We start from the raw sequence: 57,671 nt of genomic DNA on the forward strand, positions 1-57,671 counted from the left end.
AGTCATAGTCCCCATATATTACTATCTTCTTCCCCTTTTCAATGGCATCTTTTATAATAGCAACTCCTTTATCTAAGTCCTTTAGTAAGAAGCTATCATACATATCCTCTACTGTACCATTTAGAAAAAGAGAAGCAGACTTTTTTCGAGAGATTCCTCTATTTGCTAATAACCTTAATATAAGACTATTCTCACTCATATCCTTAGATAAGCTTTGGAATTCTTCTCTCTTATTTCTTACAAGCCACTTCTCTTTCATTTATTTCACCCTTCTAATTACTTTTTTAGCATTTCATATAACATCCCACGTCTAATCTCTTCTTCTTTAGGTGAGTTTAGTTCTTTAAGTAGTGTATATGAAAATTCTAAAGCAGTTGCTGGACCTCTACTTGTTATTATATTATTGCTTACTACAACTAACTCTTCTTTATAATTAGCCCCTATTATATCCTCTTCAAAACCTGGATAAGATGTTACATCTTCTCCATTTATTATTTCTGCTTTAGATAATACAATTGGTGCTGCACATATAGCTGCAACCTTTTTATTATTTTTAATACAGTTTTGTATTAAATTTATAACTTTCTTATTATCTCTTAAGTTTGTAGCTCCTGGCATTCCTCCTGGAAGTACTACCATATCAACTTCCTCTATATCATCTATTAGAATATCTGCACAAACTTTTATATTATGAGCTCCCATAACTTCTATATTATTAATTGAAACCATATCACAATGTATATCTGCTCTTCTTAAAACATCAACAACAGTTAATGCTTCAATTTCTTCAAATCCATCTGCTAATAATACCGCTACTTTTTTCATAAAGTCTCACTCCTTTTTAATTATATTGAACTGACTCTACTTCATCATCTAAGGTAATCATCATTATATCAGTTCCTCTTCCAGCTCTATTTTGAAGCTTTATATCAGTAACTTTAACTTCTTGAATATTTTTCTTTGATGATGTTAATGTAAATAATCTATCATGTTCTGAAGTTATTGCTATTTCATCATTATCATTTCTTGATATATACTTTCCATATATAACCTCATCATTTTCTTTTAAGCTTATTCCTGTAACACCTGATGCTACTTTTCCCATTGGATTTAAGTTCGTACTTAAGAAACGTATACCCATTCCTTTTTTAGTTACTATAACTATTTCTCCATTACTTGCATTATTTATCTCTATTGAAACAACTCTATCATCTTCAAATTTTAACTTATAATATTGAGTTAAAATAAATTCGTTGCTAAATTCGCTTAAAATTGTTTTCTTAATTAATCCACTTTTAGTCATTGAATATACTGCTAAACTTTCAGTATATGTTTTTAAGGATAATATTTTTATGATTTTTTCATCTTTCATTAATCCATCAACAATATCACTTATTTTAATTTCACCATTTACTGCACCTTCTAATAAGAATGACTTAACCTTAATTACATTACCTTTGTTAGTAAATAATAGCATATCACTTGTATTATCAGTATAAGTTTTTAAACTATCATTTTTACTAACTCTTGAAAATGCTTTTAATGTATTTTTATTTGTTACCCCTATAGCAAACTCCTTATATTCTAATGAATCTATATATTCGCAATAGATTACCATATCTCTTGAAGTTATATTAAATAAAGATGTTCCCATTATATTTCTTGGGGTATCTTGGATTTCTGGTAACTCCAGATTAAATTCTAATCCTAATTTTGTCTTAATCTTTAAGAAATCTTTCTTTTCATCTTCATTTAATAGTATTATATTTATTACTTCTTCATTTTCCTTTAGCTTTATTGCTTGAAGTTTACTATATGATGTCTTAAATTTATCTAAAGAACTCCTCTTTACAATTCCCTTATTTGTAATAAATTGAAGATATTTATTAGGATGTAATGTTGTCTGTGATATAACTTCAACTATCTTCTCTTCATCTAGGTTTAATGTTTTTATTAAGGTATCTATTCTTTCACCCTTATCTTTCCATTTACCTTCTGGAATATTTATTCCTTTTAATTGATACATATTCCCCTTATTAGTGAATATTAAGACATTATCTCTAGTATTAGACTCAAATAAGAATTTAAGTTCATCACCTTCTCTATATTCTATGGCTTCAACATCTTGATTTGATCTAACATAGTTTTTAGTTGGTATTCTTTTTATAAATCCATCCTTAGATAATGTAACCATAACATCTTCTATTACAATAAGCTCTTCTACATCAATCTTGGCTTCACTATCATCTTCTATTATATTAGTTCTTCTAGGATTCTTAAATTTCTCCGTTACTTCCTCTAATTCTTTCTTTATTACTTTTAGAAGTTCTTTCTCTTCTGATAAAATTTTCTTAAGTTTCTTTATCTCTTTTTTAAGTTCATTATATTCTTTTTGGAATACTTTAATTTCAAGTCCTGTCAATCTATAAAGCATAAGCTCTAAAATTGCACCTGCTTGAATTTCTGTAAATCCAAAGTTATTAATCAAGTTTTCTGATGCATCTTTTTTTGACTTTGAGCCTCTAATAGTCTTAATCACTTCATCCATAATATCTATTGCTTTTATAAATCCCTCTACAATATGGAATCTTTTTTCTGCAATTTCAAGCTCTCTTTTTGTTCTTCTTGTAATTATATCCTTTTGATGATTAACATAATGACCTATTATAGTTTTAAGTCCCATAGTTTGAGGCTTTCCATCTGCAAGAGCCACCATATTAAAACTTATGTTGCACTGAAGATCTGTTTTTTTAAATAAGTACTTCAATACTTTATCTGCATCACTCTCACTTAAAGACTTCTTAAATTCAATAACAGCTCTTACACCATTTCTATCTGATTCATCTCTTATATCTGTTATTCCTTCTAAAACTTTAGCATGTTTCTTATCTGCTGTCATTTCTGAAATAGTTTGAAGAAGCTTTGATTTATTTCTTCTGTAAGGGAATTCTGTAATTACAATGCCTAATCTTCCATTTTCTAATGTTTCTATGGAAGTCTTAGATCTACATGTAACCTTTCCTTCTCCTGTCTCATAGGCAGATTTTAATGAATTCTTTCCAATTAAGACTCCACCAGTTGGAAGGTCTGGTCCTTTTATATATTCCATTAACCCAGTTGTTGTAATTTCCGGATTATCAATATATGCTAAAACCCCTTCTGTTACTTCTCCTAAATTATGTGGTGGTATATTAGTTGCAAGTCCAACAGCTATACCAAATGTTCCATTTACTAAAAGATTTGGATATCTGCTTGGAAGTACTGTAGGCTCCATTTCACTATCTGAATAGTTTGGTACCATATCAACCGTATCTTTATCAATATCTCTTATCATCTCCATAGCAATTGGTGCAAGTCTAGCTTCTGTATATCTCATTGCCGCTGCACCATCACCATCCATTGAACCCCAGTTTCCATGTCCATCTATAAGTGGTTCTCTAGTTGAGAAGTTTTGAGCTAGAATAACCATAGCATCATATACTGATGAATCTCCATGTGGATGGAATTTACCAAGTATATCCCCAACTATTCTCGCTGACTTATAATAAGGTCTATCTGGGAAAGCCTTTAAAAGGTATGCCCCATAAAGTATTCTTCTATGAACTGGTTTTAGTCCATCTCTAACATCCGGAAGTGCTCTATCCTTTGCTACCTCTATTGCATAAGGAAGGTAGTTATCTGGCATTGCTTCCTCAAGTGGAATTCTTATTATATTTTTATCCACTGGTATATTACTAACTTTCTTAGCCATGTCATTACTCCATTTCTATCTATTTAAAATTCTCCGTATTTATACATATACTTTCTTCTTGGTTCTACTATATCTCCCATAAGAAGTGATACCATCTTTTCAGCTTTTGCAGCATCATCTATCGTAACTTGAAGTAGAGTTCTACTTTCTGGATTAAGGGTAGTATCCCAAAGTTGATCTGGATTCATTTCTCCAAGACCTTTGTATCTTTGAATTAATGCACCCTTTCCTATCTTCTTCTTAACTTCTTCAAGTTCATCATCAGTATAGGCATATTCACTTACTTCTTTTCCTTTAACCTTTTTATATACTTTATAAAGAGGAGGTTGTGCAAGATATAAATGTCCATTTGCGATAAGTGGTCTCATATATCTATAAATATAAGTCATCCATAATGTTCTAATATGATATCCATCAACATCAGCATCACTCATTATTATTATCTTATTATACTTTAAATTATCTTCACTATAGTTATCTAAAGTTCCTGTACCTATTGCTGTGTTAAATATCTTAAGTTCTTCTGAAGCTAGTACATTTTCAAGCTTTTGTTTTTCAGTGTTCATTATTTTACCCTTAGATGGCATTATACTTTGGAACCTTCTATCTCTAGCCTGCTTAACTGAACCTCCAGCTGAATCTCCTTCGACAACAATAAATTCATTATATTGCTTATCTCTTCCAGTACAAACTGCCACCTTACCAGCAAGAGGTGCTGCACCTCTTCCTATTTTCTTCTTTTCAGCTTCATTTATTTTCTTAATTTTTTCTCTTCTTTGCGCTGCTGAAAGAGCATTGTTTATAAGTCTACTTGCTAATTCTTTATTATCTTCTATCCATTCACCAAGCTTAATATATGCTAATTCATTCATCATAGTATATGCTTCATTATTACCAAGCTTAGTCTTTGTTTGTCCTTCAAAGACTGGATTTGAAATTTTAATTCTTACGATTGCAGTCATACCTTCCCTTAAATCGTCTCCCTCAAATTCCTTATCCTTTTCTTTTACAAGACCAAGCTTTCTAGCCCATTCCTTAAAAGCTCTTGTCATACCTGTTTTAAATCCAGTTTCATGAGTTCCCGCTTCAGTTGTTGGAATGTTATTTACATAACTTGCTATATTATCAGTAGTTGAGTCTGTAAATTGAATACACACCTCTCCTGACATAGCTATTCCTCCTATTTCTTTATCTCCTTCAAATAAAATAGGATCTTTGTGAAGTGGTGTTTTACTTTCATTTAAATATTCTATAAAATCTAAAAGTCCTCTTTCTGAATAATACTCTTTTTTAACTTCTTCATCTTTTCTATTATCAATAAATTCAAGTCTCATCCCTTTGTTTTGGAATGCCAGCTCTTGAAGTCTTTCATCTATAATATCAAATTTAAAATCAGTAGTTGAAAATATCTCTTTATCAGGTAAAAAGGTTACCTTAGTTCCTGTATCCTTTGCTTTTCCAACTATTTCTAATGGTATTACAGGTGTTCCTGGCATATCTTTTTTAAGTTCTTTATCATAAGCATATTCAAATCTTTGTCTATACTTCTTTCCATTTTGATGAACTTCAACTTCTACCCATTTTGAAAGAGCATTTACTACTGCTGCTCCAACACCATGTAATCCACCTGATGTTTTATAATTTTTATTATCGAACTTACCACCAGTATGAAGTTCTGTATATACCATCTCAACCCCACTCTTTTTCTTAATAGGATGAATACCTGTTGGTATACCTCTTCCATCATCAATTATAGTTACACTTTTATCTTTATTTAAAATAACAGTAGCCTTACTACCATATCCATTTGAAATTTCATCAATTGAATTATCAAGTATTTCCCAAACACAATGGTGTAGTCCCTTGCTTCCAGTAGAACCAATGTACATACCTGGTCTAATCCTCACTGGTTCTAATTTTTCTAAGGATGTTAAATCCGTAACATCATATGATACATTACTTTCTTTTACCATTTTCTCCTCCACCTTAAGTATTTTTATTATAAATATCTATTAATCTATTTATTGTTTCATTTCTATCTTTATTTACTATTGTCTCATAAAAATCTTTTATCTTAAAACTATTAGAATATAAAGGATCATAATACTTTAACATAAGTTCTTCACATACAGTTTTATAATCACATTCTTTAAGAAGCTTTTTATACTCTTCTACTCTTTTATCATTTAAATATCTTTTTAAGTTGTCTAAGCAATCTATAAGTTCTTTAACACTATCATTGCCCTTTATGTATTCTTTTATTAATATTTCACTCCTATTTTCAATAGAATCTTCAATATAAATCTTAATTCCATCCTCCATTGAACTCCATATAGGTTCAGGAATTATTATGTTACCTATTCTTTTGCTTTCCCCTTCAACAAAAACTAAATTGCCTTTTCTATTTTTAAGTGCTTCAAAAATTTCAGTCTCAAACATTTTTTGAGTATTAGATTTTCCAAGAGATATACTACCTAAAAAAGAACCTCTATGATTTGCAGCCCCTTCTAAATCTAGTATATCAAAACCTTTTTCTTTTAAAGCCTTTAAATATTCAGTCTTTCCCACACCAGTCTTTCCATGTAAGACTATATATTTAACTCCTTTATTTACTCCCTCAAAATTATCATTTATATACTTTCTATACCCTTTATATCCACCTCTTAATTTATACACTTTTATTCCTAATGAATATAAAAGAGAATATATACTACCACTTCGCATACCGCCTCTTGAACAGAAAAGTACTATTTTTTTCTCACCATTATTATACATGTTTTGTATATCATTAAAAATCTGTGGAAGTCTCTTTGATATAAATTCAATCCCCTTAGTCCTAGCAGCCTCTACACTTTCTCTAACATAAAGTGTTCCTACTATATCTCTTTCATCATCTAAGAGTACAGGTATATTAATTGCACCTTTTATTGTAGCTTCTTTATATTCTTTTGGACTTCTAACATCAATTAAAATACACTCTTTATCATCTACTATATCTTTATAATCTATTATATTAAACATACTAAGGACCCCTATACAATTTATTAACCATTCTATTCTATCATACTTTTACAAAATAAAAAAAGAAAAAAATCGTACATACGTTTGTACGATTTTTTTCTATGTTTCTATCTTTTTAGATAATACTATTTAGCTAGGACCTCTAATACTTTATCATAGTTTGGATGATCACTTACATCTTTACAATATTCTACATATATAACTTTATTATTTTCATCTACAACGAACACCGCTCTAGCTAAGAAGCCAACTTCTTCTATATATACTCCGTAATTTTCTCCAAATACTCTATCTTTATAATCTGAAAGAGTTATTACATTTTCTACATCTGCTGCTCCACACCATCTTGCTTGTGCAAATGGTAAATCAACTGATACTACATATATAGTAGTGTCTTTAAACTTTGTAGCTTCTTCATTAAATCTTTTAACTTCCATATCACATACTGGTGTATCTAATGATGGAACTGTTAGAAATACTCTCTTTCCCTTTGTATCCTTTAATGTAACTGGTTTTAAATCATTATCTGATAAAACAAAATCAGGTGCTTCTTGACCAACTCTTACTTCTGCTCCTCTAATTGTTACTTTTTCTCCATTTACTGTTATATTCATTTTCTTCACTCCTTTAATTAGCATTAAAAACCTATATCGATAATTGTTTTCCATTACTAACTTTTCTCTTTTGATAATTATATTTTATACTTTTAAATAAAATATTCAATAGATTATCTTTGAATATTTTATTAACATAATATTATAGTTCCCTATATAATTATTTTTAATATTAAAATTAGGACTTAAAAATTTATATAAATTCTTAAGTCCTAATTTATTAATTATAATGATGCTTTAAATATGCTTATTACATCATCCTTATTTAAAGCTCTATATCCATATTTTAAGCCTCCAACCTTTACTGCTTTTTCGGCCATAATTTCAAACTTTTCATCTCCAATACCTATTTCCCTAAGTTTTCCTGGGATTCCAAGTTTCTTAAAGTAATTTCTTGTTTTTTCTATAGCTAAATTTGCAACTTCTTTTTTATCTAGTGATTTATCTATATCCCAAACATTAACTCCAAATTCATAGAATTTTTCTAATGTATCTTCATTCAAAACAAATTTCATCCAATTAGGTGTTAATATAGCAAGTCCAACTCCATGAGTTATATCATAAAATGCACTCAATTCATGCTCTATTGGATGAACTGACCAAGCTGTTCCTTCTTTTCCACAAGAAAGTAATCCATTTATAGCTAAGCTAGATGCCCACATTAAATTAGCTCTTGCCTCATAATTTTCTGGTTCATTATACGCTATCTCTCCATACTTAATACATGTTTTTAATACACCTTCTGCCATTCTGTCTTGTAAGTATGCATCTTTAGTTTTGCTAAAATATACCTCAAATACATGGCTCATTATATCAGCTGTTCCTGCTGCTGTTTGATTTTTAGGTACTGAATAAGTATATTCAGGATCTAATATTGAAGCTACTGGTCTTAATATCTCATTACCAAGTCCTAACTTCTCATTTGTATCCATATTTGAAATAACAGCAAATGGATCCATTTCTGATCCTGTAGCTGAAAGAGTTAATATACTAATTATAGGTAAAGCCTTTTCTATTTTTGAAGGATTCTTTACTATCTCCCATGGATCACCATCATAAAAGCTAGCTCCTGATATAGCTTTTGCACAATCTATAGTACTACCTCCACCTACAGGTAAAATCATATCAATAGAATTTTCATGTACAAGCTTAACCCCTTCCCTTACTGATTCTATTCTTGGGTTAGGATCTACTCCTCCTAGCTCTATACATTCAATATTATTTTCTTCTAATATTGATTTAACTTTTTCATATAATCCAACTTTCTTAATACTTCCTCCACCATATACTAATAAAACCTTTTCACCATATCTTTGTAATATCCTTCCAAGACTTTTTATCTTGCCTTTTCCAAAATAGACTTCTGTTTTAATTGAATAATCAAAATTTTTCATAAACCTCTCCTCCTAATCTTTATTAATTTAAGTATACACCCTTAAATAATATATTATCAATTTATAGGTAAACTTTTCTTGTACTATATATTAAGTTATTGCAAAATAATTTATATTACTTATTATCCTCATTTATGACTTTTTAAATTCAAAAAAGGTTTAAGACTAATCAAAGTCTTAAACCTTTATTTTACAAATCACATATTTCAACATTTCTTACATGCTTAGTGTGACTCCACTCTTTATTATTCTTATTTATAATACCTTGAACTGTAATTGGAATCCAAGTTAAAGTATATAATCCATATAATAAGAATCTGATAAATAATAGTAAACCACTTTTTCCTAAGCATATAAATGTAATTACTAACATTACTAAATTATACGCAGCTGATACTATCGTAAATGCATATATGCTATCTATTTTAGTTGCTAATATTGGTAATATAAATACATTCATTGAATATATAAATATTATAGCAAAGAATCCAGTCGAAACTTTTTTCTCAAGCTTTAGTACTAATGGTGTAATTAAGAATTGACATATTATAAATATCTTCCAACCTATATCACTAAATACACTGCTTATAACAAAAACATCCGGTGCTCCAAGATTTCCTTGCACTAAAGTAAGAACTGCTGACAAACCAAGTAGCAATGTAACAAATGGTTGCATTACGTATAATGCACAATCAAACATATACCACTTTCTTTGCTTTATTGAAGCTTTTATAAGTTTAAAGAAATATCTTGATGCAACATCTGTAAATCCTTGCATCCATCTCTTTCTTTGTGACCAAGATTGTTTTAATGTTAATGGTTTTTCATCGAATATTCTTGCATCATGTGCCCAACCAACTTTTTCTCCGTTGGATACAAGTTTACAAGTAAATTCTAAATCTTCTGTAAGACATGTTGCTCCCCATCCTAATTCTTGTAACATTCCTGTGTCAATTGCAAATCCAGTTCCACCTAATTGGTTTGAGAATCCAACATTATTTCTTGCTAATTGGAACATTCTATTTTGTGACCAAAAGGCTATTGAATACGCTGTTGCAATCCAAGAGTCATTTGGATTTTTACTATCAATATATCCTTGTACAACTTTATATCCTTCTAGCATCTTTGAGTTTATTTCTTTTAAGAAATCTTCATGCACTAGATTATCTGCATCAAATATACAAATAGCATCATATTTTTCATTCATTTTAAAAAGTTTATCGAACATCCACTCAAGAGCATAACCTTTACCTCTCTTATCTTTGTTAAAACGTTCGAATACATTAACTCCGTAATTTCTTGATATTTCCGCAGTCTTATCCGTACAGTTATCTGCTATTACGAAAACATCATATAATTCCTTTGGATAATTAAGTTTCTGCATGCTCTCAATAAGCTTACCTATAACTACTTCCTCATTATGAGCCGCTACTATCATTGCAAACTTTTTAGTTGGTGTGTAATTTTTCTTCTCTTTTCTTCTAAATAATCCGAAGAAAGCTAGTATTAAATAATACATAGTTATAAAGAATACGAAAAATTGAAACGCTGCTGTTACAGCATAAATTAAGTTTCCCATTAAATTCACTCCTAATGACAAATGGAAATTCTTCCCCATTCATTTTCTATTTTCTCTAAAAGTACGTCCTTTTAAATATAATTCAACATAGTGTAAAAATCAAGTATATAAAAATTAAAAATATTTAAGAATTGCTAAAACCCTTAGTTTTACACATATTTGAAACTCAATTTTTTTAAATAAATATAAAAAAAAGCAGACCCTTCTAAAGTCTACTTTCTCCATTTTTTAACTAAACTATACCTTGAGCCATCATTGCATCTGCAACTTTTAAGAAACCTGCAATATTTGCACCCATTAATATATTCCCTTCTTCTCCGTATTCCTTAGCAGCTTCACTTGAATTTTTATATATTGCTACCATTATATCTTTAAGTTTATCTAGAACTTCTTCTTCACTCCATGATAGTCTAATACTATTTTGTGACATTTCAAGTGCTGAACAAGCAACTCCACCAGCATTGGCAGCTTTTGCAGGTCCAAACATAACTTTATTACTTTGTAGCACCTCTATAGCCTCAAGTGTTGATGGCATATTTGCGCCTTCAGATACTGCAATTACTCCATTTTCAACAAGTATTTCTGCTGACTCTTTATTTATCTCACCTTGAGTTGCACAAGGTAATGCTATATCACATTTAATCTTCCATATATTTCTGAATCCATCTTCATATTTAGCAGTTTTAACAAAATCTAAATATTCTTTAATTCTTCCTCTTTTAACTTCTTTTATTTCTTTAATCACATCTAAGTTAATTCCATTTTCATCATATATATAACCATTTGAATCACTAAGTGCTATAACTTTAGCTCCAAGTTCAGTTGCTTTTTCTGCTGCATATATAGCAACATTTCCTGAACCTGATATAACAACACTTTTTCCATTAAAACTGGTTCCGTTATCCTTAAGCATTTCTTCAGTAAAGAAAACTAATCCATAACCAGTAGCTTCTTTTCTTCCAAGGCTACCACCATAAGTTAGACCTTTACCTGTTAACACTCCTTGTTCACTTGTATTTCTTATTTTTTTGTAATATCCATACATATAACCTATTTCTCTACCACCAACTCCTATATCTCCAGCCGGTACATCTATATCACTTCCAATATGTTTGCAAAGCTCTGCCATAAAACTTTGACAAAATCTCATAACTTCATTATCTGATTTTCCTTTAGGATCAAAATCTGATCCTCCCTTACCTCCGCCTATTGGTAATCCTGTAAGCGAGTTTTTAAATATTTGTTCAAATCCTAAGAACTTAATAATACTTTGGTTTACTGATGGATGAAATCTAAGACCTCCTTTATATGGCCCTATCGCGCTATTAAATTGAACTCTAAACCCTCTATTTACTTGAACCTTTCCACTATCATCCACCCAAGGTACTCTAAAGAATATTTGTCTTTCCGGTTCTACTATTCTCTCTAATATACCATTCTCTATGAATTTCGGATTCTTATCAAAAACAGGAACTAATGAGTTCATAACTTCTGTTACTGCATCTAAAAATTCATTTTCACCACTATTTCTTAACTTTACTTGCTCTAGTACATTTTCAACATATTGTTTTCCATTCATAAATTTAACGCCCCTTCTCATTTAGTAATTTATTTATATAATACAACTTTTTAATGTATTTTACTATAAAATACATTAATTTTTTAGAATTTTCTTATTTTTTTAAAATTTGAAATAATATTTTGTTAATATGTAAATTCAAGTGAAAATGAAACAGTTTTCTTTATTCATATTTATTATGTATTCTTTAAACCTATTTTATTAAAACTATTATTAAAATTATTAAATACTTAGGAGATATAAAAATGAAAATTGGTTATGCCTGCACCCCACTTAGAATTCCAAATAAAACAACAAAATCATTTATTCTAAAAAACTATTCAGAAGATATTTTAATAAATTGCATATCTAATAATTTAAATAATCTAATAGATATTTTAAATTATAATATTTCTAATGAAATATACTTATTCAGAATCAGTTCTGATATAATTCCTTTTGCAAGTCATGAAATAAATACTTTTGATTGGGAAAGTTATTTTAAAAAAGATCTAAAGAAAATAGGGGATTTAATTAAGAATAATTCTGTTAGAGTATCAATGCATCCTGGACAATATACTGTTTTAAATAGTCATAATAAAGCTACAGTTTCTAAAGCAATTAAAGATTTAGAATATCACTGTAAATTTTTAGATAGCTTAAACTTGAACTCTGATTGTAAGATTATACTTCATGTTGGTGGAGTATATAACAATAAAAAATTAGCAATAGATAATTTTATTAATAATTATAATTTACTTTCTAGAAATATAAAGAAAAGACTAGTAATTGAGAATGATGAAAAAAACTATAGAATAAAAGATTTATTATATATAAGTGAAAAATGCTCTATTCCAATAATATATGATAATTTACACTACACTTGCTATGAAGGTCATGAAGGTGATAATTGTTCAATCTTAAATAGTATTAATCAGACTTGGCATAAAGAAGATGGCACAATTAAAGTTCATTACAGTGAACAAAATAAAATTAAAAAGAAAGGCTCTCACTCTAGTACTATATCTTGTAATGGCTTCTTAAATTATATAGATTCTTTAAATGGATTAGACATTGATATAATGACAGAAGTTAAAGATAAAGATTTTTCTGCAATTAAAACTATAAATTTATTGAGCGAATTAAAAGGGACTTTATCCGAAAAATCTAAGATTGAAGAATTAGAATCTTATAAATATTATCTTAAAGAAAAAGGAAAGGATGTCTTTGAAAAATCTAAATATATATTAAATACTGAAGGAATAATAGAGTTTTATAAATTTATAGATAGATTTATTTATTCAGAACCTTCTTTTGAATGTTCTATAATCACTCTTAAAGAAGTCTATTTAGAACTTGAAAATAATTTAACTAAAAGTGAAATAAATCACTTTAATAAACTATTTAATGATAAAAAATTTAAAAAAGCTAAAGAATATTTATATAAATTAGCCTTCAAAAAAAACTTATACAATGCACTCTCTATGTATTATTTCTATAACTAAAAAGAGAATAGATGTTTATCTATTCTCTTTTTATTAACTAATCAGTTATTTCTTTTATCATTTTGTCTAATAACTTATTCTTTCCACCTTTTGAATATAAATATATTGGTATAGTTACGATTATACCTCCAATTGTTCCACATATAATATCGTACATTGTATCCTCTAATCCATTTTGAGCTGTTAATCCAAACAAGCTATCTGTTGTAAACTCCCATATTTCCCATATACCAGCACAAGCTACTGCAAACATTATAGTAAATAATACCATAGCAAAAGGTTTTATATCTTTATTCTTTTTAGGATTAAATAAATATGTGTATATTGCAAAACCAATAACGCCTATTAATAAACCTGATGCAAGATGAAGCATTTTATCATATCCTTCTATTGCATAAAAATTTAATACATTTGCTAAATACATTGAAAAGAATATAAATATAAGGATAGCTACATATGTCATTTTAGATTTTCTAAAAAATGTATATCTACAAAATACTTTAAGTAGGCCTACAGTAACTAGAATTAATACTATCCTAGGTAACTTTTCTCCCTCTCTATAAATTACATCCCATACTGTTGTGATAGCTAATAATATTAAAAATAAATATGTTATAACGCTATCATAAGTTAATTTTTTCATAAATACCCCCTAATTAATATTATGTTTTTTACTACGATAAAATGGTATAGAAAGGAGGAACCCTCCTATAAAACCTCCTATATGTCCTAAATTATCTATACTCGATGAAGTAAATCCTATATATAGATTTAATATAATAACTGCTATTATATTACCTAAAACACCTCTTTGAAGATGTTTCTTTTCCCTTAATGCAAACCATAAAAAGGCTCCTAATATACCGAATATAGCTCCTGAAGCTCCAACTGATATCATATTTGGACCTAATATATATCCTAATAAACTTGAAGTTATACTTGAAAATAAATATATAGATAAATATTTCTTCCATCCATATATTTTCTCTACAACTGTACCTACAATAAATAATGAATACATATTAAATGCTATATGCATAATTCCACCATGTAGGAAGGCACTTGTTATTAATCTCCAAACTTCTCCCTGATTTATTAAATAATTTACTTTTGCTCCAAACTCAATTAAAACCCTTGTATTTATATCTACCATACTTTTAGATACCATAGCTGTTATTATAAAAATAATAACATTTATTAGAATAAGTATACTAGTTACAGGGCTTTCTCTAAAAATACCTAATATTCTTTTTTTGTTATTTACAGATACTTTTTCTTTATTTATAATTTCTAAACATTCTTTTAAAGGTCTACACTCTTCATCATAGTGCATAACCTCCATACTATTTATATTATATATTAGCTTACTCCTGCCCTGGTTATCCCCTCTTATATAATCACCCTGTACAAATACAATACTATTTAATAAAAATCTCTTTCCTAAACTACTTAAATACCTAAAGGCTTCATCATAATCAATATCTTCATTTGAATCCTTTGATATTATTACAGCATATATGCCTTCCTCTAAATCTTTAATAGCAATCCATCTATCTTCTTTATAAAAATTACTATAATATTGTTGCATATAAAAGCCTTGAGTACTTGAAAGAAACTCATAAACTCTTTGACTAAAGTCTCGCATACTTCCTCCACTATTTTTAATCTTTAAATACATTATAAAAGATACATTTAAACTTTTCAAAGAAAATACGATTCTATTTATAGAATTAATAAGAAATATTAAAAAATCAATCTAATATTCCTAAATTTTATACAACTTAGGAAATTAGATTGATTTATATTTAATCTATAGATTTTCTTCTAACATATCTAAAAGTTCATTAAATCTTTTAATTGTGGCTTCTAAAGGTTTTGATGTAGTCATATCAACACCTGCATTTTTCAATATATTTATAGGATAGTCACTTCCACCACTCTTTAAGAATGATTTGTATTTATCTACAGCATTTTCTTCTTTATTTAATATAGAGTTTGCAAAGGCTGATGCAGCAGCATATCCTGTTGCATATTGGTATACATAAAAATCTGAATAGAAATGAGGTATTCTTGCCCACTCTATATCAATCTCTTCATCTACAACCATATCGTCTCCAAAGTATTTAACATTTAATTCATGCCATTTACTTGAATACTCTGAAGCTGTAAGTGGATTTCCACTTTCTATACTTTCATGAGTATAAAGTTCGAATTCAGCAAACATTAATTGTCTAAATACAGTGGTTCTAATTTGTTCAAGCTCTTGATTTATTAAGTATAATTTTCTCTTTTTATCTGTTTCTTTATCAATTAAATAATGTATAAGTAATGCTTCATTAGTTGTTGATGCAACCTCTGCACAGAATAATGTGTACCCTGCATAGAAGTATGGTTGATTCTTTCTTGAATAATATGAATGAATTGAATGACCCATTTCATGAACTAGTGTAGATACATCATTAAGCTCATAATTATAATTTAATAAAACATAAGGCATAGTATCATAAGATCCCCAAGAGTATGCTCCCCCTCTTTTACCTTTATTTTGATATTTATCTATCCATCCTGAATTTATTCCTTCTTTGAATATATTAAGATATTCTTCACCTAAAGGATTAAGTCCATCTATTGCAATCTTTACACCTTCATCAAATTCTATGTGATCCTTTTCTATTTCTATAACTGGAACATATAGATCATACATATGCATTTCTTCAAGGCCTAGCATCTTCTTTTTAAGTGAGATATATCTATGAAGAGAACTTAAATTTCTATCTATAGTACTTAAAGCTTCCTTATAAACTTCTACAGGAATATTATTAGGTTTAAGTGATGCTTCTAAACAAGAGTTATACTTTCTTACTCTTGCATCAAAAGAAAAATTCTTAATTGATGAGCTTAATGTTGTTGCAAATGTATTTTTAAGCTTATTATATTCAGAAAATAAAGTCTTAAAAGCTTCCTCTCTTACAACTCTATCCTTTGATTTTATAAATGAGGAATAATTTCCTTCTGTTAATTCAACTAATTCTCCGTTTTCATCTTTTATTTTAGGGAAAGTCATATCTGCATTGCTAAGCATACTTTGTATTGAAGATGGAGCATCTAAACAATCTGAAACTTGTGCCATTAATTCTTCCATCTCTTTGCTTAATACATGATCTTTTTCTTTTAGTATATTTTCGAATATAAATTCGTATTCTTTAAGATCTGCTACTTCTTCAATTGCTTTCTTTATATAATTTTCTCCTAATGATAATATTTCTGGTACAAAATATGCAGAATAGCTTGATAATTCAGCCATATAGCTATCAACTTTACTCATTCTAGCTTGATTTTCATTATTAGCTGTATCCTCATCGCTTTTTAGGTGTGCATATACATAAAGTCTCTCAGCTAAACGAGAAGTTTTTTCTGATAACTTTAAATATTCTAAAATCATTTCTGGCTTGTTAAGCTTACCTTGAAATTCTCTTAATTTTGGTGCTTCATTTTTAAGCTTTGTAAAATCCTTTTCCCACTCATCATTTGATGAATAGATCTTTTCAATTTTCCACTTATCATCTTCTTTTATTTCATCTCTATTTTTTAAAACATTTTGAGCCATATAAATTCCTCCTTTTTATAGTTGAAAATATTTCTTTTCAGTAAATTATATTAATAGGTGAAGCCTTTGCCTCACCTATTATAAGTTTTCTTTTATTATATGCTTTTATATTAAGTTCTAAACTTCTTCCTTATATTCTTCTTCTTTTCCTTCTATATTCTTAAATACATTTTCCATTTCAGTTTTTATTAATCCAATAATCTCATTTAACTTTTCTTGTATTTTACTATATTCTTCATCATATTCAAATTTTATAATAAATGTAGGATTATACTCTTCTAAATCTTCCTCTAATTCATATCCTTTTTCTTTAAATCCTTCTTCATTGAATAAATCATATATTGCTGAATATTCCCATTCTTCAACATCTTTATTTGTATCAAAGTATAAATTAACAACTCCATCTTCTACAAAAAACTTTCTTACAAATAAAGCACCTTCATCAACGCTAAAACTTCCTAATTCTTTTGAAATAAATCCTGTATCTTTATCTTTCTCCATTAAAACTAAGCTTGAAAAATCCATATTAATCTTCCTTTCTAACTCTTAAAATTCTTCAGTTGTTCTTATTATAAACCATACCTACTATTTTATGAAATATTAAATATAATATTCTTTACTTTATGGAAAAATATGGTAATATTTTATTATAAAGTATTTTAAGGAGTGATATTATGGGCAATAATAGAAGAAGGCCTCGAAATAAAAGATTTAGTCGAAGAGAACGTTTTTTAATAAACCAAAAAAAGAGAAGAAGATTAGCTCTCTTAATCATCGCACTCATAATAGCATTAACTGCATTTACAGCAAAGAAAGTGTTTGCTTATGTTAAATGTCAAGATATATCTACTGCTGTTGAATATCTTATGACTACTAATGTAGATAATGCCCTTCTTAGAGTTCAGACTATGGAACTTAAATTTTCAGATGGGGATACAGCAGTTGTTGATGCATCAGGATTATCTAAAGAAAAACCTCATCAATCTAGAAAGGTTGAGTGCCATTTAAGGAAAAAAAATAATTCTTGGAAGCTAGAAAATTCTTATATATTAAAATAAGACAATTAATCTTGCAAATCATTTGCATAAAAGTGTATAATAAGGGGTAATTATTTTTAGGAGATGATAATTTGATTAATATAAATAATCTTACATTTTCATATACAAACAAACCTCCTTATCTTATAGAAAATGTTAATTTAAACATACCAAAAGGTATTTACCTTTCTATAATAGGAGAAAATGGGTGTGCAAAGACTACTCTATTAAAATTAATACTTGGTCTACTAAAACCTACATCAGGTAGTATAACTGTAAATGCCAAGGGAGTTGCTTATGTTCCACAAAAAATTGAAAGTTTTAACTCTCAATTTCCCATTTCTGTCTATGAAGTTCTTAAAACACATGGTAACTCAATAGGAGTTAAAAACAAAAATGAAATCAAAGAAGCTTTAGAGAGAGTAAATATGTTAGACTTTACTAACAAGTTAATTGGAAGTCTCTCAGGAGGACAACAACAAAGAGTATTTATTGCGAGAGCTCTTATGGGTAACCCAGAGCTTATAATATTAGATGAGCCTTCAACTGGTGTTGACTTTAAAAATCAGTTATCAATTTATGCATTACTTAATAAATTAAATAAAGAAAATGGTAAAACCATAATTTCTGTAGAGCATAATATTGAACTTGCTTTAAAATATTCTACCCATATACTACACGTTGTAGCTGGTGTTCCTACGTTATATACTAAAGCTCAGTATATAAATTATAGAGCTTCTCTTGATAAAAAAATATTGAATTTATAGATATAGAAAGGTGTAAAACTTTATGTTCGAATTAGACTTTATGCGTAATGCTTTTATTGCAGGAGGTATTATATCAATTCTATGCCCTTTCATTGGACTTTTCTTAGTACTTAGAAGATACTCAATGATTGGCGATACTCTATCTCACTCTTCCTTTGCTGGAGTTGCAATAGGACTTGTTGTGGGAGTTAATCCTATGATAACTGCTTTTTTATTTACTACACTTTGTGCTCTTATAATTGAATTTTTAAGAGATTACTATAAACGTTACGCAGAACTTGTAATGTCAATTGTACTTACTTTAAGTTTAGGTATTGCTATAATACTAATAAGTAGCGGAAAAGCTTCTGCAAATGTTAACTCATTTTTATTTGGAAGCATCCTTACAGTAACAAAACAGGATATAGCTTTAATCTTTATAACTGGAGTTATTTGTTTAATAACATTATTATTTATTTACAATAAACTTGTTTATGTTACCTTCGATGAAGAAGGAGCTAAAACGGCTGGAATACGAGTTAAATTAATAAATTATATTTTTACAATTTTAATTGGTGCAACTATTTCAATGTCTATCCGTATAATGGGTATACTTGTTATCTCATCAATAATAGTAGTTCCTGTTGCAACTGCTATTCAGCTAAATAAAAATTTTAATAAGACTCTTATTTTTTCAATAATTTTTGGTTTTGTAGATATAATGTTTGGTCTAGCACTATCTTATTATGTTAACAGTGCTCCAGGTGGAACAATCGCAATTGTTTCAGTATTCTCATTAATACTTACTATAATTTTAAAAAATTTCTTTTCTAAATAAAAAACATCTCAAATTTATTTTTGAGATGTTTTTTTACATGCTTCACATATACCCTTTATTTCTATATTGTGCTCCGTTAGAGTGAATCCTGTTTGCCTTTTAATTAATTCCTCTATTTGTCCTATAGGACATGGCATTTCCACTTCTTTGTGACATATATCACATTCTAATAAATGCTTATGACTCTCACTATGAAGCTTATATGATGATACACCATCTTCAAGCAAATATTTATCTATTATATTATTATCGCAGAAAGAGTCTAATGTTCTATATACAGTACTTAAATTTATATTTATATTTTCATCTCTACAAATATCAAATAGTTCTTCTGCTGTCATACCTTCTTTTTCATTTATTAATATCATTAGAATTTTCATTCTAGCTTTTGTTATTTTCATATTTTTATCTTTTAATATCTTTTCAATATCCATTACATACTCCCTCTTCTATACGCTAAAAGAATCTTTATATAAATAATTCTAACACTTATTATTATAATTTTAAATCCTTTTAAAAGAAAATCATCTTTAACGCCATAATAGTTAATATGATTCCACCAAAGAAATTAGCATACTTTTCTACAAAATCTATTCTTTTAATGTAATCGCATACCCCAAAGCCTATATAGCATATCACAATAGTTATAAGCCCAACCATTATTGAGTATAAAAACAATACAAGTATTAATATATCATTCATCATAGTGAATCCTATAACTAATGCATCAATACTCACTGATATTCCAAGAAATATACTCATTCCTTTTTTAAGTAATATAGACTCTTCCTTTTGCTTTAATGCATCTAATATCATTATAAATCCAATAACACCGACTATTATACCACCAACTGCATTAGGTATTGTAATAAATCTATTAAATACCTTGCCTATAAATCCCCCCAAAAAAATAAAAAGAAACTGAAAAAAACCAAATGAGAATATATATGTATATTTGATTTTTCTCTTTATATTAGGTAAAACGCCTATACTAAGTGTAATTCCCAAAGCATCCATAGCTAATGCTATACCTATTAATACTACTGTTACTATGCTCATAAATTTAAACCTTTCACTTAAAATTACTTTACTATTATTATTATTAGTAGTAACTCTTATAAATTATTCTTTTTTTATTTATTCAAATTTTTTTCATAAAAAGTCTTTATTTTATCACCTTTTTAATGTATAGTATTAAACAGAGTAGATTAATTTTTAAATAGCATATCACATATACTAAATATATGTTGTTCTAAAGGAGAGTATTTATGTCAAATTGTATTATTGCACAATCAGGAGGGCCAACTTCAGTAATTAATTCAAGCGTCGTTGGTTTAGTTAAAGCAAACGAGGAATTAAAGTTATATGATAAGGTCTATGGTGGATTAAATGGAATAGAAGGTATATTAAATAAAAAAATAATTGAGTTATCCGCTAAAGCTGAGGAAGAATTAAATACATTCACATATACTCCTTCATCAGGATTAGGTTCTTGTAGATATAAATTAAAATCAATTAATGAGTCAACTGATGAATATGATAAATTATTTAATATTTTATCAGAATTAAATATTGAAGCATTTTTCTATGTAGGTGGAAATGATTCAATGGATACAACAGCAAAACTATCAAAATATGCAAAAGATAACGGATTAAACATAAAATTTATAGGTATTCCAAAAACTATAGATAATGATTTAATGTATACTGATCATACCCCTGGCTTTGGAAGTGCTGCTAAGTTTATTTCAACAGCTGTACTTGAAACTTATCTAGACTCATCAGTTTACAGTAACAATGGAATATTTATAATTGAAACAATGGGTAGAGATACAGGATGGCTTGCAGCTTCTGCATGCTGTGCTAAAATAAATGGTAAACAAGTAGCAGATTTCATATATTTACCTGAAAGAGCTTTTGATAAAGAAAAGTTCCTAATGGATGTTAGAAAAAAATTTAAAGAACAAAATCAAGTTTACATAGTAGCTTCTGAGGGTTTAAGAACTGAAGATGGTAAGTTCTTAACTGAATTTGATTGTGTCTCACAGGATACATTTGGACATGCCCAATTAGGTGGTGTAAGTGAATGTTTAAGAAAGCTTATACTAACAGCTGGTATAACAACTAGAGTTAAGGCTCTAGAACTTGGTGTGCTTCAAAGATGTGCTATGCACTGTGCATCAAAATTAGATATAGAAGAAGCTTACCTTGCAGGTTATGAAGCCTTAAAATATGCTAAAGAAAACAAGAATGGATCTATGGTGGCTATAAAAAGAGATCAAAATTCACCTTATAAAACATCATTCTTTGAAGTTGATGCTTCAAAGGTTGCAAATAATGTTAAATATTTCCCTACAGAATGGATTAATGAAGAAGGAAATAATTTAACTGAAGAAGCTTATGAATACTTCTCACCTCTTTTTGAAGGAACTCCTTCTTTATGCTTTGAAGATAACCTTCCAAAGTATAAAGTTTTCAATAAATAATATGACCAAAATAAAAGCACAGACTTTATAGCTGTGCTTTTATTCATATACATAAATAAGTGGCCTCAATAAATAATTACATATAAATGTCCAACCTACTACAGATATTATTTTAATGTTATATCTACATGGCAATATTATTATGATAGCAATTACTAAAATTAATAATGATGCTCCTAGTAATTTTGATATTTTATTTACCTTTAATTCCTTTGTACAATATGGACATTTTATAATATCTTCTCCCCTTTGTTTTAACAAATAATTAAGTGATATCTCTCTATTACAATAAACACACCTCTTCATATTTGCTCCATCACCCTAATAATTACTTAGCTTTTCTATACTTCTTTGATATATACTCAATCTCATTTAATAATTCATTAATCTCTTCTATAGTATTGTAAGGTGATAAACTTACTCTTATCATACCATACATCTTTTTACTTGAATCTTTTAAATATTTTTCTGCTTCTATCTCATCTATTCCCATAAGTCTTCTACAATAAGGATGTGCACAGAACCATCCGTGTCTTACGGCTATTCCTTTCTCCATTGCCAAAATACTTGCAACATCTTTGTGATACATTCCTTCAATATTAAAAACACTAATACCTAGTCTATCATCAATATTTTCCGTATCTCCGTAAGTTATTACATGAGGTATATTTTTTATTTCATTATTTAAAATATTAAAAAGACATCTTTCTCTAGCTATTAAATAGTCAAATCCTATATCTTCAAGCTTTTTTAATGATTTTATCATAGACAATACGCCAAAAAAGTTTGGAGTTCCTGCTTCATTTCTTTCTGGAGTATCTAAAAATTTAACGTCCCAGTCTTTAACTAGTTCTACTGTTCCCCCACCTTGTTTATCAGGGGATTTTGAATTAAAATCATTCTTCCTTCCAATTATTGCTCCACTACCAAATGGAGCATATAACTTATGAGCTGAAAAAACAAGAAAATCTATGCTTTCACTACTATCCTTTCCGCTCATATCAACTTTAATATGAGGAACTAATTGAGCTCCATCTACAACTATCTTCCCTCCATGTTTATGAACTAACTTGCTTATTCTATGAATATCATTAATATATCCTGTAACATTAGATGCGCCAGTTACACTTAAAAATTTCACTCTACCACTGTATTCATTTAATTTCCTATTAAGAGAATCGTAATCCAATCTACCTTTATCATCAACCTCAACATAATCAACTCTTCCATTGACTCTCCAAGGTAAATCATTTGAATGATGCTCCATTCTTGTTGTTAATACTATGTCATTTTTACAAAGCAATGTTTCTGCTATTTTATTTATTCCATCCGTTGCATTATTAACAAATATAGTTGTATATTCCTCTTTATTTTTAACATTAAAAAAGTCTAATAAATACTCTCTAGCACTATTGTATAAATCAGTTGTAAATGTAGCCTTTTGCCCTGTTCCTCTTCCAATTGATGCATAATACTTACTCAATAGCTCGATGTACTCTATTACACTTTTTAATGGAGGTGTTGTTGCAGCATTATCAAAATTAATTTGGCAAACTTCTCTACCATTTCCTAACTTAATTTTACTTTCTATCCCGAGAAGTTCCTCTCTTAGTATATTTTTTCTTATATCCATTTGTTATCCCTCCACTATATAATATATTCCTATCATTTACTATTGTTCTATTTATTACTCTATACATATTATGGTTCTATACATCGTCTATTATGAATATTTATTAAAGTAACAAGACTGTTTAGATTTCATATATTTAATATATAGTATTCTTTGGAGGTATAAAATGAAACCAGATAAAAAATATATGTCTATAACTGATGAAGAAAATGAATTTGAAGCTTTTGAGGCATCTGCACCATATAATAACCTTAATTCTGGATGGGCACCTATAATTAATGTGGATAGCTTAGATATAGAAAATTCTCACGGTTATAGATCTAATAAAATTCCATATTCATTAGGAAGCCAAATAGACTTAAGAGACCAAGCTATTAACACTGCATTAGGAGTTCCATCCGAGCTTTACTCATACAATAATACTTCTAGTACACCAATAGATACCACTACTGGTGTTCCAACACCGACTGATATTTTAAGAGAATTTGATATGGATTTAGATGAAAATGAACTTTTAGGATCCTATACAAGATACAGTAAAAAATGTAATCCTGAGCAAATTTTCCAGAGAATAAGAGCAAATAATCCTTTAATTTTAAAAACTATGGAATCTTATAGAATTCCTTTCCCAATTGCTAAAACATTAATTAAACGTATTATAGCTTTAAGTAATATTTATTGTAATAGAGAGTAGGTGAATTTTAATGTTTATGTTAAGAGAGACCCTTCCTGATTTAAAAGGAAAGGTAAGATTTATACATTCATCTCCGAGCATTCCTTCAATAGATATATATGCAGATGGGACTCTACTTGCTTCTAATGTGAAATTTGGGGATTTAAGTGATTATGTAGAACTTTCTCCAGGTGGTTATAGTATAGAAGTTTATAAATCAGGAACATATGATACTCCATTACTTACTCAATCAACTGATGTTATTCCTGGAATCTCAAATACTATATGTATAGTAACAAATAATAATTTATTAACATTATTCTCCTTAAAAGATGCTGGTTCAAAAGCTGGTAAAGATATTTGCTTTTTAAGATTTATTAATCTTTCTCCAAATGCACCATTAATTACCCTTGGTCTTAAAAATGGAGAGAATCTTTTTAATGATGTAGAATATTTAGAAACAACAGGCTACTATCCGCTTTCTCCTGGAATATATGATTTTAAGCTTTCATTTTCAGGTGCAAGTGCAATAAGCAAAACTCTTTCTGGCATTTCGTTGACCCCTGGGGAATTTCAAACTATTTATGTAATAGGACTATTAAATGGTGAACCACAGCTTGGATTTATATTAGCAAGAGATGGTAGACAAGATTAGCATAGACTAATAAAGCCAAGTAATTAAAATTTACTTGGCTTTTAACTATTTAAGCATCATCTTTATTTTTTTAAATAATATTGGCTTTATAACTTCAATGTCATCAGGTTCATTTAAAATTATAGAACTATAACATACACTACCAACTAACTCTATTATCATAAAAAGAGTTATCTTACCCTCATCCTCTGATAGCCCCCTTTTAATTAATTCTTTTAAGAATATATCTATAATCTCAATAACCTTCTTATCCTCATCCATTATCTTAGCATTCCTATGTATAACATGTGAAAAATTCTTATTTATAACTTTTAATAGTAGTTTATTTTCTTTAAAATAATCTATTATGTATTCTGTAAAATACAGTACCATATCTTCAAATTCTACAAATTGTCTATCCTTAGTAGCCTCAAATGCCTCTTCTATAAGTGTAGACCCCTTTAATAATATAAGCTTATTAACTACATCATATTTATCTTTAAAATATAAATAAAATGTTCCTTTTGCAACTCCCGCACTCTTTACTATCTCATCAATAGATGTACTATTTATTCCCTTTTCCTTAAAAAGTTCATATGCAGAATTATATAAATTTAATTCCTTTTTCTTTTTCTTTAAAGATATATTCCCCTTTATTGCATTATTATTATCATTCATTTTACCCTCCAACTTAAAATGCCTATGTATTTTATAATCTAATCTTATCATTTATTTATAAATAATAAAACCTTTTCTAATTCATCAAATTGATATAAACCCTTATAAATAGTATAATTAAGAAATATGATAAGTATTAAAATTTATAAGTGAGGATATATTATGATTGTTTTAAGTTGTAGAAATATAAAAAAAAGTTACGGTATACAAGAGGTATTAAAAGATGTAACAATATCTATTAATGAAGGAGACAAGGTAGGTTTAATTGGCCCCAATGGAGAAGGTAAATCAACCCTATTTAAAATATTATCAAAAAATCTAACTCCAGATTCCGGAGATATTTTTGTAGATAAAAATAAAACAATAGGATATCTTTCACAACATCTTAACCTTGATTCAGAAAATACAATTTACGATGAGGCATGTAGTGTATTTAAAAATTTAATAGATTTAGAAAATAAAATTAAATCTTTAGAAATTAAAATGAATGAACCTTATGATGAAGATAATGCATCATACCATGAAAAGTTAATTAAAGATTATACTACTGCACAAGAACTTTATTCCCATAGGGGTGGTTATACATATAAAGGTGATATAGCAAAGGTCTTAAAAGGTCTTGGTTTTTTAGAAGAAGACTTTAATAATTTAATTGAAAATTTAAGTGGAGGTCAAAAAACTCGTGTAGCATTATGTAAGCTTTTACTTCAATCTCCAGATATATTACTTCTAGATGAACCTACTAATCACCTTGATTTAGAAGCAATTGAATGGCTTGAAGAATTCTTAAGTACATATAAAGGAACACTGTTAGTAATATCCCATGATAGATTCTTCTTAGATGCTGTTACAAATAAAACATTTCAAGTTATAAATGGTCATGTTAATTGTTATAATGCTCCTTATACTAAGTATTTAGAACTTAGAGAAAAGGATTATGAAACTCAGCTTAAAGCGTATAACCTTCAACAAGCTGAAATAAAGAGACAAGAAGAAATAATACAAAAATTCAGATCATTTAATAGAGAAAAAAGTATTAGAAAAGCTGAAAGTAGAGAAAAAGCTTTAGAGAAGCTTGATAGATTAGATGCACCAGATAAAGAAAAAGGAGCTTCTAAAATTGCTTTTGAAACCATTGTTAAGAGCGGACATGATGTTCTTCATATTGAGAATCTTGCAAAATCTTTTGGAGATACAAAGTTATTTAGTAATGTATCTTTTGACTTAAAAAGAGGCGAAAAGGTTGCTTTAATAGGCGAAAATGGTAGAGGTAAAACAACTTTACTTAATATTATAATGGGTAAAGTAAAAAGTGATTCTGGTAAAGCACTTTTAGGTGCTAATGTTAATATTGGATATTATGATCAAGAGCAATCCGATTTAGATTATAATAAAACTATTTTAGATGAAGTTTGGGATGCCTTCCCTGATTTAACAACAACTAAAATCCGTACTGCCCTTGGCTCATTCTTATTTACCGGAGATGATGTTTTCAAAAAGATAGAAACATTAAGTGGTGGAGAAAAATGTAGAATAAATATTTTAAAGCTTATGCTATCACAATCTAATTTTCTCCTTTTAGATGAGCCTACCAATCACTTAGATATACCATCTAGAGAGGCTCTAGAAGATGCTATATTAAATTATGATGGTAGTATGCTTATAGTATCTCATGATAGATACTTCTTGAATAAGGTAATAAATAAAATAGTTGAATTAAAAGAAAATGAGATGACTGAATATCTTGGTAATTATAATTATTATATAGAAAAGAAAGAAAATCCAACTCGTTTTGAATCTTATGAAGAAATAGCTAACGGTAAAACAAAAACTCAAGTTAAAGATGAGAAAAAAAAGGTTAAACTTGCTCAAAAAGAAATAAGAGTTAAAAGAACTAGACTTAGAGAAGTCGAAAGTGAAATATCAGAGTCTGAAGAATTACTTGAAAAGTTAAATAATGATTTATGTTTAGAAGAAATTTATTCAGATCCTAAAGAGGCTGAAAGAGTAAATCATGAAATTTCAGAAACAGAATTAAAAATCGAATCTTTATATGAAGAATGGGAAAACTTAAGCGAAGAATTAAATAATTAATTATAAGGAGGATGACTTTATATACCATCCTCCTTATTTTATAAAATACTAAGCCTTAATTTATATATGTTTTCTTCTTTTTATTTATTATATATACAGTTTCTTCTTTTGAATAATTTGAAATATTTATTTCATTCCATCTTATATACGATGGTTTTTCATATAATTTTTTATCTATAATTTCTATTATTCTATAATTTCCATCCTCTATGTTTGAAAATTCCACCCTTCCATTTTCATCACTATATTTACTTACTACAAGATAAGGTGATACCCCATTTATTCTATATAAATTTATCTTTATCCCTTCTAACTTTTCCCCATTTATGCTATCCATTAATGTGTGTACAATTATATTTCCCTTAATATTTCTACTTTCATCACATTTATGTGATTCAATTCTCTTATCATTTTTTTTATATGCTTCTCTTCTCAAATAAAAACCCCCCTAAATTAATCTATAATATACACACTATGATTAATGTTAGGATGTTGTGATTAGAAAAATAATTGATTATATTTATTTTTTAATAAAATTTATAAAGACAAATGTCAGGATGTGATATTCATCACTCCTGACATTTGCCTTTATGCGGTTACATATTTATATATAAGTTATTTAATATTTTCAGTTTCCTTTTTCCCTACACCATTTAATACTAAATTTAGTATTACTCCAACTATTGCTGCAAAGCTTAAACCAGATATTGTAACAGTTTCTGTTATTTTAAGTCCTATAATAAATCCAAAATTTTCATTTAACATAGGGTTTATATATGGTGCTATTAAACCTACAAATAATATCGCTCCCATTATTATGATATTTCTCCAGTTAAATTTAACATTTTCATTTTTTATTGTTTTAGTACCTACTATAGCTATCATAGTAAATAACATCAAACTTATGCCTCCCATTACTGGCTCTGGAATAGTTCTTATTGCTACACCAAATTTTGATATAAGACTAAGTGCTATAGCAAATACTGCTGCTAATCTTAATAATGATGGATCATAATTCTTAGTAACTGCAAGTACACCTGTATTTTCTCCATATGTTGTATTTGCAGGTCCTCCTAATAATGAAGCAGTTAATGTAGCTAGTCCATCTCCAAGGAATGTTCTATTTAAACCAGGATCTTCTATAAAATTCTTACCAACTACCATTCCATTTGTTGTTATATCACCTATATGTTCCATAAATACTGCAAGTACAACTGGTGCTATTATAGCTATTGCACCTATATTAAATTTTGGCAATGTAAAGTTTGGAATTGAAAATAGAGTTGCTTGACTTATAACAGTTGTATCTACGAAACCTATAAAAAGTGCAACTGTATATCCTACAGCCACTCCTATAAGTATTGCTATTTGTTTAATAAAGCCTCTTCCGAAAAATCTTATCATTAATGTTGTTCCAAGGGTTATAGCTGCTAAAATTAAATTTTTACTTGCCATATTTAATGCTGTTGGTAGTAAATTTAAACCTATCACCATAATCATAGGTCCAACCACTTGTGCTGGTAGTACTCTTTTAACTTTATCTACACCTATTTTCTTTATAAGGAATGATGTTAGTACATATAAAAGCCCAGCTACGAACATTCCACCTTGTGCATATCTTAAATCACCATAATCTACTTTTACTACATTTATCACTGCTATAAATGCAAAAGATGATCCTAAGAACACTGGGACTTTTCCTTTAGTACATGCATGGAATATTAAAGTTCCAACGCCTGCTGTAAATAATGCAACTGACGGATCTAAACCAGTTAAGATTGGCACTAATATTGTTGATCCAAACATCGCTATTAGATGCTGCATAGCTAATACACATCTTATAACCTTTTCTTTTATTGTTCTTTCTGTTTTTAATTCATATGTTTCAAATAATTGCATAAAATTATCACTCCTTGTTATATATAAGGAGAAATCTATTAAACTTCTCCCTTTTTCAGCCTCTCTGGACTGATTTTAAAAGGTATAAAAAAAACTTCTTACTTTAGTAAGAAGTTATAATTACTCGCAAATGATTATATATAAGTATGCCTATATATAATAATATTTCCTTCTTACTAGCCTCTCTGGACCAATTTAAAGAATATTTTATTATTTGAATTATATCATATATATACGACTTAATTCAACATTTTTTTATTATGAATATATATATTTTTTTTACTTAAAATATATATATTCATATATTATTTAAAAGAAGGTGTAATCATGACAAAAAAAATATTAACTTTTTTAATAATAATCTTTTCATTAGTCTTAATACCTCAACTATCTTCTTTTGCTTCTTCTAATGATTCTAAGGAAGATAACTCTAAAGAAAAAACAATATACTTAACCTTTGATGATGGACCATCTAAGAAGGTTTTACCTGATATATTAGATACCTTAAAAAAAGAAGAAGTTAAAGCAACCTTCTTTGTTATTGGAGAAGAAATAAAAGGTCAAGAAGAAGTTTTAAAAAGAGTTCATGAAGAAGGTCACTCTATAGGACTTCACACTGTCACTCATGAAAAATGTAATATTTATTCTTCAAATAATTGCTTTTTAAATGAAATGCTTAATAATCAAAAAATTATAAATGAAACAATTGGAATATCTCCTACAATTTTAAGATTTCCTTTTGGGTGTAATAATAGTTATTATAAACTTACTCATTCTATGGTAGATTTACTTCATAAAAATAACCTTAAAATTTATGATTGGAATGTAGATAGTGGTGATGGTGCTAATCACAACTTAAATCCTTCTACATATATAAAGAATTCAAAGAGTAATAAAGATATGATAATACTTTTAATGCACTGTGGTAATATTAATAAAAATTCTGCAAAAGCATTACCAGAAATTATATCTTATTATAAATCTAAGGGATATACTTTCAAAAAAATAGATGAATCAACACCAGAACATTTCCACTACATAAAAAAGAACGAGCAATAAATACTCGTTCTTTTTATTTACTAATAAACTGTTTACAAAATAATTTTTTAACATTTTCAAAATTATCTGGTTTACTAAAATAATATCCCTGAATCTTATCGCAACAAATACTTTTTAAATAAATAACTTGTTCCACATCTTCCACCCCTTCAGCTATGACTTTTATTCCAAGCTGATGTGAAAGATGTATAATATTTTCTACAATACACCTACTCTTTACATTACTCATTAAATCTATTACAAAACTTCTATCTATTTTTAGAATGTCTATAGGTAATTTTGTTAAATAGTTTAAAGATGAATATCCTGTCCCAAAATCATCTAATGCTACACTTCCTCCAAGTTCTCTAATTTGATTTAATATTTTAACATTTTTATCAAATGATTTCATTAAAATACTTTCTGTAATTTCAACTTCTATATACTTTAATGGAATATTATACTTTTCCATAAGATCTTCAAGATCTTTAATTATCGTATTATATCTTAATTGTAGCTCTGATAAATTAACGGCAATTTTAAAATCATCATATCCTTCTAATAATAATTGTTTTACTTTTTTAAATACCTCTTCCAGTACAAATCTTCCAATTGGAAGAATTAATCTAGTAGCCTCTGCTGTTGGTATTATTTCATTTGCACTTACAAGGCCAAGTTCCCTACTATTCCATCTAAGAAGTGCTTCCATTCCATGCATCTTAGAGTCATTTAAAGATACATTAGGTTGAAAGACTACAAATAGCTCATTATCTTTCATTGCATTCTTAAGACATCTTTGAAGGGTATATACTCTATTAAGCTCTGTATATATACCATTATTAAAAAATATGTATCCATTCTTTCCATTCTTTTTAGCATAATACATAGCAGTATCAGCTGATTTTAGAAGCATATTGAAATCATTACCATTATGAGGGGAAAGTGCAATTCCAATACTTGCAGTTATATAAAGTTGCTTTCCTTTTACATTTAAAGGAGATTCAAAAACTTTCATTATCTTCTTTGCAAATTTTTCTGCATCTTCAATATTTTTAATATTTGGTTCAAATATAATAAATTCATCACCACTATATCTGCCTATAACACTACATTCGGTTAAAATTGATGTTAATTCATCAGCTATTAAATATAATAATTTGTCTCCAACTTCATGATTAAAGATATCATTTATAAACTTAAAATTATCTAGGTCAATTAAGAAGAATGCTCCAATGTCTCTACACTTTTCACATCTTGAAAGATAACTATTTATAACACTTTTCATAAAATATTTATTTGGCACACCTGTTGTTGTATCATACTCTACTATCTTATTGTACTTTTTTTGCAAAACCTTTTCACATGTTATATCTGTTAATATTCCAATGTATGAAAATCCATCTTTAGCATTGTTGTCCTTTTTAAAAACACATTTAAACCAATATGTATTATTATCCTTATTTATACCTTTTAAGATAAACTCATTTATCGCATTACTATTCTGCAAAGAATTAATAAGTCCTTGAAAGACGACCTTACTATTACCATCTAGTAATAGTAAGAACTCATCTTTAGTTAATTCAACGTTACATTCTTCTATATTAAATATAGCAGTAACTAGTCCACCTACCAGCTGTACCTTTTCTTCTTCTGGATTCCATCTTATAAATGTATCCCTTGTATATTTATAAGTATTTTTTGTAAAAATCAAATTATCTATATTGATTTTCCCTGCAAAGTCAGATAGTTTCAGAGCAGAAACTTTTTCATTATTTTTGATATCTCTATCATGATATTTCATTGTCATTACCCTTAAGCTAAATTATTCATTTTTATCTTTATTTAAGCTTTCCTCTTTTCTTTTTTTGTCATTAATTAATGTCACAACCAAAGCTGTAGTAGCAGCGGCTAAAGCTGCAAATTTACCTGTTTTTTTTATATTCATAATTAACCACCTCTCTCTTTTTTATACATCTTTCCTTTATTATAACCCATTTTATAGCATCTATTCTATAGTAAAATATAAAATTTCAAATTGAAAAAATAGTAGCATTCTTAATATTTAAATGCTACTATTATAAATCATAATTATTTAAATTGATTTAATGAATCTTTGTATTCATATTCACCTTTATCTAGAGTTTCTATTAATACTTTTTTATCAATATCCATATCTTCACATAAAAGATCTAGATTAGAGTAATAATCTCTAAGCTTAAGATTAATTACACTTACAAGAATATTTACATCCATTTCTTTTATTTCTTCTGTAGTCACTTTATATCATTCCTTCCTAGCTTCTATAAATCTGAAAAACTAATTATTTTTATGTTATTTTTTAAAACATACTCTTTTATTTCCTTTGATGTTAGTATTTCAAGTTCTTTCTCTCTTATCATATTATAAGAAGAAATATCTTTAATCTCTTCTCCATTTACTGATGGATGCGCCATAAACTCCACAACATCATATTCTTTTTTTAATTTGCCTAATCTATCAATTAAATATTCAAGTGATATATTTTTCAAATAAAATGAATTATCAAAATAATCAGGGCACTTTATATTATTTTCATCCAATATATACTTCATATCATTAAGAGGACATCTCATAGGTACATTTAACTCTTTTGCAAGTTTTATTACTAAATTAAATACGTATTTATTATATGCATAAAAATGATGATGTCCATCAATATGATTAAGTTTCATACCTGTATCTTGGAACTTTTTAATCTGAGCTCGCAGCTCCCTTTCTACTTCTTTAATATCTATGTTAGAAGGTATTAGATCTGGTTTCCTATAGAAATTTCCATTTTCATCACATATACTCTTTACTTCATCTTTTTGAAGTACTGGTTTTCCACAAGTAAGAGTTAAATGTATACCCATCTTATCTATCCCTTCATTTTTTGCCATATCTATTGCTTCTTCAAAAAATGGCATATTTGCCATAGCTGTTGTATCACCCATCACTCCAGTTTTAATGCATTTTATGATTCCTTCTGATACCCCTTTTGTTATTCCAAAATCATCACCATTAATTATTAACCTCATTGTTCCCATCCCTCTTTCTTATTTAATCTCTAGTTTATAAAATTAGTTTAATTAGTTTATATTCATACTTTAATCTAATAGTAAATTTAATTTACCTCAGGCTATTTCCTAGGACATATTAAAATTAACCTTATAAATTTCCTTTTAATTATAGCATCATTTGTTAACTATCCCAATTCTTCCTTCAATTTTTTTAACTATTATTCCAGATAAAATTATAGTTATAGATTCTACTATAGGTATAGTCATCCAAACTCCATTCACCCCAAAAATTATAGAGAATATATTAAGAACTATTATGATTAGTACAAATCCCCTAATTAATGATAACCAAGTAGATAATTTAGATTTTTCTATGGATTGTAAGAAACCTATATTAACTATATTTATTCCCATTGGAATGAAGGCTAAGAAATATATTCTAATTCCCTTTGTTGCTATTTCAAGTAACCCTTCTGTATTACTTGAAAAAATACTTATTAAAACCTTTGGCATAAATAATCCTATACTTAAAAATACTATTCCTGATATAAGTGCTATTCTTATTCCCAATTTATAAGTTTTAAAGACTCTTTTCAATTTATCAGCTCCATAATTCACTCCAAGTATTGGCTGAATACCTTGTGATATACCATTGAAAATTGCAACAAATATTAATGCTACATTAGCAATAATACTATATGCTGAAACAGCTAAATCACCACTTATCTTAGCAAGCTTTACATTAAACATAAATATAACTATTCCTGCTGATATCTCTAATATAAAACTTGGGAATCCATTTGATAAAATTCTTTTTACATACTTTGTTGATAAACTTTTCATATTAAACTTTATTCCATTTCTCCCAGTGAAAAAATGACTAAGTAATATTGCTATACCAACAATCTGCCCTATAGTTGTTGCTATAGCAGCCCCCTTCATTCCCATGTTAAGTGGAAATATAAATATATAATCTAATACTATATTAGTTATGTTAACTCCTATAATTGCCCACATTGACTTTTTAGGATCTCCATCATTCCTAACAAACACATTCAAAATACTTGCCATTATAAAAGCTATACTTCCTCCAAGAATTACTTTTAAATAATCCATAACAAGTGGTAATAATGTATCTGAAGCTCCAAGAATAATAGAAATTTGCTTTAAAAATATACTTCCAATCACTGTTATTAAAACACCTATTATAAATGCAATAGAAATTGATACTGTAAAAATTTCATCTAATTCATCATATCTCTTTTTTCCTATACTTATAGCAAGAACAGTTGCGCCGCCAACACCACATATAAGACCAATTGAGTTAAATAAATTATATATAGGTATTCCGATATTTAATGCTGCAAGACCATCATTTCCTATTCCTTGTCCTATAAACATAGTATCTAAAAAGATACATAAAGAAAGCCCAAGCATACCCGTAACACTGGGAATCATATATCTAATTATTAATTTTAATATATCTTCTTTTAGTAGATCTACTTTTTTCATTTCTTGTTTTCTCCTAATTCTATTTAAAACTATTTATTAATAATTACATCCTATATTATTAGTCTTCACTCTCATAATCAATCTTCTTAAATTCAATATTAAATTCATTTTTATTTATATTGATTATTGCAAAGCTTATTTTATTGTCATAAGATAAACCTAATGAACCTGGATTTATTAAAACTTTACCTTCATAAAAGGATAAAAGACACTGATAGTGAGTATGACCAAACAATACATACTCAAAATCGCCTTCATAGTCCATTAAAAATTTCTCTATACTTTCCCCAGTATATAAAATTGGTATATCTCTATTATTATTTTTTCTACTATGAACCATAAGAAATTTTTTATTATATAAATTAATAACTCTGCTTTTTGGAATATTTCTAAGCCATATTTTTTCATCATTACTTAGTTCATCATCTAAAAATACTAAATCTTCATCATGATTTCCGCATACATTTATAAATCTCTCATCATTCTTTATTATTCTTATAACTTCAATTGGTCTTAATCCCCCAAGTATATCACCGAGATTTAACACTATATTTATTTTATTTTTTTCTATGTAATTAATAAAATAATCTAACGCTTTTAAATTCCCATGCAAATCAGATATAATAGCTACCCTCAAAAATCTCTCCTCCTAAAATCATATAACCTAATAAATTTATATTAACATAAATAACTTTAATCTAATACTTATAAATATAATCTTTCTAATATATTAATTAAAACTTGCTTTTAAATTAATTAATACTAATATACTTTTGAAATAGTAAGTGATCTCTCTTCAAAATGAAATGTTGTTGAATATGTTGCTAACTCACTTGATATATCTTTAGACGATGTTATGGCGATTGGAGACAACTTTAACGATCTTTCAATGTTCAAAAAAGTAAAATATAGTGTAGCAATGGGTAATGCTAAAGATGATATTAAAAAAGAGTGTAAATTTGTTACTCTAAAAAATGATGAGCATGGAGTTACTCATGCTATTTATGAGCATATAAAACTAGCATAATTATATAAAAAAAGTGGCTAATACTAGCCACTTTTTATTCTTCTTCATTATAAAAATCTAAATAAGAATGTTTTACTCCATCCTTTTCCCATCCTAAGATAGAATCCATAGATACATTTTCTGCTGCTTTAAATATTGATTTATCTACTCCATCAAAGTTTTCTTTAAGATTTTTTATTAGATCTTTTATTTCAAATCTCTTATTTCCGACCTTTTTAGCTGCAACCATACACGCACAGTTAAGAGGCCATATTCCACTATAATTTATGAATCTCTTAATATAATCTTCTTCTATAAAGTACATTGGTCTTATAAGTTCAAGACCTTCAAAATTCTTTGACTTAAGCTTTGGTAGCATTGTCTTAAAGTTTCCTGCATAAAGAATATTTAAAAGAGTTGTCTCTATAACATCATTATAGTGATGTCCAAGGGCAAGCTTATTACATCCAAGTTCTTGAGCTTTTGCATATAAAGAACCTCTTCTCATTCTTGCACAAAGATAACAAGGATACTCACTAGCCTTTTCATCAATAACCTTAAATATTCCTGATTCATAAATATGTATTGGTATATTTAGATAATTACAATTATCTATTAAAAGTTCTCTTATTTGTTCGTGATATCCTGGATCCATAGCAATAAACTCTAAATCAAATTTAATTTGACCATGCTTTTGAATTTCCTGAAATAATTTTGCCATAAGAAGTGAATCTTTTCCACCTGAAATAGCTACAGCAATTTTATCTCCTTCTTCAATTAGATTATATTGCTTAACTGCCTTAACAAATTTAGTCCATATCTTTTTTCTATATCTTTTAACTATACTTCTTTCAATTTCCTCTAAGGTTTTCTTTTCCTCTTCTGGAATTAATCTTTCACAACCTTGTCCTGCTATACTCATCTTATCACCTCGTTCATCAAAATATTATATCATTTTTCTTATAAAAGTAAAATGAAAAGCCAGTATTAATACTGGCTTTTATCTAATAATCGTATATACTACTATTTTGGCACATAGTAATCTTTAATGTATTACCCTCTACCATCTTCTTGTATGAGCATAAAAACTCATTTAATTCAGTATCATTTAAATCTATTGATTTTTCACTTACTATAGTTACATATTCTTTATCTAAAATAATTCTTACATTATTATTTTCATTTTGTATTGAATATTCTTCTATTTGTTTTGCTAAAACCTTCTTATTATATTTTTCTTGGAATGACATTTTCTTTCTTAGCTTTTCATAATCGGGCTGAATATCTTCTAAATTTATATCAATTCCCATATTCTTCAAACTTTCTTCCATACCTGAAGGATCAAAACCATACCTTTCCATAACCTTCTTTTGTATTTCAAAAAGCTTTTGCTGAGAAATATTATTTTCCTCCATGTATTTTGAAATATTTAAAGAGAAGTCACTTAAACTCATCTCTCCTGTTTGTGTTTTATAAAACAAATCATACATATAACCTTCAAATTTATCTATATCTTTTTCATTTACTCTATTTTTTAATTCATTAAAATCAATTATTCTCTCATCGCTCATAAATTTCAGCTCCTTAATTTAGATTTATGTCCCCTTACTCATTATTATATATCAAAATAAGGCACTACAAAAGTAGTACCTTATTAAATATAAATTAATTATCTATTCTTAACTTTTGTAAATGCTTCATCATAAAGTTTCAATTTATCACCTAAATACTCATAAGTCTCACATTTATCTACAACGTCCTTTGGCATATAAGCATTTGGATTATTTTTAACATGATCTTCCTGTGCTTCTTTAGCTTCCTTTTGAGGTGTTGTATATCCAATCTCCTCTGCTATCTTTAAAGCTGGATCTTTGCTACATAAATAATTTATAAACATTTCTGCTTCTTTTTTATGCTTCGCTCCCTTTGGAATTACTAATGAATCAACCCAGAAATCTGCTCCTTCCTTTGGAACTACAAATTCTAAATTTTCATGCTCATCAGCTAAATTAAGCCCCTCACCTGACCATAATACACAAAGTGCTGCTTCACCTGCAACCATCTTATCTAAAAGATCATCATCCCCATAAGCTAAAAGATTTCCACTAGTATCTAGTTTTATTAATTCATCTTTAGCTTTATTTATTTCTTCTGGATTAGTTGAATTTATTGAATATCCAAGTCTTTTTAATGATACTCCCAGTGCATCCCTCATATCATCTAACATAAATACACTCTTTTTATATTGTGGATCCCAGAGACTATTCCAACTATCAATTTTTCCTTTAACTAAATCCTTATTATATAAAATGCCTATTGTTCCTGACATATATGGAACTGAATATTCATTTTTAGGATCAATTGACTTACCTTTAAAAGAATCATCTATCTTATCAAAGTTTGGAATATTACTATAATCTATCTTCTCTAATCTATCTTCTTTTCTTAATTGATCAACCTTATAATCTGATGGAACTGCTAAATCATATTGTACAGCACCAGAAGATAGTTTAGCATACATCTCTCCCATATTTGCATATGTATCTTGTACAACTTTAATTCCAGTTTCTTTTTCAAAATCACTTATAACTTCATCTGGTATATTTTCTGCCCAGTTAAAGAAGTTTATAGTAACCTGCTCTTGTTTATTCTCAGTACTACATCCTACAAATAATGTAGCCATAAATACTGCTGAGATTATTGAAGCAATAATCTTTTTGCTTTTTCTCATTTCATTATGTCCTCCTGTTTTTATTTTATATATATTATATATTTTTTATTAACTTTTGGGAATAAAAAATATAAGAGTACTAAGTTACTTTATAAACTTGAAATACTCTTATAACCTATACTTATTTTTTCTTTTTATTAGTAATCTTTGATGTTATTTTTCTTTTATTTAGTGGCCCATTTGCAGCCCCCTTGTAAAGCTTCCATTGTCCATAAAGACCTATTAAATAAATAGGTATTGTAAGACCCACAAGTCCTGGGAATAATCCTATAACTAGTGTGGATGATCCAATAGCTATTGGTATAAAGCTAACTTCATATCTATCGCATATTTTGTAGTACATATAAACTGAATAAACTACATACACAGCCATACTTACTTCTCTAACTATCCCTGAAGTAAACATAGAAATAATTAGAGGTACAATAAATAACATGTTTCCCTTTCCAAGCTTAATTAATATATATGAATTACCTATTGGTATCCATGCTAACCATGGGTTGTCTACATTTTCTTTTTTAGCTATTCTATATGTTGCTAGAGCAACAAATATATAATTTATTAAAGTAAATATAGTTATTATAACAAATAGCATAGACATTGTTTTTAATAATTCATTTGATATTTCCATACTCTTTTCCCCTCCGTTTAATTAGTAATTTCATATTACCATAATTTATTATTACTTGTCTCTATTTTGTAAACTTTTTTTCTATTTTGTGAACTTTCTCAATAATTAATGGATAATTATATAATTTATACGCAAAATAATACTTAATTAGATTAGGAGGTCATTTTATGAAAGATAAAAAGAAAAAGATAAATTCCACAAAGTGTAATTGCAAAATGTCTAAAGAACCAAATGACGGTAACTTCATAGAAAGAGATCCTAGAGATAGTTTCTCTGCTGAAGGAACTGTAAGATATGGAGAAGAAACTGATGTAGATGACATCTAAATAAAAATAAGTGGTGATTTAATTTTAAATCACCACTTATTTTTATTTGTTAGATAGTACTCTATTAATTCCTGTAACTGCATATAAAGTACCTTTAATGAAATTAAATTTCGAAGCTACCCTTTTTTATATTTTATCTACTATTATTCCAGAGGCTCTCCTACCTCTTCAATTATTTTATCTAAACTTTCTAGTACTACTTGTCTAAAAAATCTATTCTCTCCTAAGGATTTATCTACAACTTCTACTGTAATATCTTCATTCTTTAATTTCCCTAAAAAGCTTTCTTTACTTTCAGCTATGATATCCTTTTTAAAATGATATCCTTTAGTGATAAGTATAGGTACTATTGTTACCTTAGGGATATTATCATCTTTTATATTAGATATTACATTTTTATAATCATCTTGCTTATTTATTAAAGCAACATAACTTTGTCCTTTACTTTTTTCTTTTATTGCACTTTTAATATATTCTTCTTCTAAAGATTCTTCTGAATCTAATACGCCATGACAAATAAAAAGAATGTTATCATATTTATTAAAATATTCATCAATTAAATTTTTATTTTCTTCTAGAATAGGTTTTGTTATTTTTATAATCTCAAAAGAATTTATATATTTATTTGTTACCTCTTCAACCTTTGAATATTCCTTACCTTTTGAAAAATACAGAGTTTCAACATATACCTCATCATAATTTTTCATTTTAAGTTCTTCCAAAGTATCTTCATAGCTCTTAACATCTAGAGTTAATTTACTAAGCATTTTTTTACTAGTTAGTGCAAAAAAACAATCAAATTTTTCTCCGTATTTTTCTTCTACATCTTTTTTAAAAGGAAGCAGGTATTTATTAAATCCTGCATCCTTAGCTGTTCCAAAAGCTACTATTACTATAGCTTTCTTTCTTTTCATCTATTTTGCTTCCTTCTTTGCAAATCCTTCAAATGCCTTTAAGAACTTATCAATATGCTCTTCTGTATGCTTAACTGATAAAAATACTGCTTCAAATTGTGATGGTGGTATATTAAAGCCTTCATTTAACATATGAAGGAAGTATCTCTTAAATCTTTCTCCATCACATTTTTTAACATCTTCATAACTTTCTACTTTAGAATCGTCAGTAAAGAATATTGTCATCATTCCACCTACTCTATTTACAACTGAACCTATTCCATTTTCTTCTGATATTCTAGCAATACCTTCTTCTAACTTCTTTCCAAGAGCTTCTATCTTATCATATCCATCTAAATTATTTTTAAGTTTTGTTAATGTTGCAAGTCCAGCTGCCATTACAATAGGATTTCCTGACATTGTTCCTGCTTGATATACTCCTCCAAGAGGTGATAAATGCTCCATTATTTCTCTTTTTCCACCATATGCACCACATGGAAGTCCGCCTCCCATTATTTTTGCATATGTTACTAAATCAGGCTTTTCTTCAAATAGACTTTGAGCACCTTTAAATGCAACTCTAAATCCACTCATAACCTCATCAAAAATTAGAAGTGCGCCATGCTCATCACATAATCTTCTTAAAGTTTTGATAAAGCTATCCTTTGCTTTTATAACACCCATATTACCTGCAACTGGTTCTATAATTACGCATGCTATATCATCTCCATATTTAGAGAATAGATCTTCCATACTTTTTTCATCATTATATATACCTATTAAAGTATTTTTAATACTATCTTCTGGTACTCCTTGTGATCCAGCTATTCCTTCAGTTAATACTCCTGAACCTGCTTCAACTAAGAATCCATCAAAATGTCCATGATAACAACCAGCAAATTTAACTATTTTATTCTTTTTAGTATATCCTCTAGCAAGTTTTATAGCACTCATTGTAGCTTCTGTACCTGAGTTTACCATTCTTATCATGTCTATTGTATCTAAATTTTCGCACATAAACTTACTTACTTCAAGCTCAAGTTTTGTTGGAGCACCAAATGCTAATGCAATTTTTGATTCTTCATTTATAGCATTAACAACATCAACATCACAGTGACCTAATATTAATGGTCCCCATGCTAGAACGAAATCTATATATTCATTTCCATCCTCGTCTTTTATAATTACGCCATTTCCACTTTTAATTACTGGAGGATTAATTCCCATATCTTTAAAGCATCTAACTGGACTATTAACTCCACCTGGCATATATTTTTTTGATTCTTCAAATATTTTTTCATTCATCATCTGTTATCTCTCCTATCTTCTTAAAAGTTTTGAGGCTTCTAATGCATGGTAAGTGATTATTATATCTGCACCAGCTCTTTTCATTGATAATAAAGTTTCAAGTATTATTTTCTCTTCATCAATTAATCCCATTTTAGCTGCTGCCTTAACCATTGCATATTCTCCACTTACATTATAAGCGCATACAGGAGTCTCTACAGTATCTCTTACTTCTCTTATTATATCTAAATATGAAAGAGCAGGTTTAACCATTACTATATCTGCACCTTCTTCAATATCATATAATACTTCTCTTATAGCTTCTCTTCTATTTGCAGGATCCATTTGATAAGTTTTTCTATCACCAAAAGCAGGTGCTGAATTTGCTGCTGCTCTAAATGGTCCATAGTATGCAGAACAGTATTTAGCTGAATAACTCATTATTGAAACATTTTTAAATCCAGCCTTATCTAATGCTTCTCTTATTCTGTATACTCTTCCATCCATCATATCTGATGGTGCTATCATTTGTGATCCAGCCTTTGCATGTGAAACTGCAATCTTACATAAATAATCTAATGTTTCATCATTATCTACATCTCCATCATGTATTATTCCACAATGTCCATTATCTGTGTATTCACACATACATACGTCTGTACTAACTAAAAGATCATTAGTTAATTCTCTTATTTTTCTTGTAGCTCTTTGAACAATTCCATTATCAGCATATGCTTCACTTCCACAACAATCTTTATGATCTGGAAGTCCAAATATCATAATTCCTTTAATTCCAAGGTTAACTGCTTCCTCTACTACTTCCTTTAGCATATCAACTGAATAGTGATATACTCCTGGTAATGATTCAATCTCTCTTTTAATTCCTTCACCTTCAACAGCAAATATTGGTAATATGAAATCTTGTGGAGTTAATATAGTTTCTCTAACTAACCCTCTAATATTTTCATCTGCTCTTAATCTTCTTCCTCTTCTCATTGTTTACTACACTTCCTTTAACATTTCCTCTATCTCTTTTAAGAATCCATCCTCTGAATGTTCCTTGCAAACTAAAGCATCAATTCCATCTTCTTTTATAGCTTTATTAGTTATTGGACCTATTGCAATGCATATCTTTTCTTTTATTCTATCAAGACCAACCATCTCTTTCATATTTTCAAAAGTTGATGGAGATGTAAATAATATTGCATCTACTTCTTCAAAAGCCTTTTCATTTTTAAGTTCACCTTTTAATACATCATATATATCTACTTTTGTAACATCAGCTCCAATATTTTCAAGTTCATCTTGAAGGAGAGTTCTGCTTTTTGCTGATGCAGGTATAAGTATTTTATCTCCTTTATTTACATAAGGAGTAATTACATTTAAAAGACCTTCTCCTACAAATTCTCTTGATACTTTAAATGGAACTATTCCTTTTTCTTCTAAAGCTTTCTTTGTTGCTTTTCCAACCACTGAGAATTTTGCTTTTATTGTTCTTATATCAATCTTTTCTTTAATTAAGTAATCAAAGAATATCTTTACCCCATTTACTGAAGTTAATAAAATATGATCATATGTACTAATATCATTTTTGTATTTATCTAAATTATTACTAGTATCTTCTATAACTATTGAATTTATTTCTGTAACTTCAGCACCTAAGTTTTTAAGCTTAACTTTTAACCCTTTAGCTTGACTTTTTGAACGAGTAACACATATATTTTTACCAAATAGAGGTTTATTTTCATACCATGATAATTCATTTTCTAATGAAACGACTTCCCCTATTACTATTATACATGGTGACTTAAGCTTAGCCTCTTCAGCTTTCTTTGAGATATCTTGTAATGTTCCTATAACTTTTCTTTGCTTTGATGATGTTCCTCTCATTACAACAGCAGCCTTTGTAGTCTTATCTTTTCCATACTTTATAAGTTCACTTACAATGTAATCAATATTTGAAAGCCCCATCATAAATACTAGTGTTCCATTTTCTTTAGCTAAGGCTTCAAAGTTTACATTTAAACTTCTAGCTGACATACCAGTAACTATATGGAAGCTTTGAGCTAACCCTCTATGAGTAATTGGGATACCTGCATAGTTTAAAACTGCAATTGGAGACGTTACTCCTGGTATTACTTCAAATTCTATTCCTTCTTCTTGAAGTGCTAATACTTCTTCTCCACCTCTACCAAATACATATGGGTCTCCGCCCTTTACTCTTCCAACTATATGATCCTTTTTAGCTAATGCTACAATCATATCATTTATTTCCTCTTGAGTCTTATAGTGCGCACCTGGTTCTTTTCCACAATAATATATTTCACAATCATCATTTAAATAATTTAATATATTGTTTGATACTAATCTATCATAAAGAACTGCTGTACACTCTCCAAGCACTCTCTTAGCTTTAAGGGTTAAAAGTTCTTCATCCCCAGGTCCTGTTCCAATAATATATGCTTTACTCATTTTATACCTCCAAATTACTACTTACCTAATATTTTATCCGCTAGTTTTTTCCCTAATATTTCACTATCATATTTATTTCCAGTTATATCTTTTCTAACTATTTTTCCATCTACCATATATGTTCCAATCATATATATATCATCACCATTTATTTCGGAATAAACTCCAATCATACTATGGCAATCTCCACCTAATGCTCTCATAAAGCTTCTTTCTCCTGAAACTTCTATTCTTACTTTCTCATTATCCATTGATTTTAAGATATTTTTGTGCTCAAAGGATTTAAGACATTCTATTCCTAATGCTCCTTGACCTACTGCTGGAAGAAATACTTTAGGATCAAAATAATCTGTAATTATGTCTTCCATGCCTAATCTTTTAAGACCTGCAGCTGCTAGAATTATCCCATCCATATTTTCTTCTTCCATCTTTTTAAGTCTTGTTTGAACATTTCCTCTAATTGGAACTATCTTTAAATCACTTCTAATTTCTTTAAGCATTTCAGCTCTTCTCATGCTACTAGTTCCAATTACAGCACCTTCTCTTAAATCATTAAATGAGATATTATTTCTTGATATAAAAGCATCTCTTATATCTTCTCTCTCTGGCATACAAACAAGCTCAAATTCATCTAAAAGTTCATGTGGAACATCCTTCATACTATGTACAGCAAGATCAGCTTTTCCTTCAAGCATCTTTTGTTCAATTTCTTTAACAAATAAGCCTTTACCACCTATTTTATTTAAAGTTATATCAAGTCTTCTATCCCCCTCTGTTACAACTAGAAGCTTTTCTGAATCAACATTTCTTCCTTTTAATAACTCCATAACCTTTTCTGCTTGAACTTGAGCTAATTTAGATTTTCTTGTCGCTACAATAAATTTCATTACTTCACCCTACCTAATTCTTAAATAATTTATTAACTAATTCTTCTTCATAAAAAAGCTTTAAGGTAAGCTCTTCTTTTCCCTTACTTATAATATATTTGAAATCATCACTTATTATAAAATCTAATATCTCATCTTTTTTATTTTTAATAGATTTTATATTATTTCTTATAATAGATGTTATCCTTATAAAATCGTCAAATTCTTTAACCTCATCTAATATATAATCTCCCATCATCCTTGATGCCTTTGGATTTCCTCTTAAAGTATTAACTCCTAAAAATACTTCCTTACTTCTCATATTCATTGGAACAACACCTATACCACCTTTAGGATTCTTACAGTCTATATATATTTTATCTAAATCTTCACAACTCTTTATTATACTTTTTATTATACTATCATCGTCAATTGCAATTATAACTATATGATTACCCTTTAAGAACTTTTCATCATATTCACTTTTTATTATTCTAACTTTTTCACAACTTAGTTTATAAAACTCTTCATTTATATCTTTAGCCACAATTTTAATATTACATCCATTTGATAAAAATGTTTTAGCTTTAATAAGTGCGGCTCTTCCAGCTCCAATTATTAAAACATTTATTTTATTTGAAAAAAGAGATAACATAATATATTCTAAATTTTCTCTATAAATATCTTCTTTAGAATTCTCATGCATTCCTCACCACATCCTCTTATGGTTTCTTCTTTTAGAGTCTCTATAGCTCTATTTACATAAGCGTCCGAAGTACTTTTCATAAGCATTTTTACTAACTTATCTTCTCTACCTTCTTTATTCTTAAAGGTAGTATATCTTTTAATATATATTTCTTCTCCATGCTTTTTAAAATCTTTTATGTACGGTGCTACTTCTCTAAGACTTCTCCACTTATTATAAGCATCTAAATACTCATCTATTAAATAATAAAATTCGTTCATTCTGTCTTTTCGTAAATCTTTATTCTCATCATCTACTTTACTAATTTCATCTATATTATAAACAGTAACTCTATCTAATTCATTAACATCCTCACTTACATCTCTCGGAAGTGCCAAATCAAATATTAATAATTCTTCTCCTTCTTCTTCAATTTCCTTCTTTGAAATTACAGTATGTGGAGCTGATGTACATGATATTATTGAGTCAACTTTATTTATATATTCAGCTCTTTCATCAAAACCAATTATTTTGATATTTTCATTTTCACTATAATCTAGTGAGCTCTTATTCCTTACAGCAATAATAATATCCTCTATATTATGGGACAATAAATGTTTAACAACAAGCTTTCCAACTTCTCCATGTCCAAGTACCATAAAGCTTTTACATTCACTACTAATTCCTTTATTTACTGCTATTGATGCAGATGATACTGGTATTTCATAAAGTTTTGCTTCATTTCTAAACTTCTTACCACAAGTTATACCTTCTTGGAATAACCTTTGAAGCTCTAAATTAACTGAACCAGCTTCTAATGCTTCCATATATGCATCTTTTACTTGACCTAAAATTTGATCTTCCCCTAAAATCTTTGAATGAAAACCACATATAACTTTAAATAAATGTTTTGCAGCACTATCACCTGTTATATAAAATATGTACTCTCTTAATTCTTCATCCCATCCTAAAGAATTAAAAATAATTTTTAATACTTCATGTTCTTCTAAAGAATGATTAAAGTAAATTTCTGTTCTGTTACAAGTGCTTAAAATAACAACTTCATCTAAGCTTTCCTTTAAATCATTCATAGCTTTTTCTCTCAGCTTAGGCTTTATAGAAAATTTTTCTCGTATTTGCAATGGAATATTCTTTTGTATTCCTAAAACTGCTATCATCTTCTCACTCCATTAAAATATTATGTAAAATTATCGTAAAACTTTAATTATGTAAACGACCATTTACTCTTTATTATACAACTATTTACGATTATCTTCTATTCATTTTTATATAATAAAAATATCACTAGATACAGACTTTCAAATTTAATTGTAAATCAGACTCTAGTGATATTCAAATAATATTATATTATATTTTATATAAGTTATTAGTTATACGAGATTTAAAATTAATACTTTTTAAGTGTTTGGATATTTAATACCATTCCAGTAAACATTATTTTTTAATATAACATCCTCTGAAAGATTTACTCCCTCTAAAGCCCACTTCTTCCATTCCATAAATCCTGTTCTATCTATGATATATCCAATGTGTTCTTTTCCACCTGGTGCATCTTTATCGATGTATTCAGTAACATACTTATAAGTGTTTTCTATGATTTTAACTATACTATCTTCATCAACCCATATTAAGAAATCTTCTCCAAGTCTTGGATTTTTCTTACCAGTTCTACCCATAATAGAAAGTCTATAATATTTTTTCTTACTTCTTGTCCAAGCTCTTGTAGGACATGCCATTACACATTCTCCACAACCTATACACTTGCTAGCATCTCTTTTTACTTTATAATTTTCAAAAGTTAATGCACCTGTTGCTTTCTTCTTGCAAGCTTTAACACAGGCTTGGCAACTTATACATCTATAGTAATCATATTGTGGCTCTGTCATACCTATTATTCCAAAATCATGCATTCTTGCCTTTATACAATCATTTGGACATCCTGTAAGAGCAACCTTAAAGTGAAGATCATTTGGAAAAATTGCATCTTCTATTCTTTTAGCAAAGTTTGCTGTATTATAGTTTGCAAATGGACAAACATTATTACCAATACAAGCTGATACATTTCTTGTTCCTGCTGCTGTATATCCACCGCCTGGAACTTCTTGATTTATTTCTAATCCTTCGATTATAGGTTGTAACATTTCATTAACTTCTGGGATATTTTCCATTTTTATATCTGGAATTTCAAATCCTTGTCTAGTTGTTATATGAACTGTTCCATTACCGTACTTGTCTGCTATTTCTTGAATCATACCTAAATATTTTGCATCTAAATGTCCACCAGGAACTCTAACTCTTGAAGCAGTATATCCTCTTTTTTTAGTTACTCTAAATGCATTCTTTTTAAGCTTCTTTGTATTTATATCCATAAGTCTTTCTCCCTCCTAATCTCTTAAAAGTTTACCTTTTGTATAATTGAAAACTGGTCCATCTAAACATATGTAAGTATCATCTATCTTACAATGTCCACATTTACCTAATCCACAACACATTTTTCTCTCTTGTGAAATCCATATGTTTTCTTCTTTAATTCCAAGCTTTAGGAATTCCATAACAGTAAACTTCATCATCATAGGTGGTCCTACAACTATAATTTGAACATTTTCTTTATCCTTTATATCAAGTTCTGGAATAAACTTAGTTACAAGTCCAGTGTGTCCAATATATCCTTCTTCAGCTGAATCAACAGTAACTATTAAATTCATCTTGTCATTCCATCTCTTTAAATCTTCTTTAAACAGCATATCTTTAGGGCTCTTGAATCCTGTGATTAAAGTTAATCCCTTAGTTTCATTAGTATTAGTAGCAAAGTAATCAACTACTCCTCTTACTGGTGAAAGTCCTGTTCCTCCAGCTACTACTATTAACTCTTTATTTTTATAAATATCTAAGTCAAAACCATTTCCATATGGTCCTCTCATAAATAATTTATCTCCAACATAGTTTTTAAATATTTCATTAGTAACTTTACCAACTCTTCTTATAGTTAAGTCAACAAAGTTTTCTCCAATACCACTTACTGAAATTGGTGCTTCCCCATATCTTGGTATTGATACTTCAAAGAATTGTCCTGGTTTTACTTCACCTTCAAATTCCATTCTAAATGTATATTCTATATCTGTATGTTCAATTACTTCTAATATTTTTGAAGGAAATGGTATATAATCATTATTTGTCATTTGAATTCACCTCATCCATTGCATCTTGTAGTTTGTTTATACATCCTGGTACACTAATGTATTCTGGGCATATATCATCACATCTTCCACATCCAACACACATGTGATATCCCCATCTCTTTTTATAGTCATAAACTTTATGCATGATCTTAAATCTCATCTTTTGACCATTAGCTTTTCTAAATTCATGACCACCAGCCATTGTTGTGTATCCTGGTACTTGGCATGAAGCCCAAACTCTTCTTCTTTCTCCTATATTCTCATTATCACTGTAGTAGATATCTTGCATTGTATTACAAGTACATGTAGGGCAAACAAAGTTACATCTTCCACAAGCTATACATCTTTCTGAGTATTCGTCCCACATTTTTGAATCCATAACATCTAATGTTAAGTTTTCTGGTATATTAACCTTTATTTTATTTTCTGTTACGAAATCTGGATTAACTTCCATTTCCATTTTAGGAGTTTCATTAAAGTATTCCTTTAATTCATCATCCTTTATATCTAAATACGCATATCCATCAGAAACCTTTAAATACGCATCATAATTATCTGATTTATTAGTTTCCATATCCACACAATAGCAGTTATCAAAACTTTTTTCACATCCTATAAGAACAAACTTAACGCCCTCTCTTAGTTTTTTGTAGTATGGATCCACAAATCCATTTCTTAGATATATATCATCTACTCTCTTTACACCATGTAAATCACAGCTTCTTACAAATATTATTTGAGGCTTTTCATTAACTACTGGCTCTTTATATTCATCTTGTGTAAAGAATAATATAGTTTGAGTTATAGGAAGTAATGCTTCCTTATATGAGTAGTCTGACTTTCTATTAAATTCTATATCCTCTACTCTTTTAACTTCATCATATCTTACTATATCTGTTTCTGAGCATCTTCCAGCACCTTCTACAACTATTGGCGCTACTATTTTATAGCTACCTGACATTTTTTCAAACACACTGTTTAAATCTTTAGTTCTAATTTTAAATCCCATAATAAACTCCTTCCTAATGAGCTTTTTTATTTCTTGAAATCATATAATATGGGATAGCAACAAACAATACTCCTCCTACAATATTACCTAATGTAACAAACAATAGGTTGTACAAAATTCCACCTAGAGTAACTGTTCCATGAGGCAGTAGATAACCTATAACTAATAATGTCATATTTGCTACACTATGTTCAAAGCCAATTGCAAAGAATACATATACACAAAGTGTCATCATTAATATTTTAGCGGTTTCATCTTTCATTTTGTAAGCACACCAAACTGCTAAACACACAAGTATATTACACAATATACCTCTAATAAATAATTCATTAGGTAAAACATTAATCTTATTCATAGCATAATTTGCCATATAATTACCTGCAGTACCTCTCCACAATCCAGAAGCATAATAAAGAAAAGCTGCTAAAATCGATCCTATGAAGTTTCCTATATAACTTACACTCCATATTTTAAGTACATCTCTGACTTTAACTTCTTCTCCTAGATACCCTGAAGCCATAACTAAACTGTTACTTGTAAAGAGCTCTGCTCCTGCAAAAATAACTAATGATAATGCAACTGAAAATGATAGTCCCATAACTATTTTAGTAAATTCTGATCCAGCCTCATTTAATGTTCCACCCACAGTGTAAGCGAGCATTATTCCAAATCCCACAAAAAGACCTGCATGCATAGCACTTATTACATAACCTTTTCTGTTATCCTCTAAAAAATTAGTTTTTTTTCTAGATAGTGCTATTAGCCTACCAAAATCTTCTCCATACATTGTTGATTCCCCCTTATTATATTCCCTTTCTAATTTGACATCTGTGATAATTATCACAAACTTTTAAAATAATTTGATAGTTTTTCTTTATCTTTTACTATAAATTTTCTTTTATCTTTTCTTATAAGTCCTTCTTTTTCTAAAATTTTAAGTGCTCTTGAGATAGTTTCTCTTGGCATTCCAAACATATCTGAAAGATATGTTATGCTTATTTTTAGATTTATTATTGTTTCTCCATCTTCCTCTACACCATAATCCTTAGCTAACTTCCAAAGCTTTGCTGCAAGTCTTTTTTCTATTTTTAAAGGAGTAGAATTCTTCATTTGTCTATATAATCTTCTTACCTTTAAAGATAATGTTCCTATAACCTGCTTTGTAAGTTCAAAATCTTCACTCATAATCCTTATAAATTTATTTCTATCAAAGACAAAGAGTTCTCCATCGTCAAACATTTCACAACTTATAGATGCTTTCATCTTTTCTAAGACAACTTCATTTACTATATTCCCTTCCCCTAATATAAATATAACTTTCTTATGAGCAGCTTCATTTAATTTGTATAAAGATACTTTTCCACTGTAGACTACATAGATACTATCTATAAAGTCTTTATCTCTAAATATATGTTGACCTTTTTTAAAAGCTGTTTTTTCTCCAATCAAACATAACTTCTCTAAAGTTTTATCTGATATACATTGGAATGTTTTGCATTGTTTTAGTTCATTTAAAATTATCATAATATCACCCGTAAACGTCCATTTCTTTATTACTATACTTAGATTCTATAACAAATTCAATACTTTTCTCAATTTATTATTGGATATTTTTTGTTATTATGGAAACAATAAAAATAATTAAATTTTTAAGGAGGAAAAAAGTATGAGAATTCCAAATCATATTGGTATAATTCCCGATGGTAATAGAAGGTATGCAGTATCTCTTGGTTTAACTAAAGATAAAGGATATTCTAGTGGTATATTGCCTGGACTTATATTATTTAAACAGTGTCAAAACTTAGGAATTAAAGAATTAACCTTCTATGGATTTACAATAGATAACACAAAAAGGCCTTCAGTACAAAAGGATGCCTTTACTTATGCATGCATTGAATCAGTAAAACTTCTTGAGAAAGAAGACTGTGAAATATTAGTTATGGGAAATGCAGAATCTAAAAATTTTCCTAAAGAGTTACTTAAGTATACCTCTAGAAAGAAAATTGGAAAAGGCGGAATTAAAGTTAATTTCCTTATAAACTATGGCTGGGAATGGGATTTATATTCTCTTAAGAAAAGTACCGATCTTAAGAAAAATATTTCTAGCTCAATTCAATCTACTGATATATCTCGTATAGATTTAATAATACGCTGGGGAGGAAGACGAAGATTAAGTGGATTCTTACCAATACAATCTGTTTATTCTGATTTTTATATTATCGATGACTTTTGGCCTAACTTTAAAGAAACAGATCTTTTTGACGCATTATCTTGGTATGATAAGCAGGATATAACACTTGGAGGTTAAAATGAACAAAAATATTTTAGTGGTTGGAAGCGGAATAGGTGGCTTATCTGCAGCTATCCGTCTTCAAAATGAAGGATATGCTGTTACATTATTAGAAAAAAATTCTTTTTTAGGTGGTAAGACTTCTAATTTATCTTGTAACGGATTTAAATTCGATTTATGTGCTACTATCCCTGTAATATTTGATCCTTATATAGAATTATTTAAAGATATAAATGAAAATATACATGATTATATAGATATATCATTGATAGATCCACTATATAAAGTTTTTTTTGAAAATAATAATAGTAATTATATATTTTCTTCCTGTATTCCAAAGCTTACAGAAACTATATCTAATATTGATAATAGAGATTTTAAAAACTATTTATCATTAATCTCTAAGTCATATATAGATTTTACTGAAATAAATAATGTTTTTTTGAAAGTACCTTTAACTACTAATAAAGATATATTAAAATTGAAAAATATTAAAACATTAATTAATAAAGATTTAGATTCTACATGCTATGAATACTTAAAGGATAATTTAAAAAGTGAGTTATTAATAAACTCATTGTTATTTCAAAGTATGTATATGGGTGTATCTCCTTATAATACTTCATCTTTATTTACTATTCTTCCTCTAATAAATTATTCAACAGGTATGTTTTTTATTAGAGGTGGTATATCATCTTATATTAAATCTTTAGTCTCTATCTTTAAAAAACGAGGTGGAAATATAAAAATAAACTCTGAAGTTACAAAATTTATTTTTAATAACAGAACATGTATTGGTGTTCTTCTTAAAAATAATGAACAATTGTTCTCAGATATAGTAGTTTGTAATGCTGATGTCCCTTATGCACTAGAAAACTTACTTCCAAAAGAACTTAATATAAAAAATAAATATAACTCTGCTAATGATTTTTCTTGTTCATCATTTATAATGCATTTAGTTATAGATAAAAGAATTCCTCAATTATCTATTCATAATTCTATTATAAGTGAAAATTTTAAATATAATATAGAAGCACCTTTTAATGGATATTTACAAACTAATCCTCATCTATATGTATATTGCCCTACAAGAATCAATAAAACTGGTAATTACGAACTAATAACTATTAATTTACGAGTTCCTAATTTACTTTTTAATAATGTAACTTGGAATAATAAAACTATATACTCATTAAAAAATAGTATAATCAACACATTAGAAAAACATCTAAAAATATCTAACTTGCAAAATTATATAAAATATGAAAAGTATATAACTCCACTAGATTTTTTAAATGCTTTCAATAGTTATGCTGGTGCTGGATATGGAATAAATCATTCCTTTAAGAACTTACTATTTTTTAGACCTCAATGTAAAATAAAAGGATTAAATAACTTATACTTTGTAGGTGCATCAACTCATCCTGGTGCTGGCGTATCTATAGTTCTAAACTCTAGTAAAATAGCAGTTTCCACCATAAACGAAGATATAAAAAAGCAACAATAATACTTTAATATTGTTGCTTTTTTAATAAGATTCTAAATTTAGCGCCTTTATCTTCATCAATAAAATATATCTTCCCATTATGCTTTTCTATTACTTTCTTACTTATTGAAAGTCCAAGTCCAGTACCTCCATCAGTTCCTCGGCTCTCATCTCCTCTTACAAATTCATCAAATAATGTATCTTTAATCTTTTGTGGTATTCCTACACCATTATCACTTATCAGTATTTCAACATTATCACTAGTTTCTATTAACTCTACTTTTATATATGTAGCATTCACATTGTACTTAATAGAATTCTCTATTATATTACTTATTCCTCTTCTTATTAATTTTAAATCTAGTCTTAAAAATATAGGTCCTTCAGGAATATCTATTATAGGCTCTATATTAAGATTCTCTATTTCTTCGTAAAATTCTAATACAATAAATCTTAATTCTTCTGTTATATCAATATCCTCTAAATTTATAATTAATTTATCATTGTTTAATTTTACGAATTCAAACAATTCTTCTATAAGTTCACTTACTCTTTCTGATTTTTTATATAAGGTTTTAAAATATTCTTTTCTCTTATTTTCATCTTCTATCATCTCTTCATAAAGTGCCATTGAATAACTTTTAATAGTCGTCATAGGAGTTTTTATATCATGAGCTAAATCAAGCATAAGTTTATTCTTACTTTCTTCTAACCTCTTATTTTCCTCTTCACTTTTTTTAAGCTTATTTATTAGAAAATTCAACGTCTCTTTTACACCTTGAAACTCTTCTTCCCCATTTATCGTTAAAGGTTCATTATAATTACCATTTATAATATCAACTAAAGTATCATCTATTTCTTTTAATGGTTTACTAATCTTTCTTGCTGTCCATATACTATATATAATTATACAAAATAAAGCTATACCTACAGTTATTGCAAACACTTTTCCATATTCTTTATAAAAAGGTTTACTAACACTAAGAGGCATCTCTAATAGATTAACATTAAATGTGAATTTCTCCTTAGGAAGCCTTAATATAGTAATATATTCTTCACCCTTTTTATTTTTAATATTATTTAAGAATACCTGATATGATCCAACTTCCTTTTTACTAGCAATATTAAGTAATTCTTTATCTGTATAGTGATCTTTATTTACAGATATATTCCCTATTCTTTTTTTTACATTTCCAGATAAATCTAGTATCTCAATCTCACCTTTTAATTTTTTTAATTCATCAACATTAATTATGTTATAATCTATATATTTTCCATTAATTATATCTAAAACTGGTATACTACTCTTATCTATAACCTTAGATAATTCTATACCTAGGTATGCATAAGATACTAAACATATGCATCCAAGAATAATAACAAAACTTGTATATCTTTTAAAAACAGTTACTACAAGCTTATCCTTCCTCTTTTCTTTATTAAATATCCACATTTTTCTCAAATTTATATCCTAACCCTCTTATTGTTTTTAAGTATTTCGGTTTTTTAGAATTATCTTCTATTTTTTCTCTAAGTCTACTTATGTGAACCATTATGGTATTATCTCCTCCTAAAAATACCTCATTCCATACTTCTTCAAATATTTGATTTTTTGTAAGTATTCTACCTGCATTCTCCATAAGATACTTAATTATCTTGTATTCTATTGAAGTAAGCTCTAATTCTTTATCTCTAAAACGAACTTTTACATTATATCTATCTAATTCAACTTCTCCAATTTTTATAATCTCTTTTCCATCGCTCTCTCCATCTATTAATTTATAAACTCTTCTAAGCTGTGCTTTAACTCTTGCAACTACCTCTAAAGGATTAAATGGCTTAGTTATATAATCATCAGCACCTATATTTAATCCTAGAATTTTATCTTCATCCCTACTTTTAGCTGAAAGCATTATTATTGGAATATTTGAATTTTCTCTTAATTCTTTAACTACTCTAATTCCATTTATTTTTGGCATCATTATATCTATAACAGCAATATTTACATCATTATTCTTATATATCTCTAAAGCCTCGACTCCATTGGTTGCCTTTAAAATTTTATATCCCTCTTTAGATAAATAGACTTCTAAAACATCTAATATCTCTTTTTCATCATCGCATAATAAAATACTGTATCTCAAATTTTATCCCTACCTTATAAAAATTTATAATAAAAAAGCCCAATATATACATTGGACTTCCTTTATTATAACATATTTTTCTATTCTAAATGAAAGATTTAACAAATACTATTAATATTAATGCTGGTGTTATATATCTTACTAAGAAAGTAATAAAGTTAACTAATTTTTCATTCTTTAATGTACCATCATTTGTTAATTGAGATGTATAAACTTTATTGCTAATAACGTGTCCCATAAGTATAGTAACTAAGAATCCGTTAATAGGTAACAATACATTTGATATAATTGCATTAAAGAAATCAAAGAATGTTAAACCAAATATAGTTACATTAGCTAATGGTGCATCTGGATTTGCAGATAATGATGCTAATGATCCAAATACTATTATTATAATTATATTTATTATTATAGCTTTTACTCTTCCAATTTTAAATTGCTCTGAAAAAGTAGCAATTAAAACTTCCATAATTGATATCATAGCCATTGTTGCTGCCATAGCTGTAAGTAAGAAGAATACTACTGCAAGTATTGTTCCACCTGGCATTTTTGAAAAGATTAAAGGTACTGTATTAAATAATAATCCTGGACCACTTGCTGGAGTTTGCCCAAAAGAAAATACAGCTGGGAATATAGCAATACCTGCAATTAATGATACACATGTATCTGCAACTGCAACTTTTGCTCCTGTAGCTATTAAATTATTATCATCTGTAAAATAACTACTATATGTAACCATTGACCCTGTACCAACAGATAATTTAAAGAAAGCTAATCCTAAAGCTGATAAAAATACACTAAAAGTAACTTTGCTAAAATCAGGCTTAAATAAGAAGTCTATTCCTCCCATTGCATTTGGTAGACTTACACTTCTTATTGCACATAGTGCAAGTAATACTATAAGAACTGGCATTAATGTCTTAGTTAATTTTTCTATTCCACTTTTAACTCCCATTGTAAGAATAACTCCTCCAACTACTAAAGCTAAAAGCTGCCATAAAATTGGACTTATTGGTCCCAAACTTGTTTGGTTAAACATAGTTGCAACCTGTTGTGCATCAGCACCCTTAAATGCTCCTGTTAATGCTTTAAATACGTATGAATATACCCATCCTGTAACTACAGTATAAAAGAATAACATACAAAATGATGCTGTAACACCAAATATACCTATAACTCTAAACATTTTTTTATCTGTTATAGATGATACTGCTCCATAAATATTTTTTCTTGTTTGTCTTCCTAAAGCAAACTCACTTATAAGGGTTGGAAGCCCTATTATTAGAACACAAGCTAAGTAAATAAGTATA

At 28.2% G+C, this 57,671-nt stretch carries 57 protein-coding genes and 1 pseudogene (2 of these 58 running past the window's edge); 13 read left to right on the top strand and 45 right to left on the bottom strand.

Annotated elements, in window-relative coordinates:
* From recJ to gdhA, 9 genes are all read right to left on the bottom strand, one after another.
* On the bottom strand, positions 1-259 hold the 5' portion of the coding sequence (recJ, locus tag K5V21_RS12080; RefSeq protein WP_221861455.1) for a single-stranded-DNA-specific exonuclease RecJ. 1,508 nt of this gene lie to the left of the window's left edge; the window shows 259 of its 1,767 coding nt (coding positions 1-259); the start codon lies at positions 257-259; its stop codon lies beyond the left edge, outside the window.
* A gap of 17 nt (positions 260-276) precedes the next feature.
* Positions 277-825 (bottom strand): DJ-1 family glyoxalase III, encoded by a 549-nt coding sequence (locus K5V21_RS12085; protein ID WP_221861456.1) that lies wholly within the window; start codon positions 823-825, stop codon positions 277-279.
* 16 nt (positions 826-841) lie between these two features.
* Complete coding sequence (locus K5V21_RS12090) at positions 842-3,751, bottom strand: DNA topoisomerase IV subunit A (RefSeq protein ID WP_221861457.1); 2,910 nt, start codon at positions 3,749-3,751, stop codon at positions 842-844.
* A gap of 23 nt (positions 3,752-3,774) precedes the next feature.
* The gene (locus K5V21_RS12095; RefSeq protein WP_221861458.1) at positions 3,775-5,724 is read right to left on the bottom strand and encodes a DNA gyrase/topoisomerase IV subunit B; all 1,950 of its coding nucleotides are present in this window, start codon (positions 5,722-5,724) and stop codon (positions 3,775-3,777) included.
* A 13-nt stretch (positions 5,725-5,737) separates the two neighbouring features.
* Entirely contained in the window at positions 5,738-6,772 is a 1,035-nt protein-coding gene (mnmH, locus tag K5V21_RS12100; protein ID WP_221861459.1) for a tRNA 2-selenouridine(34) synthase MnmH, read from the bottom strand.
* 125 nt (positions 6,773-6,897) lie between these two features.
* Positions 6,898-7,386, bottom strand: coding sequence for a thiol peroxidase (gene tpx / locus K5V21_RS12105; protein ID WP_221861460.1), 489 nt, complete (start codon positions 7,384-7,386; stop codon positions 6,898-6,900).
* 224 nt (positions 7,387-7,610) lie between these two features.
* A complete protein-coding gene (locus K5V21_RS12110; protein WP_221861461.1) occupies positions 7,611-8,780 on the bottom strand; it encodes an iron-containing alcohol dehydrogenase in 1,170 nt (389 codons plus the stop codon).
* Between the two features lie 190 nt (positions 8,781-8,970).
* A complete protein-coding gene (locus tag K5V21_RS12115; protein ID WP_221861462.1) occupies positions 8,971-10,359 on the bottom strand; it encodes a glycosyltransferase family 2 protein in 1,389 nt (462 codons plus the stop codon).
* 232 nt (positions 10,360-10,591) lie between these two features.
* Positions 10,592-11,938 carry an NADP-specific glutamate dehydrogenase gene (gdhA, locus tag K5V21_RS12120; protein ID WP_221861463.1) on the bottom strand — a complete coding sequence of 449 codons (1,347 nt, stop codon included), beginning with the start codon at positions 11,936-11,938 and terminating at the stop codon, positions 10,592-10,594.
* Between the two features lie 245 nt (positions 11,939-12,183).
* Between gdhA and uvsE the strand changes: the two genes are divergently transcribed.
* Complete coding sequence (gene uvsE / locus K5V21_RS12125; protein WP_221861464.1) at positions 12,184-13,422, top strand: UV DNA damage repair endonuclease UvsE; 1,239 nt, start codon at positions 12,184-12,186, stop codon at positions 13,420-13,422.
* A gap of 37 nt (positions 13,423-13,459) precedes the next feature.
* On the opposite strand, the gene K5V21_RS12130 is transcribed toward uvsE, so the two are convergent.
* From K5V21_RS12130 to K5V21_RS12145, 4 genes are all read right to left on the bottom strand, one after another.
* Positions 13,460-14,065 carry a hypothetical protein gene (locus K5V21_RS12130; RefSeq protein WP_221861465.1) on the bottom strand — a complete coding sequence of 202 codons (606 nt, stop codon included), beginning with the start codon at positions 14,063-14,065 and terminating at the stop codon, positions 13,460-13,462.
* A gap of 9 nt (positions 14,066-14,074) precedes the next feature.
* The gene (locus tag K5V21_RS12135) at positions 14,075-15,067 is read right to left on the bottom strand and encodes a rhomboid family intramembrane serine protease (RefSeq protein WP_221861466.1); all 993 of its coding nucleotides are present in this window, start codon (positions 15,065-15,067) and stop codon (positions 14,075-14,077) included.
* A gap of 165 nt (positions 15,068-15,232) precedes the next feature.
* Complete coding sequence (gene pepF / locus K5V21_RS12140; protein ID WP_221861467.1) at positions 15,233-17,029, bottom strand: oligoendopeptidase F; 1,797 nt, start codon at positions 17,027-17,029, stop codon at positions 15,233-15,235.
* Positions 17,030-17,146: 117 nt separating this feature from the next.
* The gene (locus K5V21_RS12145) at positions 17,147-17,554 is read right to left on the bottom strand and encodes a DUF6762 family protein (protein WP_204593692.1); all 408 of its coding nucleotides are present in this window, start codon (positions 17,552-17,554) and stop codon (positions 17,147-17,149) included.
* A 149-nt stretch (positions 17,555-17,703) separates the two neighbouring features.
* On the opposite strand from K5V21_RS12145, the gene K5V21_RS12150 reads away from it, so the two are divergent.
* The 3 genes from K5V21_RS12150 (at position 17,704) to K5V21_RS12160 (ending at position 19,650) form a co-directional block, all read left to right on the top strand.
* Complete coding sequence (locus tag K5V21_RS12150) at positions 17,704-18,087, top strand: hypothetical protein (RefSeq protein ID WP_221861468.1); 384 nt, start codon at positions 17,704-17,706, stop codon at positions 18,085-18,087.
* 71 nt (positions 18,088-18,158) lie between these two features.
* A complete protein-coding gene (locus K5V21_RS12155; protein ID WP_221861469.1) occupies positions 18,159-18,833 on the top strand; it encodes a metal ABC transporter ATP-binding protein in 675 nt (224 codons plus the stop codon).
* A gap of 22 nt (positions 18,834-18,855) precedes the next feature.
* The gene (locus K5V21_RS12160; protein WP_221861470.1) at positions 18,856-19,650 is read left to right on the top strand and encodes a metal ABC transporter permease; all 795 of its coding nucleotides are present in this window, start codon (positions 18,856-18,858) and stop codon (positions 19,648-19,650) included.
* Between the two features lie 14 nt (positions 19,651-19,664).
* Here K5V21_RS12160 and K5V21_RS12165 read toward each other — a convergent pair whose 3' ends face one another.
* Positions 19,665-20,084, bottom strand: a complete 420-nt coding sequence (locus K5V21_RS12165) for a Fur family transcriptional regulator (RefSeq protein WP_221861471.1) — start codon at positions 20,082-20,084, stop codon at positions 19,665-19,667.
* A 79-nt stretch (positions 20,085-20,163) separates the two neighbouring features.
* Entirely contained in the window at positions 20,164-20,709 is a 546-nt protein-coding gene (locus K5V21_RS12170; RefSeq protein ID WP_221861472.1) for a manganese efflux pump, read from the bottom strand.
* 209 nt (positions 20,710-20,918) lie between these two features.
* On the opposite strand from K5V21_RS12170, the gene K5V21_RS12175 reads away from it, so the two are divergent.
* Positions 20,919-22,136, top strand: a complete 1,218-nt coding sequence (locus K5V21_RS12175; RefSeq protein ID WP_221861473.1) for a 6-phosphofructokinase — start codon at positions 20,919-20,921, stop codon at positions 22,134-22,136.
* A gap of 39 nt (positions 22,137-22,175) precedes the next feature.
* Here K5V21_RS12175 and K5V21_RS12180 read toward each other — a convergent pair whose 3' ends face one another.
* A complete protein-coding gene (locus K5V21_RS12180; protein ID WP_221861474.1) occupies positions 22,176-22,442 on the bottom strand; it encodes a hypothetical protein in 267 nt (88 codons plus the stop codon).
* Positions 22,443-22,464: 22 nt separating this feature from the next.
* The gene (locus tag K5V21_RS12185) at positions 22,465-23,769 is read right to left on the bottom strand and encodes an aminotransferase class V-fold PLP-dependent enzyme (protein WP_221861475.1); all 1,305 of its coding nucleotides are present in this window, start codon (positions 23,767-23,769) and stop codon (positions 22,465-22,467) included.
* 166 nt (positions 23,770-23,935) lie between these two features.
* On the opposite strand from K5V21_RS12185, the gene K5V21_RS12190 reads away from it, so the two are divergent.
* Positions 23,936-24,463 (top strand): hypothetical protein, encoded by a 528-nt coding sequence (locus tag K5V21_RS12190; RefSeq protein WP_221861476.1) that lies wholly within the window; start codon positions 23,936-23,938, stop codon positions 24,461-24,463.
* A gap of 10 nt (positions 24,464-24,473) precedes the next feature.
* The gene (locus tag K5V21_RS12195; RefSeq protein WP_221861477.1) at positions 24,474-25,097 is read left to right on the top strand and encodes a DUF4397 domain-containing protein; all 624 of its coding nucleotides are present in this window, start codon (positions 24,474-24,476) and stop codon (positions 25,095-25,097) included.
* A 45-nt stretch (positions 25,098-25,142) separates the two neighbouring features.
* Here K5V21_RS12195 and K5V21_RS12200 read toward each other — a convergent pair whose 3' ends face one another.
* Positions 25,143-25,754, bottom strand: coding sequence for a TetR/AcrR family transcriptional regulator (locus K5V21_RS12200; protein WP_204593681.1), 612 nt, complete (start codon positions 25,752-25,754; stop codon positions 25,143-25,145).
* Positions 25,755-25,916: 162 nt separating this feature from the next.
* Here K5V21_RS12200 and abc-f point away from each other — a divergent pair, with 162 nt between their 5' ends.
* Positions 25,917-27,848 carry a ribosomal protection-like ABC-F family protein gene (gene abc-f / locus K5V21_RS12205; protein WP_221861478.1) on the top strand — a complete coding sequence of 644 codons (1,932 nt, stop codon included), beginning with the start codon at positions 25,917-25,919 and terminating at the stop codon, positions 27,846-27,848.
* A gap of 55 nt (positions 27,849-27,903) precedes the next feature.
* Here the strand turns inward: abc-f and K5V21_RS12210 are convergent, their stop codons facing one another.
* Positions 27,904-28,284, bottom strand: a complete 381-nt coding sequence (locus K5V21_RS12210; RefSeq protein ID WP_245000711.1) for a SpaA isopeptide-forming pilin-related protein — start codon at positions 28,282-28,284, stop codon at positions 27,904-27,906.
* 179 nt (positions 28,285-28,463) lie between these two features.
* On the bottom strand, positions 28,464-29,747 hold the full coding sequence (locus tag K5V21_RS12215) for a uracil-xanthine permease family protein (RefSeq protein ID WP_221861479.1): 1,284 nt from the start codon (positions 29,745-29,747) through the stop codon (positions 28,464-28,466).
* A 327-nt stretch (positions 29,748-30,074) separates the two neighbouring features.
* On the opposite strand from K5V21_RS12215, the gene K5V21_RS12220 reads away from it, so the two are divergent.
* Complete coding sequence (locus K5V21_RS12220) at positions 30,075-30,806, top strand: polysaccharide deacetylase family protein (protein ID WP_221861480.1); 732 nt, start codon at positions 30,075-30,077, stop codon at positions 30,804-30,806.
* A 13-nt stretch (positions 30,807-30,819) separates the two neighbouring features.
* Here K5V21_RS12220 and K5V21_RS12225 read toward each other — a convergent pair whose 3' ends face one another.
* The 6 genes from K5V21_RS12225 to K5V21_RS12245 form a co-directional block, all read right to left on the bottom strand.
* The gene (locus tag K5V21_RS12225; RefSeq protein ID WP_221861481.1) at positions 30,820-32,586 is read right to left on the bottom strand and encodes a putative bifunctional diguanylate cyclase/phosphodiesterase; all 1,767 of its coding nucleotides are present in this window, start codon (positions 32,584-32,586) and stop codon (positions 30,820-30,822) included.
* Between the two features lie 21 nt (positions 32,587-32,607).
* Positions 32,608-32,730, bottom strand: coding sequence for a hypothetical protein (locus K5V21_RS19525; protein WP_279381495.1), 123 nt, complete (start codon positions 32,728-32,730; stop codon positions 32,608-32,610).
* A 143-nt stretch (positions 32,731-32,873) separates the two neighbouring features.
* A complete protein-coding gene (locus K5V21_RS12230) occupies positions 32,874-33,062 on the bottom strand; it encodes a DUF4250 domain-containing protein (RefSeq protein ID WP_307494965.1) in 189 nt (62 codons plus the stop codon).
* Between the two features lie 23 nt (positions 33,063-33,085).
* Positions 33,086-33,841: a carbohydrate deacetylase gene (locus K5V21_RS12235; RefSeq protein WP_221861482.1), complete on the bottom strand. Its 756-nt coding sequence runs from the start codon at positions 33,839-33,841 to the stop codon at positions 33,086-33,088.
* 156 nt (positions 33,842-33,997) lie between these two features.
* Complete coding sequence (locus K5V21_RS12240; protein ID WP_221861483.1) at positions 33,998-35,335, bottom strand: MATE family efflux transporter; 1,338 nt, start codon at positions 35,333-35,335, stop codon at positions 33,998-34,000.
* Positions 35,336-35,393: 58 nt separating this feature from the next.
* A complete protein-coding gene (locus tag K5V21_RS12245) occupies positions 35,394-35,972 on the bottom strand; it encodes a metallophosphoesterase family protein (RefSeq protein WP_221861484.1) in 579 nt (192 codons plus the stop codon).
* 183 nt (positions 35,973-36,155) lie between these two features.
* Here K5V21_RS12245 and K5V21_RS12250 point away from each other — a divergent pair.
* Positions 36,156-36,362, top strand: a pseudogene (locus K5V21_RS12250) (HAD hydrolase family protein); the annotation flags it as partial.
* A gap of 34 nt (positions 36,363-36,396) precedes the next feature.
* Here the strand turns inward: K5V21_RS12250 and K5V21_RS12255 are convergent.
* The 4 genes from K5V21_RS12255 to K5V21_RS12270 form a co-directional block, all read right to left on the bottom strand.
* Positions 36,397-37,263: a tRNA 2-thiocytidine biosynthesis TtcA family protein gene (locus K5V21_RS12255; protein WP_204593672.1), complete on the bottom strand. Its 867-nt coding sequence runs from the start codon at positions 37,261-37,263 to the stop codon at positions 36,397-36,399.
* An 82-nt stretch (positions 37,264-37,345) separates the two neighbouring features.
* On the bottom strand, positions 37,346-37,912 hold the full coding sequence (locus K5V21_RS12260) for a DUF3867 domain-containing protein (RefSeq protein WP_221861485.1): 567 nt from the start codon (positions 37,910-37,912) through the stop codon (positions 37,346-37,348).
* A gap of 98 nt (positions 37,913-38,010) precedes the next feature.
* Entirely contained in the window at positions 38,011-39,072 is a 1,062-nt protein-coding gene (locus K5V21_RS12265; RefSeq protein ID WP_221861486.1) for an ABC transporter substrate-binding protein, read from the bottom strand.
* Positions 39,073-39,193: 121 nt separating this feature from the next.
* On the bottom strand, positions 39,194-39,703 hold the full coding sequence (locus K5V21_RS12270; protein ID WP_221861487.1) for a hypothetical protein: 510 nt from the start codon (positions 39,701-39,703) through the stop codon (positions 39,194-39,196).
* A gap of 167 nt (positions 39,704-39,870) precedes the next feature.
* On the opposite strand from K5V21_RS12270, the gene K5V21_RS12275 reads away from it, so the two are divergent.
* Positions 39,871-40,029 (top strand): hypothetical protein, encoded by a 159-nt coding sequence (locus K5V21_RS12275; RefSeq protein WP_221861488.1) that lies wholly within the window; start codon positions 39,871-39,873, stop codon positions 40,027-40,029.
* 143 nt (positions 40,030-40,172) lie between these two features.
* Here K5V21_RS12275 and K5V21_RS12280 read toward each other — a convergent pair whose 3' ends face one another.
* From K5V21_RS12280 to K5V21_RS12335, 12 genes are all read right to left on the bottom strand, one after another.
* Positions 40,173-40,943: a sirohydrochlorin cobaltochelatase gene (locus K5V21_RS12280; protein WP_221861489.1), complete on the bottom strand. Its 771-nt coding sequence runs from the start codon at positions 40,941-40,943 to the stop codon at positions 40,173-40,175.
* Complete coding sequence (gene hemL / locus K5V21_RS12285; protein WP_221861490.1) at positions 40,944-42,230, bottom strand: glutamate-1-semialdehyde 2,1-aminomutase; 1,287 nt, start codon at positions 42,228-42,230, stop codon at positions 40,944-40,946.
* Positions 42,231-42,242: 12 nt separating this feature from the next.
* Positions 42,243-43,205: a porphobilinogen synthase gene (gene hemB / locus K5V21_RS12290; protein WP_221861491.1), complete on the bottom strand. Its 963-nt coding sequence runs from the start codon at positions 43,203-43,205 to the stop codon at positions 42,243-42,245.
* A gap of 6 nt (positions 43,206-43,211) precedes the next feature.
* Complete coding sequence (gene cobA, locus K5V21_RS12295; protein WP_221861492.1) at positions 43,212-44,681, bottom strand: uroporphyrinogen-III C-methyltransferase; 1,470 nt, start codon at positions 44,679-44,681, stop codon at positions 43,212-43,214.
* Between the two features lie 17 nt (positions 44,682-44,698).
* On the bottom strand, positions 44,699-45,568 hold the full coding sequence (gene hemC, locus K5V21_RS12300; RefSeq protein WP_221861493.1) for a hydroxymethylbilane synthase: 870 nt from the start codon (positions 45,566-45,568) through the stop codon (positions 44,699-44,701).
* A gap of 13 nt (positions 45,569-45,581) precedes the next feature.
* Entirely contained in the window at positions 45,582-46,253 is a 672-nt protein-coding gene (locus K5V21_RS12305) for an NAD(P)-dependent oxidoreductase (protein ID WP_221861494.1), read from the bottom strand.
* Positions 46,211-47,410: a glutamyl-tRNA reductase gene (hemA, locus tag K5V21_RS12310; protein WP_204593662.1), complete on the bottom strand. Its 1,200-nt coding sequence runs from the start codon at positions 47,408-47,410 to the stop codon at positions 46,211-46,213. The genes K5V21_RS12305 and hemA overlap by 43 nt, the downstream gene beginning before the upstream one ends.
* 240 nt (positions 47,411-47,650) lie before the next feature.
* Positions 47,651-48,622, bottom strand: a complete 972-nt coding sequence (gene asrC, locus K5V21_RS12315) for a sulfite reductase subunit C (RefSeq protein WP_221861495.1) — start codon at positions 48,620-48,622, stop codon at positions 47,651-47,653.
* A 15-nt stretch (positions 48,623-48,637) separates the two neighbouring features.
* On the bottom strand, positions 48,638-49,432 hold the full coding sequence (gene asrB, locus K5V21_RS12320; RefSeq protein WP_221861496.1) for an anaerobic sulfite reductase subunit AsrB: 795 nt from the start codon (positions 49,430-49,432) through the stop codon (positions 48,638-48,640).
* Positions 49,422-50,441 (bottom strand): anaerobic sulfite reductase subunit AsrA, encoded by a 1,020-nt coding sequence (gene asrA, locus K5V21_RS12325; RefSeq protein ID WP_221861497.1) that lies wholly within the window; start codon positions 50,439-50,441, stop codon positions 49,422-49,424. Before asrA ends, asrB begins: the two co-directional genes overlap by 11 nt.
* Before the next feature lie 13 nt (positions 50,442-50,454).
* Positions 50,455-51,228, bottom strand: a complete 774-nt coding sequence (locus tag K5V21_RS12330) for a formate/nitrite transporter family protein (RefSeq protein WP_221861498.1) — start codon at positions 51,226-51,228, stop codon at positions 50,455-50,457.
* A 53-nt stretch (positions 51,229-51,281) separates the two neighbouring features.
* Entirely contained in the window at positions 51,282-51,965 is a 684-nt protein-coding gene (locus K5V21_RS12335; RefSeq protein ID WP_221861499.1) for a Crp/Fnr family transcriptional regulator, read from the bottom strand.
* Between the two features lie 142 nt (positions 51,966-52,107).
* On the opposite strand from K5V21_RS12335, the gene K5V21_RS12340 reads away from it, so the two are divergent.
* On the top strand, positions 52,108-52,749 hold the full coding sequence (locus tag K5V21_RS12340; protein ID WP_221861500.1) for an undecaprenyl diphosphate synthase family protein: 642 nt from the start codon (positions 52,108-52,110) through the stop codon (positions 52,747-52,749).
* 1 nt (position 52,750) lies between these two features.
* Complete coding sequence (locus K5V21_RS12345; protein ID WP_221861501.1) at positions 52,751-54,238, top strand: phytoene desaturase family protein; 1,488 nt, start codon at positions 52,751-52,753, stop codon at positions 54,236-54,238.
* Positions 54,239-54,242: 4 nt separating this feature from the next.
* Here K5V21_RS12345 and K5V21_RS12350 read toward each other — a convergent pair whose 3' ends face one another.
* The 3 genes from K5V21_RS12350 to K5V21_RS12360 form a co-directional block, all read right to left on the bottom strand.
* Positions 54,243-55,670, bottom strand: a complete 1,428-nt coding sequence (locus K5V21_RS12350) for a HAMP domain-containing sensor histidine kinase (protein WP_245000716.1) — start codon at positions 55,668-55,670, stop codon at positions 54,243-54,245.
* Positions 55,657-56,361, bottom strand: a complete 705-nt coding sequence (locus K5V21_RS12355; RefSeq protein ID WP_204593653.1) for a response regulator transcription factor — start codon at positions 56,359-56,361, stop codon at positions 55,657-55,659. The genes K5V21_RS12350 and K5V21_RS12355 overlap by 14 nt, the downstream gene beginning before the upstream one ends.
* An 85-nt stretch (positions 56,362-56,446) precedes the next feature.
* A protein-coding gene (locus tag K5V21_RS12360; protein WP_221861503.1) for a sodium-dependent transporter crosses the window boundary here: on the bottom strand, positions 56,447-57,671 show its 3' portion. It continues 128 nt past the right edge of the window; only the last 1,225 of its 1,353 coding nucleotides appear in the window; its start codon lies beyond the right edge, outside the window; the stop codon is at positions 56,447-56,449.

The organism is Clostridium sardiniense (assembly GCF_019753795.1).
GTDB lineage: Bacteria > Bacillota > Clostridia > Clostridiales > Clostridiaceae > Clostridium > Clostridium sardiniense.

Coding starts and splice junctions, on each gene's coding strand:
- K5V21_RS12085 (WP_221861456.1), bottom strand. CDS start 825: ATGAAAAAAGTAGCGGTATTATTAGCAGATGGATTTGAAGAAATTGAA.
- K5V21_RS12090 (WP_221861457.1), bottom strand. CDS start 3,751: ATGGCTAAGAAAGTTAGTAATATACCAGTGGATAAAAATATAATAAGA.
- K5V21_RS12095 (WP_221861458.1), bottom strand. CDS start 5,724: ATGGTAAAAGAAAGTAATGTATCATATGATGTTACGGATTTAACATCC.
- mnmH (WP_221861459.1), bottom strand. CDS start 6,772: ATGTTTAATATAATAGATTATAAAGATATAGTAGATGATAAAGAGTGT.
- tpx (WP_221861460.1), bottom strand. CDS start 7,386: ATGAATATAACAGTAAATGGAGAAAAAGTAACAATTAGAGGAGCAGAA.
- K5V21_RS12110 (WP_221861461.1), bottom strand. CDS start 8,780: ATGAAAAATTTTGATTATTCAATTAAAACAGAAGTCTATTTTGGAAAA.
- K5V21_RS12115 (WP_221861462.1), bottom strand. CDS start 10,359: ATGGGAAACTTAATTTATGCTGTAACAGCAGCGTTTCAATTTTTCGTA.
- gdhA (WP_221861463.1), bottom strand. CDS start 11,938: ATGAATGGAAAACAATATGTTGAAAATGTACTAGAGCAAGTAAAGTTA.
- uvsE (WP_221861464.1), top strand. CDS start 12,184: ATGAAAATTGGTTATGCCTGCACCCCACTTAGAATTCCAAATAAAACA.
- K5V21_RS12130 (WP_221861465.1), bottom strand. CDS start 14,065: ATGAAAAAATTAACTTATGATAGCGTTATAACATATTTATTTTTAATA.
- K5V21_RS12135 (WP_221861466.1), bottom strand. CDS start 15,067: ATGCGAGACTTTAGTCAAAGAGTTTATGAGTTTCTTTCAAGTACTCAA.
- pepF (WP_221861467.1), bottom strand. CDS start 17,029: ATGGCTCAAAATGTTTTAAAAAATAGAGATGAAATAAAAGAAGATGAT.
- K5V21_RS12145 (WP_204593692.1), bottom strand. CDS start 17,554: ATGGATTTTTCAAGCTTAGTTTTAATGGAGAAAGATAAAGATACAGGA.
- K5V21_RS12150 (WP_221861468.1), top strand. CDS start 17,704: ATGGGCAATAATAGAAGAAGGCCTCGAAATAAAAGATTTAGTCGAAGA.
- K5V21_RS12160 (WP_221861470.1), top strand. CDS start 18,856: ATGTTCGAATTAGACTTTATGCGTAATGCTTTTATTGCAGGAGGTATT.
- K5V21_RS12165 (WP_221861471.1), bottom strand. CDS start 20,084: ATGGATATTGAAAAGATATTAAAAGATAAAAATATGAAAATAACAAAA.
- K5V21_RS12170 (WP_221861472.1), bottom strand. CDS start 20,709: ATGAGCATAGTAACAGTAGTATTAATAGGTATAGCATTAGCTATGGAT.
- K5V21_RS12175 (WP_221861473.1), top strand. CDS start 20,919: ATGTCAAATTGTATTATTGCACAATCAGGAGGGCCAACTTCAGTAATT.
- K5V21_RS12180 (WP_221861474.1), bottom strand. CDS start 22,442: ATGAAGAGGTGTGTTTATTGTAATAGAGAGATATCACTTAATTATTTG.
- K5V21_RS12185 (WP_221861475.1), bottom strand. CDS start 23,769: ATGGATATAAGAAAAAATATACTAAGAGAGGAACTTCTCGGGATAGAA.
- K5V21_RS12190 (WP_221861476.1), top strand. CDS start 23,936: ATGAAACCAGATAAAAAATATATGTCTATAACTGATGAAGAAAATGAA.
- K5V21_RS12195 (WP_221861477.1), top strand. CDS start 24,474: ATGTTTATGTTAAGAGAGACCCTTCCTGATTTAAAAGGAAAGGTAAGA.
- K5V21_RS12200 (WP_204593681.1), bottom strand. CDS start 25,754: ATGAATGATAATAATAATGCAATAAAGGGGAATATATCTTTAAAGAAA.
- abc-f (WP_221861478.1), top strand. CDS start 25,917: ATGATTGTTTTAAGTTGTAGAAATATAAAAAAAAGTTACGGTATACAA.
- K5V21_RS12215 (WP_221861479.1), bottom strand. CDS start 29,747: ATGCAATTATTTGAAACATATGAATTAAAAACAGAAAGAACAATAAAA.
- K5V21_RS12220 (WP_221861480.1), top strand. CDS start 30,075: ATGACAAAAAAAATATTAACTTTTTTAATAATAATCTTTTCATTAGTC.
- K5V21_RS12225 (WP_221861481.1), bottom strand. CDS start 32,586: ATGAAATATCATGATAGAGATATCAAAAATAATGAAAAAGTTTCTGCT.
- K5V21_RS19525 (WP_279381495.1), bottom strand. CDS start 32,730: ATGAATATAAAAAAAACAGGTAAATTTGCAGCTTTAGCCGCTGCTACT.
- K5V21_RS12235 (WP_221861482.1), bottom strand. CDS start 33,841: ATGAGGTTAATAATTAATGGTGATGATTTTGGAATAACAAAAGGGGTA.
- K5V21_RS12240 (WP_221861483.1), bottom strand. CDS start 35,335: ATGAAAAAAGTAGATCTACTAAAAGAAGATATATTAAAATTAATAATT.
- K5V21_RS12255 (WP_204593672.1), bottom strand. CDS start 37,263: ATGAGTATAGCAGGACAAGGTTGTGAAAGATTAATTCCAGAAGAGGAA.
- K5V21_RS12260 (WP_221861485.1), bottom strand. CDS start 37,912: ATGAGCGATGAGAGAATAATTGATTTTAATGAATTAAAAAATAGAGTA.
- K5V21_RS12265 (WP_221861486.1), bottom strand. CDS start 39,072: ATGAGAAAAAGCAAAAAGATTATTGCTTCAATAATCTCAGCAGTATTT.
- K5V21_RS12270 (WP_221861487.1), bottom strand. CDS start 39,703: ATGGAAATATCAAATGAATTATTAAAAACAATGTCTATGCTATTTGTT.
- K5V21_RS12275 (WP_221861488.1), top strand. CDS start 39,871: ATGAAAGATAAAAAGAAAAAGATAAATTCCACAAAGTGTAATTGCAAA.
- K5V21_RS12280 (WP_221861489.1), bottom strand. CDS start 40,943: ATGAAAAGAAAGAAAGCTATAGTAATAGTAGCTTTTGGAACAGCTAAG.
- hemL (WP_221861490.1), bottom strand. CDS start 42,230: ATGATGAATGAAAAAATATTTGAAGAATCAAAAAAATATATGCCAGGT.
- hemB (WP_221861491.1), bottom strand. CDS start 43,205: ATGAGAAGAGGAAGAAGATTAAGAGCAGATGAAAATATTAGAGGGTTA.
- cobA (WP_221861492.1), bottom strand. CDS start 44,681: ATGAGTAAAGCATATATTATTGGAACAGGACCTGGGGATGAAGAACTT.
- hemC (WP_221861493.1), bottom strand. CDS start 45,568: ATGAAATTTATTGTAGCGACAAGAAAATCTAAATTAGCTCAAGTTCAA.
- K5V21_RS12305 (WP_221861494.1), bottom strand. CDS start 46,253: ATGCATGAGAATTCTAAAGAAGATATTTATAGAGAAAATTTAGAATAT.
- hemA (WP_204593662.1), bottom strand. CDS start 47,410: ATGATAGCAGTTTTAGGAATACAAAAGAATATTCCATTGCAAATACGA.
- asrC (WP_221861495.1), bottom strand. CDS start 48,622: ATGGATATAAATACAAAGAAGCTTAAAAAGAATGCATTTAGAGTAACT.
- asrB (WP_221861496.1), bottom strand. CDS start 49,432: ATGACAAATAATGATTATATACCATTTCCTTCAAAAATATTAGAAGTA.
- asrA (WP_221861497.1), bottom strand. CDS start 50,441: ATGGGATTTAAAATTAGAACTAAAGATTTAAACAGTGTGTTTGAAAAA.
- K5V21_RS12330 (WP_221861498.1), bottom strand. CDS start 51,228: ATGTATGGAGAAGATTTTGGTAGGCTAATAGCACTATCTAGAAAAAAA.
- K5V21_RS12335 (WP_221861499.1), bottom strand. CDS start 51,965: ATGATAATTTTAAATGAACTAAAACAATGCAAAACATTCCAATGTATA.
- K5V21_RS12340 (WP_221861500.1), top strand. CDS start 52,108: ATGAGAATTCCAAATCATATTGGTATAATTCCCGATGGTAATAGAAGG.
- K5V21_RS12345 (WP_221861501.1), top strand. CDS start 52,751: ATGAACAAAAATATTTTAGTGGTTGGAAGCGGAATAGGTGGCTTATCT.
- K5V21_RS12350 (WP_245000716.1), bottom strand. CDS start 55,670: ATGTGGATATTTAATAAAGAAAAGAGGAAGGATAAGCTTGTAGTAACT.